Raw genomic sequence first — 55,477 nt, 5'->3', positions numbered from 1 at the left:
CTCCGATGTAGACGCCCAGGCAGTCACCGAAGAATCGGTGGGGCCGATCACCACCAAGTACGCACAGCCTGCAAACGGCGGCCAGAAGCGCTTCGGCGTGATTGATGCCTTGATGCGCGGCATGACGACTGGCGGTGTAGGCCAGGTGAAGCTTGTAAGGGCTTAGGTATGACCAAGTTCGACTACTCCCGCCCAGCAGCGACTGCCAAGCGGCTGTTGGATCGCTTCGGCCAGGCAGGGGCGATGTCTCGCTCTACACCTGGTGGCTATGACCCAGAAACGGGCCCGACCGATCCTGTGGAGCTGCAGTCACCATGCACTGTCGCGCTTCTGGAGTTCGACAACAGGCAAATCGACGGTGAGTTGGTCAAGATCGGGGACCGCCGTGCTTTGATCGCTCCAGATGCCACGTTTGAACCTGATGCGGGTGATGTGTTGGCTGTGGCCTCAGAAGTCTTGCAGGTGGTCCGAAATAGGCCGCTGAAGCCTGCTGGTGTCATCGTCCTGCATGACTGCATAGTGAGGGCCTCATGAGCTTTGCTGATGATCTTGCTAAGTACTGCCAGGCTGCCGGGGACAAGGTAGACCAACTGGTGCGTGATACTGCCATCGGACTGCAGGCCAGCATGATGACCAAGTCTCCAGTGGATACCGGACGCTTCAAATCGAATTGGCAATGCGGCCTTGGGGGCATGAATCCCGACACTACTGCACCTGCTGGAAGCGATGCACTGGGCCGCACTGAGGTCGTGCTGCAGGGCTACAAGCCTGGGCAGACCATTTGGCTGACGAACAATCTGCCTTATGCCAAGCGCCTTGAAAACGGCTGGTCTCAGCAAGCTCCGAGCGGGATGGTCCGCCTGACTGTTCAGGACTTCAAATATGCGGTCAAGCGCGCAGCGGATGCAATGAAATGACCCTCTCACAAATCAAAGCACTGCTGGAGTCCAAGTTGCTCGCCATGCCGGGTGTGCTACCTACGGCCTTCGAGAACGTTCCTTTCAAGCCGCCAGATGGCCCATACCAAGCCTGTTATCACCTGGTGAATAGCCCGGTGGACCTAGGAATAGAGGGCACGCTGACGGAGGAGCGAGGCATATTGCAGATCACGCTGCGCTACCCGGAAGGGAAGGGCCGGCAAGTGACTGATGCTATGGCCGACCAGCTTAAGCAGCACTTCAAGCCAGCCCAGATCATTCCTGGCCCGGGCTTTCGCATCGAACTGAACAAGACCCCATCGGTGTCATCTGGAATGCCAGATGAGGGCCGCTGGACTGTTCCTGTCTCCGTCTTCTGGGAGGCGTTCCCGTCATAGGGTGCGTCGCCAAAACCTAATGCCACCGAGAGGTGGTTTCTTTGTGCCCGATGAGGGCGAAACCTAGCCGCGAAGCATGTGCCGAGCGGCTTTTTTCATTTCTGAAAGGCCCATATGGCACGTACTCCAACCGGCACGATTACCTCCGTTGCCACCGCGCTCTCCACTTCGAAAACGATCAGCGGCATCTCCAATGCTGCAGAAGCTGTTGTCAGCTCTGTCGGCCATGGCTTTGCCAATGGCGACATCGTCCTGATCCTGTCGGCCTGGGGTCGCTTGAACTTTCGCGCTTTCCGCGTCAAGGGCGTGACCACCGACAGCTACACGCTGGAACGCGGTGATACCACGAACACCGAGTTCTTCACGCCTGGCCAAGGCGCAGGTTCGGCGCGCAAGGTCAGCACCTGGGTGGACCTGGACCGCACCATGAACCACTCCACCAGCGGTGGTGATGCCAAGACCGTGAACGTGAAGTTCATCGAGTCGGACAACGAAATCGTTCTGAACGACGGCTTCAACGCTGTGCAACGCACCTTCGACATGGACGCCGACATGATCGGCTCGCCAGCCTACGAAGCGCTGCGCACGCTGTCTGACACCAACGCTGACACCGTGGTCCGCCAGCGCGCCAAGACTGGCGCTCTGTCGCTGATCCCCGCGAAGGTGTCGTTCAACGAAGAAGAAACCCTGACCGAAGGCCAAGCCGTGGTGGTCAAGGGCACCTTCAACGCTCAGAACAAGTCCACGCGCTACCCAGCGTAACCCGGGCATTCCGCCCACAACCATTGCACCGACGTAGCCGCTTCGCTCCTTCAGCGGGGCGGGCGGTTGCGCACGGGCTTAATCTATCCCGCTGAAAGACAAGACTATGGCAAAGCAAAAAACTGTTCCCGTGACCAGCCTGAAGATGATGGCCGGCAAGTCGCCAACCTTTCCCCTGACCGTGACCGTCAAGAACCTCGATGGCGACGAGTTCGATGTGGTGTTCACCGCCAAGGCTCAGAAGAAGAGTGAGTGGGCCGCCATCCGCGATGCGCATCGCAAGACCGCAGACGGTGTAGAACAGCCCGCCGAGAAGGCAGAGTTCTCGTTTGAGGATCTGGTCAAGGACGGCATGCGTCAGGCGGCCGAGATCGTGGCCGGCGCCGTCACAGGCTGGAACCTGGAAGACGAGTTCAGCGTAGACAGCCTGATCGTGCTGGAAGACCAGTGCGGCGGTTCGCTGGCCAAGGTGCTGGGTAAGTACGACGCAGCTCTGTTCACCGGCCAACTGGGAAACTAAAGCAGATAGCTCGATCCCTGTTTGAGCCTCCTGTCACAGAGGCAGAGGCTCAAGCTGCAGGGTTCGAGCTAGAAGACTACCCAGAGCCTGAGATCATCGAAGTCTGGCCGGACAACGAAGCCGCGCTAGACATCGCAATGATGATCGGCACCCGGTGGGTCTACCCGGCAATGGGTGGTGTGCCTCTGGGAGTGCGATGGGAGGCGATTTACCCACTGATGGACCGCAGGGCCAGTGGTGAGGCTTGGGATGAGCTGCATGAATACATGATGGTCATCGAGGCTGAGGCGCTGGCGACGTTGCGCGAATTCGCACCTAAAGACAAGGCTAAATAATCCTGGCGCCGAGAAGGTGACGCAAGAGCGATCCCGCAAGAAATAATGCGGCATGATGGGTGGAGAGAATTGGCTTGCGTAATGAGGTGCGGCAGGGGTAGTTGTGACTTGTTGTAATATGCTTCAAACAACTTGGTTAAAGCATGACAGTAGAAGCATCAGCCGTCACTCTTCCTCCTTTGCCCGCCAACCCAGCTGGCACCGTTCCCCTTGCTGCAGTCAGTGCGCGGGATTCTGCGCTGCAGCTGCTGGCGTGGGCAAGAGACAATGGATTGTTAAGTGAAGACGCTTATTACCCCAAAAACCTTTTGCAACATCCTAACTTTGGCCAGTCTGTAGACTCGCTCGCTATAAGTGCGCTACGTAAGCGGCAGATTCGGTTTGTTGCTATTGATGAGGATGGTGGAAAAATATCCGTCTTTCTCAAAAGGGCTGCGCCGACGGAAAACGAGATGAAGTCGCTACCTCATCTTTGCAATGGCCATCAAGTCTCTTACCATCAGGGCAACTCTGAGAATGTTTCGCCAAGTGCCGTAGCAGCGACTACAAATACCTGTGCACTGCACGCGTCAACTTCAGGCATTTTCTATACTTGTGGAAGCTCAATTTCGATTGGGAATAATAGAGAGGCGGGAACTCTGGGATGTCTTGTCAAAGATGCCCAAGGAGCGATTTTTGGGCTGACAAATAATCATGTATCAGGAGCCTGTGGTTACGCGCAAATTGGGTTGCCAGTGCTTGCTCCTGGTGTTTTAGATGTGGCCCCTGGGAATCCTCACCCATTTACGATTGGGACTCACTTTATCCAACTCCCAATGATATTTGGTGATCCAAGTGGAGTGGACCATACGCTGAATAGCGATGCAGCATTAATAAAAATCACTAAGCCTGAAGCTGTTAGTTCAATGCAGCGAGGGGCATATGACACGCCACTCTCTGTGATAGACCTTGTCCCTGGAATGGCCGTAGAAAAAGTTGGCCGCACAACTGGGCATACCGCTGGAGCAGTATTGGCAGAAATTGTAGGGGCGACATCTGTAAGCTATGCAGCAGGGCAGTACAACTTTGCTGGGTCAGCGTATTTCGAGAAGATTTTTGTTGTCCACGGCTTCGGTGATCTTTTCTCAGATGGTGGCGATTCCGGAAGCCTGGTAACCCACCTTGACACAAACGGTGTTCGGCATGCTGTTGGAATTGTGTTCGCTGGGACCGTGGACGGGCGCGCTCCTGGTGGAAAGCGGTCCTTGATCATGCCTATAAAGCCGATATTGGAGAGGTTGCAAGTATCCATGGTATCTGGATACAACCTGTAATTTATGACACCAACCGAAGTGGCGAAACTACTGCTGGAGCAGATTAATGCCCCCACAGGGGTCTTGTCCATCTTTGCAGAGCCGGACCCAGATAAAGGTTTTATTTTGCGAGTATGGGTGGCTGAGAATGTGAGCGTTCCGCCTATCCCTAGAATATTTAAGGGGCATCGCGTCATTGTGGAGCGAATGCCGAAATTCACCGCAACGAATTTTAGTATGGCGTGAGTGCTTAGGCGGTACAGAAATCTCCCTTCATCCAAACCGCCTTCGGGCAGTTTTCTCATTTCTAAGGCTCGCTTCGGCGGGCCTTTTTCATGGGCTCACGCATTTGCGTGGGCCTTTTTTATTGGGCACGCCATATGACCGATGTAGCAGCCGTAGGCATTGCCGTTGAAACCGACGGCGTAGACAAGGGCATCAAGAAGCTGGCCGAGCTGGCTCAGCAAGGGCCCAAAGTCGAGCAATCGATGGCCGGCATCTCTGCGGAGAGCAAGAAGGTTGCGAAGTCTCTGGCGGACCTGGGTTCCGGCGCAGGTGATGGCCTGAAGAAGACTGGCGACGCCGCGCAGAAGGCTGCCACCGGCATCAAAGCCTCTGGCACAGCTGCGCGTGAAGCTGTGACGGATACGGCGAGCCTGGCGCGCGCAATGGCCTCGTTGACCGCCGAAGAAGAAAAGCACATCCGCAAGCTGGTCGAGGAGGCGAATGGCCTTCGCATGACTCGCGGTGAAATGGAGGCTTATCGCGCCGCGCAACGAGGGATGAGTACCGGCGCACAGGAGATCGCTCGTGCGATGGGAAGCCGCATCGACGCCTTGAAGGTAGAGCAGAAAGAACTGGCCCAAGCCTCCCGTGAGGCCGATAAATACGCCAAGGACATGCTGCGCGCCTCGGCGTCCAACAGCGCGGCTGAAAAGTCTTTCCGGGCGCTGAACACTGCCGCAAATGCTGTGAGCGCGGCCTTGTCCATCATCGGGGTTGGCTTCGGCGCCCGCGAGATCATCACGCAGATTGATGGATACACAAAATTCACCGCGCAGTTGAAGTTGGCGACAAAGGGTGCGTCAGACTACTCGGCCGCGATGGCATCTGTTCAGCGCATCTCTACCGATGCTCAGCAAGGTATCGGCGAGCTGGGAACGCTGTATGCGCGTATCGCGAACGGAACTGCGTCGCTCAACCTGAGCCAGCAGAAACTTTCGGACATCACTGAGACGGTCGCTTTGTCCCTCAAGGTGTCGGGTGCGACGGCCAGTGAGGCGTCCTCTGCGATGCTGCAGCTGTCGCAGGCATTCGCCTCCGGCGTGCTGCGCGGCGAAGAGTTCAACTCTGTGAACGAGGCTGCGCCACGACTGATGAAGGCCTTGGCTGATGGCCTGGGCGTACCGGTAGGCGCTCTGCGCAAGATGGCTGAAGCTGGGCAGCTCACCTCTGCAGTCCTGGCAGAGTCGCTCCCAAAGGCGCTGGGCAAACTCCGCGAAGAAGCCGAGTCAGTGCAGACCATCTCCGGCGCATTTACGGTTCTGAAGAACAACATCATGCTGATGGTTGGTGCTCAGGCTACAGCGAGCGGCGCAACCAAGGGCTTTGCCAGTGGCATCAACCTGCTGGCCAACAACCTGGATGTTCTGGCGACTGTGGGCGGTGCGGTGGCTTTAGTCTTGGGCGCTCGCTTCACTGCATCCATTGCTTCCACCGGGGTAGCTTTCGCTGCGTCCACGATTCAAGCTGCGCGTTACCAACTGACCTTGGCCAGTATGGCCGGATTTAGTACGACTGCGGCCACGGGCCTTCTAGCCTTGGGTGGTGCAGCACGCGGAGCCTCCGCAGCGATGGCTTTCCTGGGCGGCCCTTTGGGCACCATACTGACCGTTGCAGGCGCTGCCACAGCAGCTTTCTATACGTTCCGGGATAGCTCTGAGAGCTTGGTTAAGAGCATTGGCGGTCTGAATCAGCCTCTGGAGGAGCTGAAGAAGAAGCTGGATGCATTGCCTGCTGAGAAGCAGATCGTCATCAAGATGGCCATCCAAGATGAGCAGAAGACCGCCATCAAGCAGTCGCAGAAGGAGTTGGACGCACTGATCCAGTCTGTCGCTGGGTTGGCGAGCATACGCATGCCGTCAGACCAGTTTGAAGCCTTGATCAACGATCTGCGCGATGCCGGCAAAGAAGGCGGCAACCTCGCACCGGTCCTGCAAAGGGCTGCTGAGTCTGGAAACATCAGCCCTAGTATTCTGCAGAAGTGGCTGGAGATGGCTAGCCGTCTTCGTGATGCACAGGCAGCCGCAAAAGGCGCTGCCGCAGCGCTCCAAAGCGCGGCAAGCAACACCAGCGTTCCCCTGGTGGCTGCTGAGAACGCATTGTTCTTGCAACGTGCTAAGGCCGCGCTTGAGGCATCCAAGGGGTATAAGTCGCAGTCTGAGCGGATGGCGGAGGTTCGCGAGGTCGCAAAGAAGCTGGGCGGTGACTTGAAAGCGCTTCAGGACGCGCAACTCGGCAACTCCAAAGAAGCGAAAGACTTGGAGGAGCGAATCAAGGGCGTCAATGAGCAACTGGCTTCAATGGCCAAGAAAGGCAGAGATAGTTCTGGCGCTGCAGCGGTTAAAAAGGAGCAGTCCGAATATGAGAAGCTAATCAGCTCTATCAAGCTCAAGATTCTTGAAAATGAAGAAGAGCTGAAGTATGGCCGCAAGCTCTCGGAGGCAGACAAACTGCGATTTCTGATCTCAGAGCAGGGCACGAAAAAGCTGACGCAGGCCCACAAGCAACAGGCTCAAGCTTATCTGGACGAATTGGCTCGGGGTGATAAAACAATCGAAGCCCTAAAGGAGGAAACGGCTGCGCGCGCTGCTTGGCGGGAAGAGCGGCAGCGAGGGGTGAATGCTGTGTTCTCCTCGGCCCAGTCCCTAGAGAGTGAGAACCAGCAACTACGAGACGAGATTGCTTTGATCGGCAAGACCCGACAAGAGCAAGCCTCAATCTTGCAGATGCGTCGTCAACAAGTGATAGCCACCAAGGAAGCAGCACTCGCGGCCTTGCAAGCGAAGCAATCGTTCGATGTCTTTGACACCCAGATGATTGAGGCTCTGCAGGCGCAGATTAAGGAGCTCAAGGAGCGCAATGATCTGCTTGGCTTGAAGGATGTCGCTGTCAAGTCAGACGAGGCTAACAAGGAGCTTAAACAGAAGTACGAACAGACCATCCAACAGGTAGAGGACATCTTCGTCCAAGGCTTTGCCGACATGATGAACAACGGCAAGTCCGGGTGGGAATCGTTCTGCAAGTCTCTGCGAACGTCTTTCTTCACCCTGGTGGCGAAGCAGATCTACAAGATGCTCGCTGAGCCGTTCGTGATCAACATCGTTGGCAACCTGCTTGGGTTCACTGGCAGCGCTGCTGCCGGTGCTGCCGGTGCAGCGGCTGCTGGCGGCGGCATGTTCAGCAACCTCAGCACTGGCCTGAGCGGCGCCAATGCCCTCGGTCTGCTGGGCACCTTCGGCGGCGGCATGTCTGCCGGCTTCGGTGGCCTGATGGGCTCCTTGGGCCTGAGCACTACGGGCGCAACCTTTGGCGGCGCGATGTCTGCTGGCTCCATCGCTATCGGGTCCGGAAACATCATGGGTGGCCTGGGCACGTTCCTGGGCGCTCTGGGGCCCATCATCGGCGGTCTGAGCTTGCTGTTCGGTGGCGACATCTTCGGCTCGCTCTTTGGCCGCAAGCTCAAAGAGTCAGGCGTAGAGGGAACTTTCGGCGGCGACAGTGGCTTCGAGGGCCGGTTGTTCAAGTACTACAAGGGTGGTCTGTTCCGGTCGAACAAAACGACATACGAAGAGCTGCCCGAGGAAATGCGCTCTGCGCTGGGCAACCAGTTCCTGGCAATGGATGAATCCATCCGTGCCATGGCTGGTGCCGTGGGTCTGGGTGGAGAGGCTTTGGACGGCTTCACAGCCAAGATCAAGGTCAACCTCAAGGGCCTGAGCGAAGAGGAAGCCACCAAGAAGCTGCAGGAGGAGTTTCAGAAGATCGCCGAACAGATGGGTGGACTGGTGCTGACCAGTGAGGAGTACACCCGGGCCGGGGAAACCCAGCTTGAGGCGCTCACCCGCCTGTCCACCTCGATCACGCTGGCAAACGAGTGGTTCAAGGCCATCGGGGACACCCTGTATTCGGTCAGCCTGGCTGGTGCAGATATGGCCTCGGAATTGATGGATGCCTTTGGCGGAGCGGACAAGTTCGCCGCAGCCACCAGCAACTACTACGACAAGTTCTACACGGATCAGGAGAAGGTCGCCAACCAAACGCGGCTTTTGAATGAGGCGCTGAAAAAGCTTGGCGTGGAATCGATGCCCACCAGCCGGGATGCCTTGCGGGAGTACATCAACGGGATTGACCTGTCCACCGAAGCGGGCCGCAAGCTGTACGCAGCGATGATCGGTCTGGCTGATTCGTTCGATGTGGTCTACACCTCTGCCGAGAACATCGCCGCCATGAAGGAAGACCTGAACGTGCAACTCTTGCGCGCCCAGGGCAAAGACGACGAGGCGACAAAGCTCGAACGTGCAAAGCAGTTAAAGGAACTTGAGAAATACAAGGACCCTGAGCTGGTGCGCATGCAGGTTGAAGTGTGGAACGCTGAGGACAAGGCCAAGAACGACGCCGCTGCCAAGCAAGCTGCGGAAGACATGGCCGCTGAGTTGGTGGCGGCCCAAAAGGCCGCCAAAGACCTGGCCATGAAGAACCTGGAAGCCGCTGTCTCCCGTGAGAAGGAGTACTGGAATCAGTTCTCCGCAGACGCCAAGGACTCACTGAGCAAGGCATCGAGCTACTTCGACCTGGTGACCAATGCGGCTAAATCGCTGCGGGATTCGGTCGAGGACAGCGCAAGCTGGTCGGCTGCGGCTGGCATGGTGTACATCGAGCAGGCCCTGGACCGCGCCCGCAAGGGTGGGGGACTGTCGGACCTCGATGCGACTAAGTCGGCCATTGAAGCGGCTACCGGTGGTCTGGTCGTGGACAACTACGCCACCCAGGCGGAGCTTGACTATGACAAGAAGGTGCTGGCGGGCCAGTTGGACGAGCTCGGTGGGTATGCAGAGTTGGCTAAATCCGATGCGCAAAAGCAAATCGACCTGGCCAATGCGCAGATCAAGCGCCTGGACGACACGCTCACGTTCTGGAAGGAGTACGGCGAGACGCAGGTAGATGCAACGCTCAGCGTTACCGACGCTGTCAACGCCCTGTACAAGCTGCTGGACCCCAAGGAACAGGAGCGCATTCGCAAGGAAGAAGCGGCCAAGGCTGGTGTTGGTGGTGGTTCTGCTCCCAGCTACACCCCCACGGGCGGTGGCAGTCTGGGCGGCACAGTCGCTGGATCGAACCGGGTCACCGTGGTTGGCTTGACTGCTGACGGGCGAGCCATCTTCAGCAATGGAGAAATTGGCAAGTACGCAGCAGGTGAGTACGCCTACAACAGCACCGGGTCGATGGTCAGCAATGGCTATTCACTGGCTGAGTTCGAGCGCTTCAAGACCAGCGGCGAGTTTGAGTGGGACCCCGAGAAGAACCAGTGGCGTAAGCGGGCATCGTTTGCCATCGGCACGAACTACGTGCCGCGTGACATGACCGCGAACATCCACCAGGGCGAACGGATTATCCCTGCGGCTGACAACCGGGCGCTGATGGCGGCATTGAACACTCAGGGGGGTGGCAATGCGGAGTTGGTGCAGGAGGTCAAGGCTTTGCGCGCCGAGCTTCAAGCCATCAACGCAAATACGGCGGCCGGCGCCGAATATGGCCGCCGCACCAGCAGCGACATCAGCCAGGTAACTGAGGGCGGTAACGCCATGCGAGTCGCCAACATGGCCTAAAAAGGGAAATCTATGTACGTGTTAGTCCCCAAGCAGATTGGGGACAGCTCGATGCTGGCCGGGTCCATCCCCGCTGTCGATACGGCAGCCGGGGAGGTGGCCTGGACGGCAGGCGCAGCTGTCGCCAAAGATGCAGAGCGGGTTTACGGACAGCGCGTATACAAATGCGCTGTTGTCCCGTCCAACCTCAACATTCCACCGGACCAAGACCCCGTTAGTTGGAACGACATGCGCCCGTCTAACCGGTGGGCGCCATTCGATCCATACGTGCAGACGACCCAGGTTAACCGCCTGGGCTCGCTCACCTATGTGTTGAAGGTGCCGTTCATCACCGGCATTGCGCTCCACGGCCTCACCGGAAAGCGCCTGCAGATCACGGTGACAGATGGGGTGGGCGGGGCAAACCTGATCACACCTGTCGATACAGGGCTGAACCTCCCGCGTGTGGGTTGGTGGAACTACTTCTTCGGAGAGCGGACAGCCATCAAGTCGTTCCGCATCGAGAACATCCCCAGCAAGTCGTCCACGGTCATCACGGTGACGGTGACAGCTGATCCGACGCAACCCGTGGGGATCGGCTGGATGTCTATTGGCACCTGGACAGCTTTCGGGATGACCAGTGTCGGGATGCCATCTGGCACCCAGTACGGGGCCAATGCTGAGATCCAGAACTACAGCTACCGCAAGGACTTCGAGGACGGCACGTTCCGTGTTGTGCCCCGGGGCTCGGCGGTGAATCTGTCCTTGCCCGTAATCATCGATGCAGAGGACGCCAACCGGCTGTTCTCCCTCATTGAGCGGCTCAAGGACACGCCTGTCTCGGTCTATGCCAGCTCCATTGGCAAGTACCGCTATCTCGCAACGGTGGGCTTTATCAGCATCGGATGGCAGCCGCACACCACGGTCAGCACATCAATAACAGTGAATGTAAAGGGGGTTGTCTAATGCCAATCGTCGCAGTACCACCGATTCGGGACCTTGGCACCGTCCCAAACAACAACATGGACGAGGCCACGTTCAACGTGACCGCAGAGAACTTCACGACGCAGATGGCGCCGTGGGGTGGGGATGTGAAAGCGGTGGCCGAATCGGCCAAGACCAACGCAGAGTATTCCAACCAGCGTGCAAACGACTCCAACACCTCCGCAGAGACGGCTGCCGCTCGCCTTGTCGATGTGCAAACGGCGGCGAATGGCGCCTTTGCAGCAGCGAACTACAAGGGGGAGTGGTCAACTCTAACCGGAGCGCTGAATGTGCCTGCCACCGTCACCCACCTGGGGCGCCTGTGGTATCTCAAACTTAACCTGGCCAACGTGACAACTCAGGCCCCGGCCTTGGGGTCTACCTACTGGGGTGAGGTGAGCCGAAACGACTTCACGGTTTACGCATGTCCTGCAGGTACGACCATCGCGGCGGATCGCGGCATGTACCGCATGAGTTCTGGCAGCTCTGTGCTGCAACTGCCTGCCAACCCGTTCCATGGGATGGTGGTCGCTGCAGTGAACGTGTCCGGCACCTTGACTCCATACATCCAGCGCAACGGAAAGACCATCTGCGGGGATGCCGAAGACTACGTGATGAACGTGCTGAACTGGCAGATCGCACTGCAGTTCGATTCTGCGTCGAATGACTGGGTGCGTATCAACGGGGTCACGGCATACACCGCCGCGCAGCCAGCGATCGCATCTGCCAATACTTGGACGGCGCTACAGAACTTCACTGGCGGGCTGAACATGAATGGCAACGCCGTGGTAGCGAGAGGCATCAATGCAAATGGAGAGTACGTAAGGTTCGGGGATGGCACGCAAATCTGCTGGCGTGCCTCCGGAACCAGCACCATCGCCAGTGCAGCTGGATCCCTGTTCGTAAATGGTTCCTCGCTGGGGCCGCTGGACTGGCCGGTCCCATTCTCTGCTCCACCGCAAGAGGTTTTCACAGGTCAAAAACTCGATGGAACCGCCGGACACTGCTGGGCGGCCGCGACCTCTCGCGGGACCGCGACACAAACCGGTTCTTTCCAGCTGTTCCGGGCCACATCTTCTACTGATGGTTTCTACGCCCAGATCATGGGCGTTGGAAGATGGTTCTAAAGAAGAGGAATTTTTATGGCATCAGCAGCACAACAAGCTCAGGCCCCGTTGGCAATTCCAGCGACCGGTGGGGTGTGCGACCTATCCAAGCGCTCTTACTTCCACGCGTCAGTTCTTGCCTCTTTGGCGTTCACCTTTATCAACCGGCCTGTCGACTGCATGCTGTTTGAGCTGGAGGTGAGTCTGACGGCTGGTACGCTCTCATGGCCGGCAAACGTCCGCTGGGTTGGCGGCCTAGCTCCGCAGAACCTGCAGACGGGCAAGATTCACATCTTTCAGTTCCGCCGGCCGCAGTCCACTGGAGCGGATCAGTGGCTGGGCTCCTACCTGCCAAACTACTGATATGGCGTACCGACCATTACTCATTAAAGGCCCGGTGTACATCACCATTGCGGCCAGCGTAAGGAGCCCGGATATTCGGGCTCTTGCTATTTCTGCGGGTTGGGTTGGCTATGAGCAGCTGTACTGCACCATCAATGCTGGTGTGGATGTGGCAACGCTCACCGTGTCAAACCTCCCCGACTGGCTGTTCACCTTGGTGGTGCGTGGCCGCGTGGGTGGCATCTACAACAGCGGCACAGGTCTCGTTGCAACGAGCAAGTTCAACCTGGACAACGCTGGCGGCGTCATTTTTGGCGGCGGTGGTCAGGGGGGCCAAGGCCAGAACGTGAATATTTTCCGGGGCACTGGCTATGTTGCCACTGGAACGGGTGGATCTGGAGGTGTCGGCGCAGGTTTCAACGGCGCAAATCCTCCGGTGATGCTTCCGGCCGGTAGCGGAAGCTCTGGCAGCTCTCAGACGGTCGGAGGGCCAAATATCGGTGGAACAACCCAAGGCACTGCGACAGGCGGCAGTGGCGGCACAGGTGGAGCTATTGGGATGACGGGCAATAGCGGCGGCTCAGCATCGACCAGCGGATCGTTTGAAAGCTCCAACTACTACGGGACAACTACCGGAGAGCTGGCGGGCTATGCCATCGATGGCATTGCGAACGTGAACATTCTGGCCGCTGGTTCGATCCTCGGCCGAACCCGATAAGGAGGTCGCATGTACTTCGACAAAGAAACCCGAGAGTTTGGCCTGAGCCCAGCGGACATCATCGGCCGGCACGCGCACAACATGTCGTTTCCCGTGCCATTTGAGGCGCCAGAGCGCTATGTGCTCATCACGCAGACTGACCCGCCAGGGTTTGATCCTGCCACCCATAAAGCGGTGCCAGTCGAGCCTCTGGAGACGGAGGACGGCTACCTGCAGCAATGGGAAGTCGTGCCGCTCAGCGACGAGGAGCTGGCCCAGCTGGAGGGCGAGCGCTTGGCAGCCGAGCAGGCCGCCCGGGATGCTGCGCGCGTCACGGTGACCAAGCGCCAGGCCCTGCTTGCGCTGTTCGACATGAAGGGCATCAAGAACGAGGACATTGAGGCGCAGATCAACCTGATCCCCGATGAGTTCGACCGCTACCGGGCCTTGGTGGACTGGCAGGGCTCGGCGGCCATCGAGTCGGACAGCCCCACGGTGCTCAAGCTGGCAGCAGGCCTCAACCTGACAGAGGCTGACCTGGCGCAGCTTTTTGACTACGCCCAGGCGCTGTAACCCTCGGCACAACACACAACACAACCCGCTTCGGCGGGTTTTCTTATTTCTGAGGGAGTCTCTCGATGCAGAGCACAGACATCAGCATGCCGATCGCAAAGGCAACTAGTGCGGTGACGTTGGCCACGGCCGCGCAAGCCGATGTGGCAGACAAGATCGCCCAGGCGGCCACAGTCAATTCCAGCTTTGAGACATGGTTCTGGGTGAACTCTATCCCGTGGGGGACCATCGCCTCTATCGTGGCCGCACTCTATACGGTGCTGCTCATCTGTGAGTGGTTCTGGAAAAAGCTGTGGCGGCCGGCGTTCGAGCGCTGGGGCTGGATCAAGCCCCGCAAGACGCGTGTAGTCCTGTTTGAGGACTACCAAAAAATGACCGAAACGCAGAGGGCTGAGCTATGAGCCGCGTCCCCAACGCATTGCGCGCCGGCTTGATGGCCCTGGCTGTGCTGACTGCAGGCGGAGGAGGCTACGTGGCGCTCGAGCGCGACAAGGTCGCTGCCCAGGCAATGGCCGAGCAAAACCAGTACATCCAGGCCGTGGCCGCCGATCCAGGAACCTCCCAGGCGGTCAAGATCGCCATGGTGATGGGCAGCTACTACGAGAGCAGCTACCGCCACATCGGCACGCCCTACGTGGACAAGCTGGGCAAGGGTCAGCCGCTGACTGTCTGCAACGGCATCACCGGCCGGGCCGTGGTGGCTGATCGGTACTACACGCCGGCCGACTGCTACGGGCTGGAGCGCAGCCGCTACCTGGCGGCCGAGCGCGCTGCCATGGGCATGTTCCGCCTCTGGACCACATACACACCGCTGCAGCAGGCCGTGTTCATCGACTTCATCCACAACAAGGGTGAGGGCGCGCTTTACACCTCGACCCTGCTGCGCAAGGCCAATGCCGGGGATGTGGTGGGCGCATGCCGAGAGAACCCGCGCTGGAACCGTGGTACGGTAAATGGGGTGTCAGTGGTGCTGCCTGGCCTTCAGGCCCGGGGCGAAGCCAACGGCGAAATTTGCGAGGCTGGCTTATGACCTGGCAAATCAAAGCCGCACTGGCGGCCATCATCGCGGCGCTGGCCTTCTGCGCTGGCTGGACGGTCAAAGGCTGGCAGGCCAGTAAGGCCATCGCCGAGCTGCGCGCCGAGCAGGCCAGGGACAAGGCCACCCGCGCCGAAGCTGCCAGAACTGACGAAACCCAAACCGCGCTCAGGGAGAGCAAGCATGCCCAAGACACGATCTACAACGCCGATCGACTGGCGAACCTCAAGACTGGCATTGATGTTGATGTGCGCGCTGTGCTTGCCCGTGCTGAGCGCCTGCACCGCGACACCGACAGCCGAGCCGCCACTTATCGCGCGCAAGCCCAAGCCGACGCAGCTGCCCGCAGCGATCTTGCAGATAAAGCCGCGGCCCTCGACCGCCAGCTTGCAGAAGGCCTTGGCGTGGTCGCAAGCCTCGGAGGCGACCTTAGGCGACGGGACGCCGAAGTAGCCGCACTGTGCGACCAAGTGAACATCGAGCGCCGACTGACCGGTGACGAAAGCGACCAAGCCTGCAGCCAAAAATAGAAAGAGCCTCCCCAGTGCCGTAGTGGCGGCGGGGAGGCTGATTTTTCGTTTCAGATAGGGTTTCGGATGACACCAGCCGGATGCGTGCCCCTGTACCTTGGCGCCAGGAGGCTTCAATGTGCAATCGCTACCACTCCCCAGACGAAGGCTACATCCAGCAGTACTGGCGGCTGAACCCCCGGCAATTGGGGCTGGGTGCCCGCGATGTATTCCCGCGCTCGCCTGGCGGGTTCATCCGGCGCGCCGTGGATGATCCTGGCTACAGCAAGGAGCTGGCCGTGGGGCGATGGGGCCTGATCCCCTGGTTCAGCAAGACGCCGGACATCAAGTTCAGCACCAACAATGCCCGGGCCGAGGAGATCGCGGACAAGGCCAGCTTCAAAGACCCGTGGAAGCACGGCCAGCGTTGCATCATTCCCGCAACGACCTTCGATGAGCCCAACTGGGAGAGCGGGAAGAACGTGTGGTGGAGGTTTGCCCGGGCCGACTGCGACCCGTGGGGCCTGGCGGGGCTGTGGAACACCTGGAAAGACCCAGCAACCGGCGAGCTGATCGAGAGCTACACCATGCTCACGCTCAACGCAGATGCGCACCCGCTGATGAACCGCATGCACAAGCCAGACCCGAAGCTCGCAGCTGACAAGCAGGACAAGCGAAGCGTGATCCCGATTGAGCTGGCCGACGTGGACCAATGGCTGGAAGGTTCGATCAAAGACGCGCAGGCGCTGCTGAGACTTGCGCCGGTCGAAGTGTTCGCGGCCGGGCCAGCCTAAAACGGAATATCGGGGGCGAGGCTGTCGTACAGATCCTTGTCCACCGCAACCGTAACGGTGTGCAGCACCATAGTGCCCAGGACCGGCATGGCCTCTGGCCGATCCAGCTTGATGCCATCCCAGCGTTCGTGCTCTTTGGTCTCGGACCAATCATCCCCATCCTTGATGTGCCACCGCCAGTATCTTGATTGAAACATAGACACCTCCAAAAGACTGTATATTTATACAGTAACTGGAGCGAGCAATGGAAGCAGTCAGGAAATTTGAGCCGGAGGACCTGCCGGGCTGGTACAGGAGCGCTGTCAGTCCTGGCAGCCCCTTCGATCTGGAGGCGCGTCAACGGGTTGGCGTGGACCTGTACGTGCTGCAACTGCAGTTTTGCGGCGCGTACCTTTGCTCTCCTTTTCTGATCGGCAGGGCGCCAATACTGGGCATGGTCATCTCATCGACTACGCCATTCAACGGCAACCAAGCCGGGATTTACCGGCGTGCCGAGCCCATGAAGCTCATGACCTACCCGCTGGAGCAAGTCGAGGTTTGGAAGAAGCGAGAAGACGGAACCATGCTGTTGCGTGGTGAGCAGTGGGATGAAGGGGAGTTCAGCCGGTGGCCGCAGACTTGGATATGCGGGCGCAACCCATCAGCGGTCACTGCGGCACTTCGCGGGATGTCGGCCTGGCTTGATAGGGAGTACGCGAAGGTGAAGCAGCCTCCATATGCGAATGACCGGCCGAGGTAGGGCTACCGCTTTGACTTGCGCCAGTCCCATGGCGGAACTGGGTTGGGCTCACTCCACACCCCAAGCTCAGAGACACGGGCGCTTTCCTCAATGGATTGCAGCCACTCATACCCCTTGCCGTACTTCACGTAGTACCAAGCCATGCCCGTTGCGACCTGGTGCTGGCCAGCATCGAGACCGCCGCAGCGCACATCAGCGATAGTACGGCCGTAGCGATCCTTGGACTTTGGGGTGATCTCAGCCTGCGCCTGGAAGCAAAGATCTGACAGGTTCTGCTTGGACTTCTGCCCAAACGGCTGGCGGCTCTCTGGCGCATCAATCCCGCCCAGGCGGATCTTGATCTGCTCATAAGCGCCCGGCGCGCCGCAGCGGGCAGTGAGGGTGTCGCCGTCGGAGATGCCGACGATCAGGCATATGGCTATAGCTGAGAGCATTAGGTATTGTGCTTTAGAGGTCGCGTGTCAATTCAATAGAGGTGGTTGCAAAATGACACATATAAGGGGTGTAATGTTGCCGGTTAGGCACGGAGCAGCCGACAGAGCATCACTCTTGCTGAGCCCGGTGCGGAGGCGCTTAAATCACACCGAAATCACACCGATCTCTCGCAGACCGCATGGATGCTGGTACGGACGCGGGTTCAATTCCCGCCAGCTCCACCATACAAGCCAAAAAGGCGCTCACTGGTTTTTCAGTGGGCGCTTTTTTTATGCAAAGCAGAGTCCGCTATTTTGGGGTGTCTGTTGTTCGCAGGGCACGGTGGGCTTGAGCGCATTCGTGACGAAAAAGCCTGTAAAGGCCGTGTAAACATGGCATAGTTGCGCTTTGTCGCCAGCGGCATCCCATGGTTGATGGATCGGTGGGCCCTCCTGTTTGCCATTGACGCGTGCATCCGCTTTGTCATTGGTGCCAGCGGCGCGTTCATTGCGCCTCACCTGCCATCGGCATGGTGGTCCCAGCCCGCTTTTTTTGATGATGCGTAGGGCGACGGATCCCGGAAAGCGTACAGCGTGTGCTGCAGTCGATCCACGCAATCGGGCTGAGCCAAGGTTCAGCAGGTCCGTGGTGTTGTAAAAACTACGCCAATCGAGGACGACCGCCATGGGGCGAACGATAAGCATTTATGAAATACACCATTGGACACTACCTGGAGGTGGCAGGCGGCGCAGAGGGGCGCAGGGATAATTTTCTGCTGATACGCCTGGTGGCAGCAACCCTCGTCATCTACGGGCATGGCTTTGCCCTTGCGGCATTGGGCAGCGCTCAGCGCGATTTTTTTACCCAGTACCTGAACTACCGCTATTCAGGCGATGTCGCGGTAGCGGTATTTTTTCTGATCAGCGGTTTTCTGGTCGCCGGCAGCTTGGACAGAAGCAAGTCCATCGTGCGGTTCGCCCTGGCGCGTGCTGTTCGCTTGTTTCCTGGCTTATGGGTCTGCGTACTTGTCTGTGCGCTCGTGCTGGGCCCCCTTGTCACCGTGCAATCGCAGGCCGATTATTGGTCATCTCCGCTGACGTGGACGTATGTGTGGTCCAACGCATCCCTGGCGGAAATACAGTGGCTGCTCCCCGGAGTTTTTGAGGGGAACCGTTACAGCCCCGCTGTCAATGGCTCGCTTTGGACTTTGCCCATTGAAGGGACTATGTACCTCTATATGGGGGTGCTGGGGGTCTTGGGTATTTTTTCCTGGCGCTGGCTGACGAGCGCGTTGATTGCGGGATTTGCTATCTGGACCTACCAGTCCGCACAGCTCCAATCTGTTCCCTTGCAGGAAGCCGCCCGGCTGGCCTTGTTTTTTGCTTGTGGCGCGCTGTTCTACATTCACAAAACTCGTATTCCACTGCACCTCTCCATCGTGGCGCTATTGGCACTGGTGGCCTGGGTATGCCGGCACACGGTTCACTATGAGTGGGTTTTTTCCGTCGCGCTTGTCTATTTCATATTCTGGCTGGCATATGTTCCACGCCTGCCTTCACCGCCCTGGATGTTGGATATCTCCTATGGCACCTACTTGTATGGCTGGCCGATACAGCAGTTGATCGCCAAGTTCTACCCTGCCGCTACGCCGCTGCAGATGACGGCGGTGGCCATCCCCCTGACCTGGATAGTGGCACTGGTGTCGTGGAAGCTTGTCGAGGAGCCCGCATTGGCGCTGTTCAAGACATGGAGCAAGAAGGAGTTCTCGCTGGGATTCAGGCGCAAATCGATCTCTAGTGTTTCTTGAAACGGACGCGGCAACGCGGATACTAAAAACCGCGGGAGGAACTGCACCTCTGAAGGTGGACACCAGTTCAAGCCATGGGGTTTTTTCCAAGGCGAAATAAGATGAGAGCGCCAAACTGGGAACACGCAAGCCGAGGTTCCTATGGTTTGGCAGGTTTGGGGGCATCGTTCAACTGTCTAAAGGGCTACAAGACAGCATTCACAACGACAACCTCATCCGTTTGAAGCTCAAACTAAAAGGCCTGGGTCCGATAGAGTACCGAACCCAGGCCTCGAGCCTTTAAGATTCAACTGTCCAACTTCTTGGAGGCAGTTGAAAAGTGGGGTCTGAGAGCGCTGTCGCTTATTCCACTTGTGCTGCCACGCTTTCGATGGCCAGGCGCAGTTGGTCTGGGCTTACCACAGCTGCTGCAGCTTCTTCACTCGACTCGGATTTCAGGAAAATCCCTGTGCCGGTGTCTGTGCGGTTTGCCAAACGGCGCATGGCGGCAATCGACGTAGCCTGGCCAAGGCTATTGAGCAAATTGCCTTCTCCGTCATTCACGCTATAGATGAATTGGTAGCCGCGCAGAACTTTACCTGCCGAGTTCACCTTGACACAGAGTACGGTTCCGGCGGCATTACCGGTGACTTGGTGTTCGCAGCCAAAGCTGCCATCTGAGCTGGCCATGAGGCCATTGCCATACTGCGTCGCTGGTTGCGCCTTTTCGAGCCTGAAAAAGTCTGCCGTTGGCGTCAGTGAATTGAGGGGACTGAACAGCCATATGCCTTTGAGGCCTTGGGGATCATTGCCGTAAGCAAAGTTAAAACGCGAAATCTCTTTCTCTGCCTCGCCAGGAAGCGTTATGTAGCCTTTGGTACCCGAGACAAAGCGCATCGACACAGTGCCTGCACTGCCATCTTCCTTGCCGGACAGCTCGCCGCTACCGAGATAACGACCGCCACGGTATTTGTTGAGGGGTGCTGCGTAATTGTCATTGGCCAAGGTGCCGCTGGTCATATAGAACGTAGCGTTACCACTGGCATCGTATGCATACATTTGCATGACCAAGGTATTGTCCTGCACATCAATCGCCAAGCCACGGCCTGGCTTGCCATTGACTTCGCTGGTCACAATCCAGGTGCCTGTCTGAGGCGCAAACGCCTGTGCCAAACCGGTGCCGAGCAAGGCGCCAACCAATGCAATTTTCTTGAAAATCATCATATCCCCGTTGTTAATCTTTACATTCTATCAACCTATCCTTACATATTGCTTGCCTGAATGTCAGGGACTGTCTTGAGGCACCCGTGGAGGCTTACTCGCAGGCTGGGCTGGGTAAAGGATCAGTGCAGAACGCTTGGTATCCGGGGAATAAGGGACGATCCTATATCAGGATGCGCAGCGGCGATACAGCAAGGCCCATGCAGCCAATAGCATGCTGAGTCCGGCCAGGCTCCATTGGTTCAGCGTCGGAACGCTGGTGGGTGCAGCAGGTGGAGCGATATAAGGTACCCCAACGAGCTGGCCACTGAAGAACGCGCGCAAGCCGGGGCCATTGGTGGAGCAGGCTGCATTGCCGCAGGTGGTGGACATGCCAAACGCCAGCTCGACGGTACCCGGTGTATTGGAGAGGGGTGCCGACGGTTCAATGTCGAGGTAGGTCACATTGGTCAAGTCGCTCTGGTTGCTGGAGGCGACAAAGATTAGCTCCGGCAGGGCGTTGATGCAGTGGGGCGTGACACATTTGCTGCGAAAGTCTGAGGCGCCTCCGACACTGCCTGCCGTGGTGCTCAGCTGCACGTTGCTGTAGGTGTCGCTGTCGGCGTCATAGACAAAAGAGCCGGTGGCCGCGCCGCCATCGTCAAAGGTCACGTCCTTCAAGGTCCACTGCAGCGGCGCGGCTTGGGCGGCGGCAGTGAACGCCAGAGAACTGAGCGCCAGCGCGGCGGATGCCAAAAGTTTGTTCATGGTGTCTCCCTCGGTGTAAAAGGAGACGAAATTAACAACATGTAACTTAAATAGCAATCCATATATTTGCTGGTTTTCAGAAAATTCTTTGTTTCGTTGTCTAAATCTCAGTTTATTGAGAAAAAGGCCATTCGCTAGCTGTCATCCCTCCCCAAGCACCTCTGTGCTTGTGCTTGTGGAGTAGCAGGTGCCCCCTCCGAAAATAAATGGATATGCAGCTAATTGTTGTCATGATTCATTTGATAAATAAATCAAGCCGCCTGAAGGCGGCCTTGGATCGGCTCAGCCTGTACGGCGGCGCAGGCGCTGCCTGCCCAGCAGTGCAAGCAGCGCTCCCAGGCCGATGGTGGCCCAGGGCACCAGCGCTGGCACAGCCTGTGGCGTGAGGGGCGGTGGTGGTGGAGGGGGCGGCACGACCACCGCTTGCACGGTAAAGCTGCCCACGCTCGATTGAACGCCTGGCTGGTCGCTGAGGTGGGCAATGACCTCGTAGTGGCCGGGCGCCAGGCCAGCCGGCCAAGTCAGTGAATATGCGCCACCACTGCCGATGACGGTGGTGGTCTGGCTGGTGCTAAATGGTGCTAAATCCATCAGGGCCGGAGAGTTGCAAGGTGATGGTGGTGCCCGGAGGCAAGGGCGTGGATGCGCTGCCGCCTGGTGCCGCCGACGTTGCGATGCCGCTCAGGTCCTGCGTCTGCGTGGTGGTGATGCGCGGTGCCTGCACGGCCAGCGTCACGGCCAGGGTTTGCAGAATGCAGGCAGGCTCGGTGGCGCCGCCCACGACCCATATTGGATCTCTTCAGCCAGGAGCTCCTTGCAAAACACCTTGGTTTTGTCTAAACATCGACTTCGGGAGTTCTCCGTGACTGCGCCCTGCTGCGGAAGAAATTCTGTAGCGCCGCTTGCCATGAGGCGCACAAAAAAGGGAGCTAGGCTCCCTTTTGGACGCGGTGGTCTGGATGGCCGGTGCCTAGCCCTGGTGCCGCTTGCGTGCAAAGAGCGCGCCTGCAGCTGCCAGCAGCATGCCCATCAAAGCCAGTGCCCATGCGCTCAAAGTAGGCACACGCTTGGCATCGCCGACATCGATAGGCAGGTCGTCGTCGTTGACTTGCACGCTGGCCTGGCTGTCGGGCCCGAGCGTATAACCGGGCCCGGCCAACAGCTGTAACAACGCGCTGACGCTGCCATCGCCTATGACGGTATTGGGCGTTGCGGTGATCGTGCAGTTGCTCTGCGTCGCCCCTGCTGCGACGAGCACGGGAGAGGTGCAACTGCTGGTGTAGCGGCTGCTGCCGGGTGGCGGGCTGAGGCTGATGCTGCTACCGCCGGCGGGTGCGGGCGCGCTCAGATTGATGATGCAGGTAGAGACCTGGCCTGCAGCGTCCACCAAGCTGCTGGGTGTGCAGCTGAGGTTGACCACGGGCGTAATGGGGATGTCAACGTCGTCGTTGCGGATGCGGACCTCGGCCCCTGACGGGGTGCCCAGCACATAGTCATCTGTTGCGGCAGGTGTGGCCAACGCCAGCGCTGCGGTCACATCGCCATCACCGGGCGTGGTGTTGGGCGTGGCGGTGATCGAGCAACTGGCCGTTGTCTGCCCGGCTGCTACCACGATGGAGCTGCCGCAGCTGCTGGTGTAGCGTGGGTTGGCTGCTGGTGGGGTCAGAGCAATGGCCATGCCGCCCGCCGGCGCAGCCTGGTCCAAGGTGACTGTGCAGTTGGAGATATTGCCCGCCGCATCGACCAGCGCATCGGGGGTGCAGACCAGGGTCGCGGTCAGCTTGGGCAGGCAGGCGGCGGCATCGCCACTGGTGGCGCCTGCGGTGCTCTGGCTGGGTCCTACGGTGCCTGCAGGGATGCTCATGATGCGTGTGCCCAGGCCATAAAAGGCCAGCTTGTCAGTTGCATTGGGCAGCCGTGCTGCTGCACCATACGGGCTGTTGAACGGGGCTGGTGATACAGCTGCCAACGTCTCAACGGCACCGGAAGACAGGTTGAATCGGTAACTCACCGATGTTCCCGTGATCACATTCCCCGTCGTTGCGATGCCATAGGCCCATTGCCCGCTGGCGTCAATCGCAAAGTCGCCCGATTGCGCGCCGGGAATATTGCTGGCCAGGTTCAAGGTGCCCACATAGAGCGGCGGGGTCTGCGTCACATCGATCTTGAAGACGCGGTTGAGTGCGCCGCCGGTCTGGAAGTTCGCCAGGTACATGATGCCGGTGACCGGGTCAATATCGGCGGCGTTGAAATTGGGCCCCAGGCGCAGGTCAATCGCACCGCTGACCAAGGTGCTGGGATCGGTGGGGTCGGTCTGGTAGGTTCCCAGTCCGCTCACGATGCCCAGGTTGTCCACGCCATTGCGGCCATAGCGCAGCATCTCGTAATAACGAGTATGGCTGCGCCATCCACCGCCCGCTGCACTGCCCCAACCCGCTGCCGGGCTGGTATCCCAGTTGTTGTCCCCGTCGACGGCGCGCATCGTATAGATATAGCCATCCTTGCCCATGCCGCCGGCGACGGAGGCGCCCGCCGGCAATGGCGGATTGGGCGGCGTCAGTCCAATTTCGCGCGCGGACACGGTGGGCGCTGCGGCACCACTCCAGATGGGAGCAATGGCAACCGCGCCGGTGGCGGGGGCGGTCGCCAGATCCAGGATCGCCGTGGGCGGTGTTCCGGTGGCGGCCGGGCCGGTGTAGCGGGTCAGATAGAACGATTGCCCGCTGGCATCGCAGCGCGGAAGCGGAGCGCCCGATGCTGCCATGGCCACCGGGGCCAGAGAGGCCGCAGCTATTGTGACTAATCCTGTTTTGAGTATTTTTATTTTGTTATTTAACAACATGGACAATCTCCTTTTTCAAGGATTACATCGTAAACAGCCTTTCTGTGAATGCCAGTGGCGTATTGTCAATGAATGTTTAAACACCCTTGCTGGTGATTTTTATTAATATTAAAGTAATCTATTCTGATAGTTGTCTGGTAAATCTCTGAATAGAGTTTGTAGTATACCTATTGATTTGCAAGCCTGCGATGCTATGTTTTTTATGGCTTTAAATGTCAAATGCAATCTATAAATAATAAACATTTGTTCAAAACTATTGAATTTATTTGCAATTGTTTAAATTAGGAGCATCGTGCCCCGGAAAAATGCTTACCCTTGCATGAAAATAAACACTGAAAATCACTAGATGCTTACATGGTCATAAACCCTGGGCAGAAATGAAACGACCCGATGGACCAGGTCGGGTCCATCGGGTTGGAGGGTCCAGATCGGCTGAGTGGCGGGCTCAGGACTTGACCAGGGGACACTTGCCCTCGGACAGCGGCCGGAAGGCCTGGTCGCCCGGGATGGTGGCGATGATCTTGTAGTAGTCCCAGGGTGCCTTGGATTCCTCGGGCTTCTTGACCTGCACCAGGTACATGTCATGCACCATGCGGCCGTCCTCGCGGATCTTGCCGTCGTCGCTGAAAAAGTCCTTGATTGGCATCTTCTTCATCGCGGTCATCACTGCGGCGGTCTCGTCGGTGCCGGCCGCTTCGACTGCCTTGAGGTAGTGCATCACTGCCGAGTAGGTGCCGGCCTGGGCCATGGTCGGCATCTTGTTCATGACCTTGAAGTACTTTTGCGACCAGGCGCGGCTCTCGGGCGTGCGGTCCCAGTAGAAGGCGGTCGTCGCATACATGCCTTGGGCGGTCTTCAGGCCCAGCGCATGCACGTCCGATATGAACATCAGCGCAGCGGCCACCTTTTGCTTGTCGGTGATGCCGAACTGGCGGGCGCTCTTGATGGAGTTGATGGTGTCGTTCACGCCATTGGCCAGCGCAATCACATCGGACTTGGAGGCCTGCGCCGTCAGCATGTAGGACGAGAAATCGGGCGCATTGAGCGGGTGCTTGACCGTGCCTATCACCTTGCCGCCGTTCTTGTCGACGGCGGCCGTGATGTCGTTCGACAGCGCCTGGCCAAAGGCATAGTCCACCGCCACGATGTACCAGCTCTTGGCGCCGCCTTCGGTTACCGCTTTGACGGTGCTGTTGGCCGTGGCATAGGTGTCGTAGGTGTAGTGCACGATGTTGGCCGCGCAGTTCTCGCCGGTGATCGAGCTCGAGCCCGCCTCGGTGTTGATCAGCACCTTGTTCTTTTCCTTGGCCACGGTGGCGACTGCGTTGTGCACGGCGGTGTTGCCCAGGCCGATGACCATGTCCACGTTCTCGCGGTCAAACCATTCGCGGGCGCGGGTGGCGCCAATGTCGGCCTTGTTCTGATGGTCCACCGACAGCAGCTCGATGGGCTTGCCCAGCACCGTGCCGCCAAAATCCTTGATCGCCATCGTGGCCGCCGCGACCGTGCCCTTGCCGCCAATATCGGCGTAGGCGCTGGAGGTATCGCTGATCACGCCAATGCGCACGGCGTTGTCGGATATGCCCTGCGCCCATGCGCCAGAGGCCAGGCCAACAGATGCAAGCAAGGTCGTCAAACAAGTAGTTCTGAACTTCATGGAAATGGTCTCCTGGTATTTTTATCGTTGGCCACGGCCAGGTGGGTTTGCCCCGCAGTCAAAGGGTTCAGGGCAAGGGGTTGGGCCTGGTGGGCACGGCGTAGCGGGTCGCACAAAGAGGGGGCAAAGGGGTTGGCGCAAAGCCAGGTGGGGCAGGGCGGAGGTGTCAGGTCATGCGGCGCTCCTTGGTGGGTGGTGTCTCGTTGGCATGCTGGCCCTGCAGCTCGGCCAGGATCATCGCCTTGAGCTTGAACTTCTCGATCTTTTGCGTCAGCGTGCGCGGGAACTGCTCGACCACGCGGATATGGCGCGGGCGCATGAACTTGGGCATCTTGCGCTCGCACCAGTCGTGCAGCGCCTGGCGGTCGATCAGCTGCTGCTCGCGCGCCACGACATAGACGACGACATCGTCCTCATCGCCCTCGTGCGCGGGGATCGCAAAGGCGGCCGTCATCTCGACGGCCGGGTACTGGTTGACCATGTCCTCGATATGGAAGGACGAGATGTTCTCGCCCCGCACCCGGATGCGGTCACCCATGCGGTCGACAAAGCTCAGGCTGCCATCGGCATGGCGCAGCGCCGAGTCGCCGGTGTGGAACCAGAGATTGCGAAAGGCCTTGGCGGTGGCCTGGGGCTTGCCCAGGTATTCGACCAGCAGGTAATAGGGAAGCTTGGACCGAAAAGCCAGCTGCCCGGCCACGCCCACGGCGCATTCACCATCGCGCTCGTCCAGCACCGCTGCCTCTACAAAGAGGCTCGGATGGCCCAGGTAGCCCTTGCCCACCTGGCCGGCCTGCGCCGGGCCCAGCAGCTCCAGGCCCAGGGCGGCCGCCTGCGCGCGGATGGCCTCGCGCGTCTGCCCGCGCCGGTAGGCGGGCGGGGATTCGCAGCTGGCGTCTGTCTCTTCGATGATGGTGAAGCAGGACATGCCCGACTCCGTCTGGCCAAAGCCGGCGGTCACAAAGTCAAAGCCAAAGCGGCGCGCAATCTCCGCATGGCGCTGGGGCAGTGGCTGCATGTAGACCTTGTTGAGGCTGTTGTGGTGGTCGGTGGCCGCTGGCGGCGCCTTGGCCAGCCAGGAGATCATCGTGTCCACCAGCACCGCGCTGGTGGCGCCACTGAGCGCAATGCGGCGCCAGAAGTCATTGGGGCTGAAGCGGTCCCAGCAGGCCAGGCCACTGCCGGCCCACACCGCCCGCACCACATTGAACACCGCGCCGCCCACGTGGTACATCGGCAGGTCGTTGTAGACCACGTCGTGGCCGTTGAGCATCTGGCGGAACAAATAGGTGTACTGGTTCATCCAGCGGTGGCTTTGCACCACGCCTTTCGATGGCCCGGTCGTGCCCGAGGTGTAGATGATGTTGCACAGGTCGTCATAGGCCAGGGCCACATCCGGTTTGGCAGCGGGCTGCAGCAGCGCGGCCCAGTCCGTCTCCAACTGCGGGCCGCGGTAGACCACGCCGACTGTCACCGCATCATGGCTGCCGGCGGGCGGCTCGTAGACCACCACATGGGCCAAGGGCGCGACCTGGCTGAGCTCTTCGCTAATGGCATTGAGGGCCGGCACCAGCGCGCGTTCGGCCAGCAGCATCACCGGCTGGGTGTCGCCAATCTGGTAGGCCAGCAGGCGCTCGGTCAGCCCAAAGTTGATCGGTGCAAAGATGGCGCCGGCCTTCCAGATGCCAAACATCGCCAAGGCACTGATGAGCTGGTTGCGCATGAACACCGACACCGGCATGCCCCGGCCGATGCCGGCAGCGGCCAGGTTGCCGGCGATGGCATCGGTGATGCGGTCAAACTCGGCATAGCTCAGGCGCACATCGTCTTCGCCATACAGGTAGAAGAGCTGCTCGCCCTTGGTACGCGCCCAGTGCGCCAGGCGCTCGGTGACCAGTTCGCCATCGCGCTGCAAGAGTTCCAAAAGCGCCTGGTTATCCAGCGCCGCAACGGGGTGGGCTTGCGCGTTCATGCGGCGCTCGCTTTCTGCGGGTCCTTCAACAGGCGCCGCAGCACCTTGCCGGTACCCGTCGTCGGCAGCGCCTCCCGAAACTCGATCTCGCGCGGTGCCTTGTAGACCGACATCTGCTCGCGGCACCAGTCGATCAGCTGCTGCGCGCTCACCGCCGGCGCGCCCTTGCGGGCAATCACCACCGCCTTGACAGCCTGGCCTTTGCTTGGGTCATCGATGCCGATCACTGCCACCTGCGCGACCGAGGGGTGCTTGATCATGATGGACTCGACCTCCTCGGGGAAGACGCTGTATCCCGAGACCTTGATCATTTCCTTGAAGCGGCCGGCAAAGGTCAGGTAGCCATCGCTGTCGATCTTGGCCATGTCGCCCGTGTGCACCCAACCGTCCTTCAAGGTGCTGGCCGTCGCCTCGGGCTTGTTCCAGTAGCCCTTGAAGTTGCCCGGGCTGCGCAACACCAGCTCACCGACCTGGCCGGCGGGCAGGTCCTGGCCGGTGCCTGCATCGATCACGCGGCATTCCACCCCTGCGATGGGAATGCCGTGCGCGCCCCATTTGATGGCATCGACGGGCATCGAGGTGTCCCAGGTGTGGGTTTCGGACATGCCATAGGTCACCTCGAACAGCTGGCAGTTGGGCGCAAAGCCTCGCCACTGTTCGGCCAGCGCCTGGTTGATGGTGATGCCAAAGCTGGTGCTGGGGTTGATGCGCAGCGCGCTGAGGTCGTAGCTATGCGCAGCCTCGACCTGCATCACCGCCGCGTTCATGCTCGCCACGCTGTACCACCAGGTCACCCGGTAGCGCGCCAGCGCCTGCAGCACCTGCACGGGGTCAAAGCGGTACAGCAGCACGCAGCTGATGCCGGTGTAGAGCGTGACATTGAGGCCGATCAGCATGCCCGCAATGTGGTTCAGCGGCGCGACGGCCAGCATGGTGTCGTCATCGCGGATCGGGTTGTTGTCGGCCGCGGCATGCGCCTTGAACAGGGCGTTGCGGTAGCTCAGCATCGCGCCCTTGGGCAGGCCGGTCGTTCCCGAGGTATAGGTCATCAGCGCCACATCGTCCATGTCCAGCGGGCCCACATCGGGCGCGGGCAGGGGCTCGCGCAGGCAGTCCAAAAAGTCGGTCGTGCCATCGACATGGCGCTTGGGCGTGTTGATCTCCGCGGGCACGTAGATCGTTGGCTGGGCCGGCAGCAGATCGGCGTAGTGGGTGAGGAACACATGTTCAATCGCCGTCTTGGGGCGCGCCGCCTGCACGATCTCGTAGAGCACATCGGCCGCGACGATCACCTTGGCGCCCAAGTCGGAGAGCTGGTACTCCAGCTCATGGCCCTTGAACAGCGGGCTGCAGGGGCCCACCACCGCCCCTAGCTTCTGGATGCCGACATGCGCAATCACATACTGCGGACAGTTCTGCATGAACAGGGCCACCCGGTCCCCCTTGACCACACCGCGCTGCTGCAGCTGGTGCGCAAAGGTGTCGCTCATCTGGTCCAGCTGCGCCCAGCTGATGGCGGCTCCGTACCAGATAAAGGCGGGCTTGTCGGGCTGGGTGCGCGCGTGCTGGCGCAGGTACTCATGCAAGGGCTTTTCTTGTTGCCGGTAAGCGATGGGGGCCATGGTGTCTCCTACGGTCCTGGTGTTTTTGGGGATCTCGGTCGCAGTGTTTGGGTGAGGCGGGGGCGGGTTGGCTACCAGGGCGATACACCCGATGCCGCCCGCCCCGGGCTGGCCGCTGGCAGGCTGGCGAGCATGCTGGCCAGCCAGTTGCGGGTCTGCGCCGGGTCGATCACATCGTCGATCTCGTTGTAGCTGGCGACATTCAGCGCCTTGCCCTGGGCATAGATCTCATCGGTCTTGGCCTGGAAATAGGCGGCCTTCTCGGCGGCGTCCTCCAGTGCTTCCAACTCGCGCCGGTAGGCCAGGCGTACCGAGCCTTCAATGCCCATGGGCCCCAGCTCGCCGGTGGGCCAGGCCACGGTGGCCACCGGCACAAACAGGTTGCCGCCCAGCATGGCCTGCGCGCCCAGCCCATAGGCCTTGCGCAGCACAATGGCCAGCACGGGTACCTTGATATGGCTGGCCGTCACAAAGATGCGGGCAAAGTGCCGCACGGCTGCAGCCTTCTCGCTCTCTGGCCCCACCATAAAGCCCGGCGTATCGCACAGCGACACGACCGGCAACCCGTAGTTGTCGCACAGCTCCAGAAAGCGCGATATTTTGTCTGCGCTGTTGGCATCGAGCGCGCCGCCCAGGTGGCTGCCATCGTTGGCCAGCACGCCCACGGCCTGGCCTTCCAGCCGGGCAAAGCCGGTGACTACGCTGCGGCCAAAGTGCTCGCGCAATTCCAGAAAACTGCCGCTGTCAAACAAGGTCTGCACCACCGTGCGGATGTCGTAGCCCTTGACCCGGTTCTCGGGCACCAGCGCGCGCAGCAGGCGCTGGTCGGCACATGCGCCTGGTGGCAGCTTGCCCTGCACAAAGCCCAGGTAGGTCTGGGCCAGCGTCACCGCCTCGGTCTCGTCGCGTGCCAGCAGGTCGATCACGCCGTTGCGGGTCTGCACGCTCACTGGCCCAACGTCATCGGCCGCCACCACGCCCAAGCCGCCGCCCTCGATCATCGCCGGCCCCGCCATGCCGATGCTGGCATCCTGCGTCGCGATGATCACATCGCAGCAGCCCAGCAGGGCGGCATTGCCGGCAAAGCAGCGGCCCGAGACCACGCCAATGGTGGGGACCTTGCCCGACAGCCGCGCCATGTGCGTGAAGGTCGTGAACTCCAGCCCCGACACGCCCACATAGTCGGTGTCGCCGGGCCTCCCGCCGCCGCCTTCGGCAAACAGCACAAAGGGCAGGCCCAGGCGTTCGCTGGTGTGCACGATGCGGTCCATCTTGCGGTGGGCCATAAAGCCCTGGGTGCCGGCAAACACCGTGTAGTCATAGGCCATCACCGCGCAGCGCGCCTGCTCGGGTCCAAACTGCTGGCCGTTGATACGGCCCAGGCCGGTGATGGTGCCGTCGGCGGGGCTGACGCGAATCAGCTCTTCCTCGCTGCGACGGCCGCGTTGCATGGCCAAGGTCAGGCCGCCGTATTCCACAAAGCTGCCGGCATCGAGCAATTGGTCGAGGTTCTCGCGTGCGGTGTTCTTGCCGTGGCGCCGGCGCTTGGCCACCGCTTCAGGGCGGGCCGCATCCATCAGGCCCTGCTGGCGCTGCAGCACCTTGGCCAGGTCGGGGCGTATCGCATCGAGGTCGGCCTGTTGCTGCTCTGCGGCCATCGCATTGGCCGATGCATCGGGCAGCACCCAGCCGAGCAGGGTGCCCGCCGCCACCACCTCGCCCAGCAGCGCCGCGCGCGCCACAAAGCGGCCGCCTTGGGCCAGGTCCACGCTGTGCTCGAGCTTCATCGCCTCCAGCACTGCCACCGAGGCACCCCTGGCCTGCACGGTATCGGCATCCCGCTCTAGCGCAATCAGCCGCCCGCGCATCGCAGCGCGCACCGCATGGGCGCCTTCTGGCAAAGCGGGCTCGTCGTTGGTGCCGGTCTGCGCGGCGTTCTCGCTGGTGCGCTGCGGATCAGGCTGGCGCTGTGCTGCCAGCACCGTGGCAGCCGCATGCAACGCCGGGCCTTGGCGTTCCACATAGGTGGTATCGATCTCGCCGCGTAGCACCTGCGCATCGCGCAGCAGCGCACGCAGGTAGTCCAGGTTGGTCTCCAGGCCCTGGATATGGAACTCGGCCAGCGCCCGGTCGGCCTTGGCGCAGAGCACCTCAAACTGGCTGGGACCGCTGACGATCACCTTGGCCAGCAAAGAGTCATAGTTGCCCGAGGTCTCGTAGCCGGTATAGCCAAAGCTGTCCACGCGCACGCCCGGGCCGGTGGGCGGTTCAAAGCGCGCCAGGGTGCCGCCCGTGGGCAGGGCCTGGGCATCGGGCTGCATGCTTTCCATGTTCACACGCGCCTGCAGCGCAAACTGGCAGGGCAGCGGCCGTGCCTGGTCCAGGCCCAGGTCTTGCAGGCTGGCGCCATCGGCCAGCGCAAACTGCAGCGCCACCAGGTCCAGGCCGGTGATGGCCTCGGTGATGGTGTGCTCCACCTGCAGGCGCGGATTGCATTCGATAAAGATGTACTGGCCGCTGCGGCTGTCGACCAGGAACTCCACCGTGCCCAGGCCCTGGTAGTGCAGCGCTGCGCCCAGGCGGCAGGCATGCTGCACGAGCTGCGCGCGCAGCGCGGGGCTGATAAAGGGGCTGGGTGCAATCTCCAGCAGCTTCTGGTGGCGGCGCTGTAAAGTGCAATCGCGCTCAAACAGGTGCTGCACCGCGCCGCTGCCGTCGCCCACGATCTGCACCTCGATATGGCGGGCGCCGCCGATGAGCTGCTCCACATACAGATCGCTGCGGCCAAAGGCGCTGAGCGCTTCGGAGCTGCAGCGGTCAAAGGCTGCGCCCAGGTCTTCCACGGCCATCACCGCGCGCATGCCCCGCCCGCCGCCGCCTGCCAGCGCCTTGAGCATCACCGGCCCGCCCAGCTGCTGCATGAAGGCCTGGGCCTGTGCCAGGCTGGTGGCGCTGTGCGTGCCTTGCGCCACCGGCACCTGCACGCGCTCAGCCAGTGCGCGCGCCTGGGCCTTGTCGCCAAAGGTCTCCAGCGCCTGGGCCGAGGGGCCGATAAAGCGCAGGCCCGCTGCCGTGCAGGCCTGCGCAAAGGCCGCGTTCTCGCTCAAAAAGCCGTAGCCGGGGTGGACGGCGTCGCAGCCCTCCTGGCGGGCAATCTCGATCAGATGCGCGCCGTTCAGATAGGCGGCTGCGCCCTGGGCGCCCAGCGCGCGGGCGTGGTCGGCCGCGCGCCGGTGCAGGCTGGCTGCATCGTCGCTGGCGTAGACTGCAACGCTTGCGATGCCCCGGTCTGCGGCCGTGCGCGCAATGCGCACCGCAATCTCCCCCCGGTTGGCGATCAATACCTTGTGCATGGAACTCCTTTGTCTCTTCAATCGCGGTGCGCCGCGCAAGGGGCCCGCAGGCTGCGGGCCCGCGCGCTCAGATGGTCTGGCTGACAAACTTGCTGCTGAGGTAGAAGGCCAGCGCATCGGCGCCGCCTTCGCTGGCGTAGCCCGAATCCTTGACGCCGCCAAACGGCTGCTCGGGGTAGCCCAGCGCGATCGAGTTGATGCCGACCAGGCCGCTTTCGATTGCGTTCTTGAACCACTCGCCGCGTGTAGCCGAGCCGGTGAACACATAGGCCGCCAGGCCCCAGGGCAGGCGGTTGGCCTCTTGCAGCGCCTGCGCATCGCTGTCAAAGCGGGCAAAGGCGGCAATCGGGCCAAAGGGCTCTTCGTTGAAGATGCGCGCGTCCTGCGGCACATCGGCCAGCACGGTGGGCGCAAAAAAGTAGCCTTGGCCATCCGGCGCCTTGCCGCCCGTCACCACACGGGCGCCCTTGGCCACCGCGTCATCCACCAGCGCCTGCATGGCGGCCACACGGCGCGGGTTGGCCAGCGGGCCCATGCGGGTGGCCTTGTCCAGGCCATTGCCCAGCACATAGCCCTCGGCAATGCGCTGAAAGCCGGCAATGGCATCGTCATACAGGGGTGCCTGCACCAGAAAGCGCGACGGCGAGATGCAGGCCTGGCCGGCGTTCCAGAACTTCTGCACGCCCAGGAGCTTGAGGCTGCGCGCCAGGTCGGCGTCGTCGCAAATGATGGCGGGCGCATGGCCGCCCAGCTCCATCGACACGCGCTTCATCGCCGCGCCCGCTTGCGCGCTCAAGAGTTTGCCCACCGAGGTGGAGCCGGTGAACGAGATCTTGCGCACCACGGGTGAGGCAATCAGGTGCTCGGAGATATCACCGGGCACGCCATAGACCAGGCCCAGCACGCCTGCGGGCAGGCCGGCCTGCTCCAGCACCTGGACAAAGCGGGCGAGGGCCACCGGCGTCTCTTCCGAGCCCTTGACGATGATCGAGCAGCCGGCAGCCAGCGCGGCGGCAATCTTGCGCACGGCCTGGTTGATCGGGAAGTTCCAGGGCGTGAACGCTGCCACCGGGCCCACCGGCTCATGCTGCACATACTGGCGCAGCTCGGGCGAGCGCGGCGGGATCATGCTGCCGTAGCAGCGGCGCGTCTCTTCGGCAAACCATTCCAGCACCTCGCTGGCGCCTGACAGCTCAATGCGCGCCTCGGTCAGGCGCTTGCCTTGCTCATGCACCAGCATCAGCGCCATCTCTTCGGCATGCTCGCGCACCAGCGCGGCGGCTTTGCGCAGATAGGTCGAGCGCTCCATCACCGAGGTTGTGCGCCAGGCGGCAAAGCCGGTCTGGGCGGCGGCCAGCGCGGCATCCAGGTCGGCGCGGCTGGCCTTGGCCACGCGGCCAATCGTGCTTTCATCGGCGGGGTTGGTGATGTCCAGCCATTCCTGGCTGCTGCTGTCGCGCCACTGGCCGTTGATCAGCAATTGGACTTGGTAGTTCATGCGGTGCTCCTTATTCTTTCTGGCTTCAGCTTTGCAAAATGGCGCGGCCGGTGACCTTGCCTGCACGCAGCTCGTCCAGCACGGTCTGCACATCGCCCAGCGGGCGGCTGGTGAGCGGCAGGGACGGCAGTACCCCTTGCTGGGCCAGCGCCACCAACTCGCGCAGCTCGGCCAGCGACCCCACATAGGAGCCGCCGATGGAGATGGCGCGCATGGGGATCAGCGGCAGCTGGATGCTGGCGCTGCCGCCAAACAGGCCCACGATCAGGATCTTGCCGCCCTTGCCGACGACGGCATTGGCAAACTCGAACGTGCGCGTGGAGCCGACAAAATCGAGCACAGCCGACACGCCTTCGGCGCTGGAGCGCGCGAGGGTCTTGGCGGCCTCGGCTTCTGCCGGGTCCACCACGCGGCTGGCGCCGGCACCCAGCGCGGCCTGGCGCTTGGCCGGGTCGATATCGACCACGATGGGTCCCAGGCCATGCAGGGCCTTGGCCAGCGCCACCGCAGCCAGCCCCACGCCGCCCGCGCCGATGATGACCAGTGGTGCCTGCTCGGTCGCTGGTGCCACTTTTTTCAGGGCCGAGTAGGCCGTCAGCCCCGAGCAGGCCAAGGTGGCGGCAAAGGCGGCATCAATGCCGGCATGGTCGATCAGGTAGCGCGGATGGGGCACGCGCACATGGGTGCTAAAGCCCCCATCCCGCGTGGTGCCCAGGCTCTCGGGGCGGGCACACATGTGTTCATCACCCCGGGCGCAAAGCGCGCACTGGCCGCAGCCAATCCAGGGGAAGACGATCACCGAGCGGCCCAGCGCGCCTTGGGCATCGGGCCCGTTGGCGGCCACGCTGCCGACGATTTCATGGCCCAGGGTGCGCGGCGGCTTGAGCACTTTTTCCAGGCCGAAGTGGCGGCCGTCGCCCAGGTCAAAAAAGCCCTCGGCCATGTGCAGATCGCTGTGGCAGACGCCGCAGGCGCTGATGCGCACCAGCACCTCGCTGCCTTGGGGCGAGGCAATGGCGCGGCGCGCCAGTTGCAGCGGTTGGCCAAAATCGACGACCTGGTAACTCAGCTGTTCGCCAGGGCTGGCGGTTGCGTTCGACATGCGCTTGTCTCCTGTAATCAAAGGGCTCGGTGGCTGCAGGCGCGGCGCGTCGGCAAGGGCCTGGCGCGAGCTCAGCGTTGGAAAAGTCCAAAGATACTGATCAGTATCGTTTGGTACTATTGGGGATTTCACGCATGGATGCTGCTTGGCATCTTGTGCAAAACCGCCCGCCTTTCCACTATGCTGGCGCCATGCGTACAGCGTGCCGGCGCGCGTCACCACCGCAGCCCCCACGCCCACCAGGAGATATTCAGCAGTGCAGCTTCAACCCACCGACACCAACGCAGGCGATGCCAAAAACCAGATCCAGGAATACAAGGACACCTTGATCATCAATGCCGCCGCCGAGCTGTTCTACAAACGCGGCTTCAAGAGCGCGACGCTCGACGAGATAGCGGCCTCGATCGGCGTGACCAAGCCCTTTATCTACAAGCGCTTCAAGTCCAAGCACGAGCTGCTCGAGCGCCTGTTTGACAAGGTGTTTGCTGGCCTTTACGAGGCGGTGAGCCAGTGCGAGCAATTGGAGGACAAGGACCCGGTGCGGCGCTTCGAGTTTTTTATCGACACCTACACGCGCCGCAAGATCGAACTGAGCACCTTCTCGGTCATCCTGCTCGAAGAGGAAAAAAGCCTGAGCCCGGAAAAAATCAGCGATATCCGCAGCAAGTACCACGGTTTTGATGCGCTGGTGACGCGGCTCATCGTCAACGGCGTGGAGGCTGGTGTTTTCCAGGTCGGCAACCCCAAGGTGACCGCCTTTGCGATCAGCGGCATGGTGCAGTGGACGCACCGCTGGTACCAGCCCAATGGCAAGCTGTCCATCGAGGCGCTGTGCCAGGAGATGACGCAGATGGCGCTGCGCCTGGTCGGCTGGACGGGGCAATATGTGCTGCCGGTGCCGCCTATTGCGCCGCGCTGATCTACCCGCGCCACTAGCGCGCCAGGCAGCCGCCAATATACTGCGTAAAGACGGTCTTTACATTTGAATATAATTGAGATTCATTCTCAACTATTCACTGTGGCACCAGGGCGCGGACATCGCATGGCATCTCCCGGATACTCGGCTTCGCCCATCGAAGCGCTCTACAAGAACCACCATGCCTGGCTGCAGTCCTGGCTGCGGCGCCGTCTGGGCAATGCAGGCGATGCGGCAGACCTGGCCCATGACACCTTTTTGCGGCTAATGCTCTCGCCCCGCCACCTGGGCGCTGCTGACGAGCCGCGCGCCTTCCTGACCCATGTGGCCAAGGGCCTGGTCGTCGATCTGTGGCGCCGGCGCGAGATCGAGCGCGCCTACCTCGAGACCTTGCAGGCCTTGCCCGAGCCGCATGCGCCATCGCCCGAGACCCAGCTGCAGGTCATCGAAGCCTTGGTGCAGATCGACCGGCTGCTGGCAGGCCTGGCGCCCAAGACGCGCCAGGTTTTTTTGCTGGCGCAGCTCGAAGGCCTGAGCCTGCAGCAGATCTCCGACCAGGTCGCGATGCCGGTGATCACCGTGCGCCGCCATATCCACAAGGCCTTGCTGCTGTGCCTGGAGGCCGCGTGATGGCCGGTGTTGCCGCACAAAATACCTTGCTGAGCGAAGCGGCCGACTGGCTCATCGTGCTGCGCTACGAAACGCCCACGGCCAAGGAGCAGGCGCGTTTTGAGCAATGGCGCCGCCAAAGCCCCGCGCATGAGGCCGCCTGGCACAAGGCCGAAGCCATGCTGGGCATGTTTGCCCAAGTGCCAGCCGAGGTCTGCCAGCAAACCTTGCACGCCGTGCAACGGCCCGACCGGCGCAAAAGCCTGGCCTGGCTGGGTGGCTTGCTGGTGGCGGCCCCGGCCGGCTGGCTGGCCTGGCGAGAGCTGTCCTGGCGCGATTGGATGGCCGACCAGGCCACCGCCGTGGGGCAGTCGCGCTCCATGCTGCTGCCCGATGGCTCCACCTTGACGCTCAACACCGCCAGCGCGGTGGCGATCCATTTCAACGCGAAGGAGCGCCTGGTGCGGCTGCTCGGAGGCGAGATTTTGGTGACCACGCAGGCCGACCCATCGCCCAGCTACCGCCCCTTTGTCGTGGAGACACGGCAAGGCACCGTGCGGGCGCTGGGCACACGCTTTAGCGTGCGCCGTGTGGATGCGGGCACCAGCCGCGTGGCGGTCTTTAGCCACGCCGTCGCCATCACCAACCAGCAGGGCGCCACCCAAGTGCTGCAAGAAGGGCACACCGCCGATTTCAGCAGCAGCGCCATCGGCCCGCAGACCGATGTGCAAGCCAGCGCCGCGCTGTGGGAGCAGGGCATGCTGCTGGCCAAGAACATGCTGTTGGCCGATGTCGTGGCCGAGATCGCCCGCTACCGTGCGGGCCCGCTGCACTGTGATCCTGCGGTTGCCCAGCTGCGGCTATCGGGCGCCTTGTCGCTCAAAGATACGGACGCCAGCCTGGCGCTGCTGGCGCAGTCGCTGCCGGTGCGGATCGAGCGGTTGGCGCATGGGGTGGTGAGGGTGGTGAGGCGTTAATCGGGGTGCTGGGTGCGCCATCCATCGCTTTGAATCGGCGCACCCACCAGGGCCGCCAAACGTCGGTATCGCTTATCTGCAACCGGCGATTTGTGCTGGTCTTTGTGTGCTTGCGAAGGCATCAGCGCTGTTTGATGGGGTCCTGAATCACGGGATTTTGCAGCGGCTCATAACCATTGCCCTTACCGCTGAGCCAGCTCAGCTCGGTTTTCCCCGCCTGCCTTAAATAGGCCTGTGCTTCCAGGAAAAGTGGTGCGCCTGAATCCTTGGTCGTCAATGGTCGTGATCGACCGGCTTTTTCTGCATTGAGAAAGTGCGCTCCATGGGGCTCATCGGTATAGCTGCGCGCAAAAAAACTCTCATCGCCTTCAGAGAATTGGTAGATGTAATACTCATAATGGTAGTCATGGAATCCAGCTTCGTCCGGTTCGCTGGCATCGAGGTGATAAGTACAAATGACGTGCATCTGAAAATGATTCAATCCAGGGAGAAAAAGTGGCACACCAAACGCGTATTCCAAAGCTGGCATCCATTCTCGCAGTATCTGCACTGGGTCTGTCCCTATCTCCCAGCTGGGCAGCACGCAGTTTTACGCCACAGGCCGGCACCTGGGTCATCAGCGATGAAGTAGATGGCAAACCAGGCCGAGGTTTTGCCATTGATGTGCAGGGCAATACTTTCTTTATGCAGGTATTTGGCTACGAGAAAAATGGCGATGCTACTTTCTACGCTGCCACGGGACAGATGGAGGGCGACACCGTCACAGCCCCGCTGCTGCGCTACCAAGGAGGCCGCAGTTTTGGCAGCGAGCCGCGCGATGCGCAAGAAGACAAAAGCATTGGCGATGTGAAGCTCAGCTTTCGCAATGGCTTGCAGGGAACCATGCAGCTGCCTGGCGAACCAGCAAAGGACATCGAGCGCTTTATTTTTACCGCGCCAGATGCCGCCTATTACCAGACTGAGCAGTGGAAGACTTCTTCAAGGATGGCGCGTTGGTTTGGATTGAATGCGCAGGGCCAGGTCGAGAAAAGCTGGTTTGCGATGCTCAAGACCAGTCCCACCGAACCCATGCGTCTGACGCTATCCGATGGCCAAACGAGCGAGACGCTGGAGTGCAGCCTCACTACGCCAAGCGACAGCATCCGCTGCGTTGCTGCAAATGCTGCAGATGCTGGGCAAGCACCCGTGGTGAAAGAGGCGCAGTTCCGCCTCTTGGGCGCTCAAGTTGCTGGCGCCGTCAGCCTGCAAGCCGAAGGTGCTGCGCCATTGCAGTTATTGGGCATCAATACGCGCGCGGATTATCCATACAGCGGGGGTGTCATCGTCGGCTGCTGCGCCAATGGGCTTGAATCGTTTATGCCAGGCACTTTTGGCTATGCGCAGCGGCCTGCCTACCAGCCCAGCAATGGCACCTGGGTGATGGACGATGAGCTGACGGGCAAGCCTGGGCGTGGCGTGAGCCTGGATGTGCAGGGCGGAAAAATGGTCATGCAGGTATTTGCTTACCGGGCCGATGGACAGCCGACTTTCGCTATGGGGGTGGGCGACTTCGCACCCGATCCAGAATTGAGAGATGTCAGCAGCGCCCGATTTAGCTTGCAACAGTACCGGGGTGGCCGCAGCGTAGGCGGTGCCGCGTCCAGTGGCGAGCTGGTACGGGACGAAGGCGAGGTCATGGTACAGGTTTCCGGCCGCACGGGTGGGTATGGCATGCCGGCTGGCAGCTTGGCAGAGGCGATGGTGCAATTCCCGGGAGAGTCCGCCAAACGGATGCGCCGCTTGCCTCTGCAGCCCTGGCAGACACTGGAAGACCAGTTGTTTGGTGAGTGGTATTTTCCGGGCTTGTCGTATGCCGGAAGGCCTTTGACCGTCACCCTCAATCGCAGAGAGGGTGAGTTTGTGACCAATGACGATGGCTCCGTGCGGTGCCAGTTCAACACGCAGATGCTGCGAGGCGAATGCCAGTGGCCCACTGCCACGGGTACATCGGGTTCCTCGGGTCCGATCGAGCTGCAAGATGCGTTTGCCCTTTCCAACTCTTACGTCCGTCTGCGTGACCGCTATGGCAATCTAGTGGGCCTGGGCCAGGTGCCGCTTAATTAGCGCCGTGCGGCTTCAAGAGACAAAAAGGCTGCGTCGTTGAAACCACCGAAACGCAAATTCCGCTGGTGGCGATAAACCATTCGTGAACATCTAAAAGGGCCGCGGCCGATGTCAGTAAACCTGGCATGGCCTGCTCCCGCGAGAGCAGGCCGCCCGCTGCAATTTCAAAGACGATGCCGCCTTTGAATTGCCCGCTGCACCAGTAGGCGCTGTGGTTGCCTTCATCGGTCTCCAGCAGCACTTCGTAATGTGGGATCGAAATGTGCAGAGCGACGGTGTTGTCCACCAGACTTTTCACGACGATTTCCAGCGATGCGGCGTGGCGACGGTTGTCAAAAACATCGGTCTCGCCAACTGGGAGTCGAATGTCCGGAAATACCTTTCGCGCTACCACCCTCATCGCAGATCCAAGCACTCGCTGAAATCGGCCATTCTACGGAGGCTCGGTATTGGCCTATGCGGCCGCCGCCCCAAACCGCACCACCGTGCGCCCACTCGTCGCCCCCTCCAGCTGCCGCGCCGCATGCCCCAGCAGGTCGTCCAGCCCGATAAAGTGCACATCGGATTGCAGCGCGGCAAAGTCCGGCTTCCAGTCGCCCGCCAGCTTGTCCCACAGCCTGCGCCGCTGCGGCCAAGGGGCGTTGGCGACGATGCCGAACATCTGGGCGCGGCGCATGATAAAGGGCAGTACGCTGCCGTCAAAGCTGTTGCCCGAGGCATTGCCCACACTGGCCAGCAGGCCGCCATCGGCCAGAGACCGCAGCATCCATGACAGCACCGCGCCGCCCACGTTGTCGATGCCGGCAGCGAACTGCGGCTTTTCGATGGGGCGCTTGGAATCCACCACCTGGCTGATGTCGATCACTTGGCTGGCGCCCAGCGCGCGCAGTGCCGTTTCGTTGGCAAGGTTGCGGGTCAGCGCGGCGGTGCGGTAACCGGCCCGGTGCAGCATATGGATGGCCAGCCGGCCCACGGCGCCGCCGGCGCCGGAGATGGCGACCAGGCCGCTGTCAGGCTGGAGGCCCAGCTCCTCAAAGCGCTCCAGCGCCATCGCCGCAGTAAAGCCGGGCACGCCGAGGATGGCGACCTGCTCAGCGCTCAGGCCTGCGGGCAGGGCTTGCAGGTGCTCGGCGGGGGCCTGCACCAGCTCCGCAAAACCACCATCGACATCCATGCCGCGCCCGAAACCATGGCTGAGCACCATGTCCCCGGGCCGGAACTGCTCGCTGCGCGATTCAAGCACTTCACCCACCACCTCGATCCCTGCCACCCGGGGAAACTGCGTGATGATCCTGGCGGCCCCATGCAGCGACAAACAGTCCTTGTAGTTGACGCCCGCATAGTGGGCCTGGACCAGCACTTCGCCGGGCGCAAGTTCGCCGCGCTGCAGGGTCTCTATCTGGGAGTGGATGGCTTGGTCCGCGCTGCGCGTGACCATGGCCTGGTAGCGGTTCATGCAGTTCTCCTGAAGAGTCGCTAACACAACCCTTGATACGTCGTTGCCGAACCTTGTCGTACTACTGTACTGCCTACGGCTCGACGCCTAGTCTCAATCGCAAACCTTCGGTTTGCGGGGTCGTGTTAGCGACTCTAATGAGGTATACGGTCAGACCACGCCTTGCGCGCGCAGCTGTGCCAGTTCATCGGCCGAGATGCCGAAGGCGGCATAGACCTCGGCGTTGTGCTCGCCCAGTGCCGGGCCGCTTCGGGGCACCGGCATGTCGCGGCCGATGATGCGCGGAACAATGCAGGGCGCAGGCAGGCTGCCATGGTCGGCATCGGCCAGGCGGATGATGGCCTCGCGCGCCTGAAAATGCGGGTCCGCCTCGATATCGGCGATGTCATAGACCTTGCTGAACGGAATCTCGCAGGCCTCCAGCTTCTGGCTGATCTGCACAAAGCCATGCTCGGCAAACCAGCCGCTGACGATGGCATCGAGCGCATGCACATGGGCCACGCGCTGGGGCAGGCTGCCAAAGCGCGGGTCGTCTGCCAGCTGGGGCTTGTCCATGGCCTTGCACAGCCGCAGCCAGACGGCCTGCGATGACGCCACCATCGAGAAGAACACGCCATCGGCACTGCGGTACATGTTGGACGGCGCCGTGTAGGTGGCCAGATTGCCTTCGCCGCGCCGGGCCAGGCCCAGCTGTTCATGCTCGACGGGCAGCGGGTCCAGAATGCGGAACAGCGCCTCGGTGGCTGACAGGTCCACCTCCACGCCCAGCGCCTCGGGGTCGGCACGCAGGCGGGCCATTTCTGCAGCGATCGAGAACGCGCAAAAGATGCCGGCGACCGAATCGCCGATCGGGTAGTTGCTGTGCATCGGCGCGCCGCCTGCAGGGGCGGTCAGGTTGGTGAAGCCGCTCATCGCCTCAAACACCCGCGCAAAGCCGGCGCGGGCGCTGTAGGGCCCCGTCTGGCCAAAGCCGGTCAGGCGCACCACGATAAGGCGCGGATTGGCGCGGTGCAGGGTGGCAATATCCAGGCCCCAGCGGTCCAGGCTGCCGGTGCGAAAGTTCTCCACCAGCACATCGAACTGCGCCAGCATGGCCAGCAGCAGCTCGCGCCCCTGCGGCTTGCGCACATCCAGCGTGATGCCGCGCTTGCCCCGGTTCGCCACCTTCCACCACAGCGGCGATCCATCCTTGATGGGCTGCATGTGGCGCAGCGCATCGTTGCCATCGGGCAGCTCCAGCTTGACGACATCGGCGCCATGGTCGGCGCACATGGTCGCGCCACTGGGCGCAGCCAGCACCGTGGCCATGTCCAGAATGCGTACGCCGGCCAGCGAGCCCGGGTTGGTCTTGGTCTTGTGGTGGGTCATGAAAACTCTTCGTGCAGTAAGCGCAATAGCCGCTTTGTCCCACAGCGGATGGGCAGCTGCAATAGCATGTTTCGCTTAGCGAAACACTCGGCTCAAACGATTGACCTGGAAAGGCCGCCGCCCAATCATGACCACACGAACCACCGCCAAACCTGCCGTGCACACCATCCCTCTGCCCGGGCTTGTCAGCCCCCATGACCTCACGCAAGACCGCCAGTTCTCGATGAACCTGGCGCGCGGTCTGGAGGTGCTGCGCGCGTTCACGCCGGCCAGCCCGGTGCTGGGCAACCGGGAGATTGCCGACCGCACCGGCCTGCCCAAGCCCACCGTCTCACGGCTGACCTATACGCTCACCTTGCTGGGCTATCTGAGCCGAGATGGCCAGCTGCAAAAGTACCGGCTGGGCCCGGGCGTGCTGTCGCTGGGCCACCCGCTGCTGGCCAGCATGGCCGTGCGCCAGGCGGCCAAGCCGCTGATGGAGTCGCTGGCGCGCAGCACTGGCTGCACCGTCAACATGGGGGTGCGCGACCGCGACCAGGTGGTCTATATCGACTCGGTGCGGGCCGATTCCACCAACCAGCACCTGCCCGATATCGGCTCCACCCGCCCGCTGCTGTCCAGCGCCATCGGCCGGGCGCTGATCCTGGCCTGCCCGGCGGCCGAGCAGCGCGCCATCCTCAATTACCTCCGGGTCAAGGACCGTACCGAGTACGAGGCCCAACTGCCCCACTGGCAGGCCGATGTAGTGCGCTTCCAAGAAGAGGGCTACTGCCACTCCAAGGGCGACTGGCGCAAGGAGATCCATGCGATTGCCGTGCCGGTGCGCACCCACCTGGGCGGCTTGCCCGTCGCGCTGAACTGCACCTTGTCCACCCACCGGGCATCCAGGAACCAGCTCAGCCGCGAGGTGGCACCGTTGCTGAAAGATGCCGTTTTTCAACTGGAGCTGGCGCTGGGCATGCGCTAGCCAAGCCCTGCCGCCGGCGCCAGGCCACCACCCCCAAGAAAGAAGCGTGATGATCCGAGACCCCCAGACGTTTGAAGCCATGCTGGCCGAGCTGCGTGTTTTTTTGCGCAACGAATGCCAGCCGATCGAGGTGCAGGTCGATGCGCAGGACCTGATCCCCGAGCCGGTGGTGCAGCGCATGCGCGAGCTGGGCCTGTTTGGCCACAGCATCCCCGAGGCCTATGGCGGCGCGGGCCTGACGACCGAGGAGCTGGCGCTGGTCAATATCGAGGTCTCGCAGGTAGCGACCGCTTTCCGGGCGCGCTTTGGCGGCAACACCGGCATTGCGTCGGAGTCGCTGGTGGTCGATGGCACCGAAGCGCAGAAACGCCAATACCTGCCGCTGCTGGCCAGCGGCGAAGTGACCGGCTGCTTTGCGCTGACCGAGCCCGAAGCTGGCTCGGACGCCACCGCGCTGCGGACCACCGCTGTGCGCGATGGTGCGCATTTTGTGATCAGCGGGCGCAAGTGCTTTATCACCAATGCGCCGATTGCCAACCTGTTCACCGTGTTTGCCCGGTCCGAGCCCGGCAGCAAGGGCGCCAACGGCATCAGCGCCTTTCTGATCGAACGCGGCACGCCCGGGCTGTCCACACCACCTGCGATGCGCAAGATGGGCCAGCATGGCTCGCCCGTCGGTGAGGTGGTGCTGGACCAGGTGCGCGTGCATGAAAGCGCCATCGTTGGTGGTCTGGAGGGCAAGGGCTTTCGCACAGCGATGCGCGCCCTCAACAAGCAGCGCATCAACCTGGCCGGTCTCTGCGTGGGCCCCGCCATCCGCCTGGTGCAGGAGATGGCCCTGCAAGCGCAGCGCCGCCATCAGTTTGGCCAGCCGATCAGCGAGTTCCAGTTGGTGCAGCAGCTGATTGCCGAAAGCAATACCGAGGTACATGCCGCCCGCGCACTGGTGCTGGAGACCGCCCGCAAGCGCGACGATGGCCAGGACGTGACCATGGAAGCCTCCATGTGCAAGCTCTTTGCCTCCGAGACCTGCGGCCGTGTGGCCGACCGGGCCGTGCAGATCTTTGGCGGCAGCGGCTATGTGGCCGGCAATGTGGCCGAGCGCTTCTACCGCGATGTGCGCCTGTTCCGGCTCTATGAAGGCACGAGCCAGGTCCACATCACCAACATCGCCAAACGCACGATGGCAGCGCTGACCCCATAGCAAACCGCCACCAACGCGCGCCGAGACAAGAACAAGCGCAGACAGACCACAGCGGAATCCACCCTTCTCAGGAGACACAGCCATGCAGACCATCCCATCCCTCGCCCCTGCGGCGCGCGCCTTGCTGGCGTGCAGTCTGGCCGTCACTGCGGTTGCGCAGGCGCAGCCCCAGGCGGAAGGCTATCCAACGAAACCGGTCAAGGTCATCGTGCCGTTCTCGGCGGGTGGGGTGGTCGATTCGGTCGCGCGCATCATCAGCGACAAGCTCTCCAGCCAGTATGGCAAGCCCTTTATCGTCGAGAACAAGACGGGCGCGGGGGGCTCCATCGGCACCGACTATGTCGCCAAATCGGCGCCTGATGGCTACACCCTGCTGGCGGTCAGCCCCAGCCATGCGGTGGCGCCCGCGCTGCAAAAGAGCATCAGCTGGAGCCCCGTGCGCGACTTCAAGGCGATTGCCGGCTTTGGCTATGTGCCCAATATCATCGTCGTGCACCCCAGCCTGCCGGCCAAGACCATGGCCGAGTTCGTCACGCTGGCCAAAAAGAGCGAGCCTCCACTGACCTATGCCACTGCCGGCCTGGGCACCTCCAACCATCTGTCGGGCGAGCTGCTGGCGCAAGAGGCCCATATCTCGCTCGCGCATGTGCCCTACAAAGGCCAGTCCGAGGCCTTGAACGACCTGCTCTCCGGCCGCGTCAACATGATGCCGCTGACCTCGGCGCTCGCAATCCCCCATGTCAAAAGCGGCAAGCTGCGCGCGCTGGCTGTTACCACCGCCAAGCGCTCCAGCGCATCGCCCGATCTGCCGACCGTGGCCGAGGCGGCGCAGCTGCCCCACTACAACGTGGGCACCTGGTTTGGCTTGGTGGCGCCAGCCAAGACGCCGGCTCCTGTGCTGCACAAGCTGTCGGCCGATATTGCGCAGATCCTCGCGCAGCCCGATGTCAAGACCAAGCTCGAATCGCTGGGCATGGAGCTGGCGCTGCAGAACGCTGAGCAGTTCGATAGCTTTATCGCGCAGGAGAGCGAGAAATGGGGCCAGGTCATCAAGCAGGCCGGCATTGAGCCCAACTGAACATGCCGCAGTTTCAAACACCTCTTTGCCAGCGCCTGGGCATCCAGCATCCCATCTTTGGCTTCTCGCATGAGCCCGATGTCGTGGTCGCCATTGCCCAGGCCGGCGGCTTTCCCGTGCTGGGGCTGGCACGCGATGCGCCGCAGGATATTCCGGCGATCGTGCGTGATGTGGAGCAGCGCCTGGCAGGTCTGCCCTATGGCATTGACCTGATGCTTCCCGCGCATGTGCCAGAGCAGGCTGATCCGCAAAGCCTGCAGGCGGCGCTGCCACCCGCGCATGTGGCGTTTGTCGCCGGGCTGCGCGAGCGCTTTGCGATCCAGCCGCCCAGCCAGCCGAACTTTTTTACCGCCCATGCGCGCTCCGAAGCCCTGTTTCAGGCGCAGATCGATGCGGTGCTGAACTCCCAGGCATGCGCGGTGGCAACGGCCATCGGCCTGCGCGCCGAGCTGATTGCCGAGGCCAAGCGCAGAGGCAAGCTCACGTTCTCGCTGATCGGCTCGCTGCGCCACGCGCGCAAGGCGCTGGACATGGGGGTGGATGTGCTCGTCGCCCAGGGCTACGACGCGGGCGGCCACACCGGCACCGTGGGCACGATGTCGCTGCTGCCGCAGGTAGTGGAGCTGGCACAGAACACGCCGGTGCTGGCCGCTGGCGGCATCGCCACCGGCGCGCAGGTGCTGGGCAGCATCTGCAGCGGCGCGCAGGGCGCCTGGCTGGGCACCTTGTGGATGGCCGCGCAAGAGAACCACACGCCCGCTGCGTTGCTGGACCGGCTGATCGCCAGCAGCAGCGAAGACACCGTCATCTCGCGCGCCCACAGCGGCAAGCCTTGCCGCGTGGTGCGCAGTGCCTGGATCGATGCCTGGGATGAGGCCGATGCCCCCGCGCCGCTGGGCATGCCCCAGCAGCAGGCGCTGACCGGTGATGTGTTCGCCTCCATCCACGAGCACAACAATGCCCAGCTGATCTACGAAGCAGCCGGGCAGAGTGTGTTTGGCATCAAGGCGCGCACGACGGTTGCCGCGCAGATGACCCTGCTGGTGGCCGAGATGAACCAGGCCTGGGGGCGGGTGAGTGGGTTTGTGAAGTAGCTAAGCAAAAATGCATAAAGCTTCTCAGTGCGTTTGCGTATGAGTAGCTGGACAATTGAGCTGCTGGGCTAGGCATAGGCCTCACCCTTGGCTTGTCGATATATCTTAGATTTATCACTGCATCGCGTTGATCGCTTCTGAAAGGTCGGCATTCGCTTGGGTGAGTAACTTTGCCGCAGTCTCCACACGAGGAAGAAGCATGCTGTGTTGACGCTGTGCATCAGATATTAGCCCTCGAAGCACATCAGGGCCTTTTCGCAGAAGCATCTCGGCGGGCGCGCGCTCCGCATTTTGTTTCTGTTGTACCTTGGCGATCTCACTTGCTGGTGGCCGCATATGTGCCAGGAATACGAAAGAGCGCTCGTGCGAGGCTCGCCAGTCCAACAGTGCCTGCGTGAGCGCGCCTCCAAAGCCTTTTACTTGTCGCACATCGGCTTCCACAACCTCTGCCGCAGTTTCGATACCAAAGGATTGGAGTGCTGCCTTTCGAGCGGGTCCGAGTCCACGGATCTGCACATCATCAATGTAGAACTGCTCTAAATGCTTTCTGAGATGGTACTCGCGCGCCATGCCATCGAGCTTACGCATTTCATCCGCTGCACGAGCTGGCATTTGGCGCAAAAACTTTACGGCCTGGTTGAGGTGGTCTTTTCGCTTTTGGAATTCTGCGGCCACTGCGCCCACTCCAGAGTGCAAGGCAGCAACCGCTGCTTTGTACTCTGCCTCTGCAATTCGAACTGCTTCGCGTCTCTTGACGACCTCTGGACGCCCGTCATACCCTCGGGCAACTGAGCGAAGCAGTATTCCTGCCACCAGCGCTGCAAATATCAACCACGGCTTTCCGGCTACAAAAGATGCGAGAAATAGCGCTGCCACGCCTAAGCCTAAGGGCAACATATGATTCCCCTCCCCATGCTTTCGCGCTGGGGCAGCCGAGGCGGTATACGTCGTGTGGTTGGGAAGTGTGCCGAAGTTGCCGGTCAGCTTCAAAGTGTCAATGAGTGACCAGACTTTTTCGAAATCAAAGAGCGGTAGATTTGCTGTTCCTACATGGATGTCTGGGTCTGGAAATGGATCGTTAGCCATCACACACCATGGACATGTTGTCAGGTGGTCCGGATAGGCATGGGTCTTGGTTTTGCTACATCTAAGAAGCGATTTGCGGATCTCATCGAGTGCATTCACCCACTGACGCGCTGTGGGGCGTTGGCCGCTGGCTCCTTGCTCAGTGAATGCGGCATGCATCAAGGCTTCTGCTGATGGAGGCAATAGGTCTATAGGGTAGCTGCGCGGAGGAACACCGATGCCTCGTCGTTGGGCATCGCGTGCATATGCGTAGCGCATAGCCTGGATGTCACTCTCCAATGCATCTCCAGCACCTTTGGCGAGAGGAACGCCAGCATAAGGATGTCTGCCCCCGAAGAGGAGATGAAAGATCAGTAGCGCCAGTCCAAAATTGTCATGATTTTGTGTGCGTGGAACTGTCTTGAAGCTTGTCGTGCCTTGAAGTTCAGGAGGTGTGAAATAGGCCACCCCGACTTCGCACATGTGCATGGTGCCGTTGGCGCTCACCTGAAAGGAATCTGTATCGATCAGGACGACCGTACTGTCCTTTGCAGCCATGAAGCTGCTTTGGTTCACATCCCCTAGTACATGTCCCTGACGGTGTACAACATCCACACAGCTCGCGACGTTTCGAGCTACGAAGAGCAAGAAATCCCACCCGTATCGAGGATAGTCTTTCTTTCTATGGGCAGGACCGTACACCATGTGCAGTTCAGCTCTACTAGACATTTTCGGCATCACGAAGCCGACTACAGGACCTCCCGCAGTTTCGTGTAACGTCGTCTGTGGCCAGGCCGTAAACTGCTCCAGCTCTTGGTTACTGCTGCGGGCCATAAAAGACAGCTTGGCCTGCTTTTTCAGATCTAGTGGCTTGTGATAGAGCTTTGCAGCCTGTTTAGGCAAGTCCGGCAGTTCAAAGACTGAGCCTTCTCCGCCTTTGCCCAGTTCGCGCCCGAGTCGAAGTTGCCGACCGGTGCTGTCGACCAGCGTACGGTTCATGCTGCGTGATTGCCTTCAGCTGGCGAGTCAGACGATGAATTCGACTGCGCTGAGCAAGGAAGCTCCTTGTCTAGGCCGTCATCAACATGGCCTTTTGAACCCGAGGCCCCTTGGCCAGTTTCTATCTCGGAAGGTTCTGGCGGCGTGTCCAATGACGTCACTAGCTTGGTCTCGGGCCATTGCCCTTTCCAGTATGCGAGGGCCAAGGTTTTGTCATCATCAGTGCGCGCATTTACGTGATCGCTTGCGAGGAACTGCTGAAGTAGTGCTGCTAATTGATCCTCATGAGCGAAGCTGGCCTTGGACATGCCCGCGAAAAAGGGTGTGAAGAAGCTTTCTTGCGGCTTGTTAGTCGCCATATTGAGCGCCAAACGCTGGATCCCATCGGTGAAAGCAGCCACTCTTAGCGCACGGTCTGGATAGGCCTTGCTTTGAAGCCGGTTGATGGCATCTTCGTCGGTAACAAAATACGTTTGGTTTGCGTACTCTCCTTGTGCGGGAATCAAAGCGAGTTCCAAGCCTGCGCCGGTGTCCAGCACTATTCCTCCATCGCCAACTTGGAAAGCGATAGTGCCCGTTTTGGTTGACACGATTCCTAGGAAGGTACAAGCGTAGTCACGCACAGGCCTATCTTGCTTTTCAGCTTCGATATGCAATTTGCGACGAACTTCGCGAACGAGGTCGCAGGCGAAGGTATCACCTAGACCGAACTCCTTGCGAGCAAGTTTCTCCGTTACAAACCGAATACCTTCTCCGATAGCGAGATCTGCTCCTTCGCCGCCCATAGATGCGCTACCCGCACCATCTGCCACAAAAAGCCATAACAACGGCTCCGGCTCACGGCTGTGGAGTGTCTCGACTCCACCTCCACATGAATCTTGGCATGGAGCTGCAGTCGCCGTGTGGGATGTTCCAACCTCAGATGCTGAGATAACTAGCCAGCTCACACAGCGCCCCAGCCTGTGGGCGCAATGAGTGCAACTTCTGTTCCTGGCGTCGAGCGCGAAACCGAGCTCATGGAGGCAGAAAGCCAGCTAAATAGCTCGCGGAACTTCAATCCCTGCAATCGCAGTGGCTGGCGTGATGAAATCTGCTCCAGCGTTTGCATATTTGCTCCCTCAACACCGACTGAGAAAAATGCAAATTTTTTGGAAGCCTCTCCTTCTCGAACCGCAGCAGCTGCCGATTGCCACTCATCGGTTGGCCCGCCATCAGTGATAAGGAAGACCCAAGGCCTGTAGTAAGCGATGCCATTGGCACGGTATTCCCGCTTTCGATCTTCCAACAGGTTCAGCGCTGTATTGATTGCTCCGCCCATTGGCGTGTCTCCCTGCGAACGCAGAGCAGGCGGGAAGAAGGATGACGCGTTGGTAAAGGGGACCTCGGTTCTCACTGGGCCAAAGGTCACAATAGCGACATCTACCCGCTTCATGGCAAGTGAGTCAGAGTGCAACTCTTCTCGGAATACTTGAAGTCCAGCGTTCAGCTCGTCAAGTGGGCGACCATTCATGGATCCAGATACATCAAGCAGCAGTACGCACGGGCATCGGGGTTCTGGGTTGTCCGCGAAGTCGTCGCCTTTCGGGGTGAAGTCGTTAAAGGTGATTTGGTCGATCATTGCTATACCGTGAAATTTAAGTTGATTGGGTCTTGAGTTGGCTGCGTAACTGGGAGAAGCTGGCCCAGTAATAAATGGTGAACCAGATCCAGGCGACCGCAAATACGCCGAGACTGACTGCTGAAGATGCGAAGTACGCACTCATCCATCCGAAGTCCTTGTTCAGAAGATGTATTGCGGCATAGATGAACCAAGCGATGAAACCAAGAATCGCGAAGCGAGCTGAGTCACGCAGCTTCACAAAACCAATAGCGGACGACAGACGATTAAGCGGAAGCTCCTGCAAATCTTGACATTCGTCAATCGCGTCACTGAGCTGAGCATTTACGTCATACGCGATTTTGCCCGCTCTTGAGCGGCGGTCGAACTCGCCGGATTTGGTCATCGTCAGCCCTTGGGAAAGATATCCTTGGTGTGTTGCATGCAATGAAGTTGCGCGGGCGCTGATGTGCTGCAATCTCTGCGCCTCATCAGAGGTGAGGGCGTAGTCGTCAATGTGAGTGGTCAGTCTGGGTCCTGTACGGCACCCGAGATACAACAATGCGAATGGAGCCATTGAGAGTACGGCTCCTACAAGCAACCCGACGCCCACCAAAAAACCGTCATCCGTCTTTTTCCGAGCCACCACGTCCCCCAATCTGAGCAAAAAGCCCTATCGAAATACCTTCGATTATGTAGCAAAATGTGCAATGTGTGATGGTTGGTAATTGAGCGGGGGGAGGCGCGGTTGAACTAATTCCCGACCGGCCATTGATTAGTCCGCCTGTGAAAGGGATAGCAATGCGTTGGAGATTTCAAAGGCGGATCAAGCTCTTACCCGGCGTCTGGCTCAATGTGAGCAAGTCGGGAATTAGTACATCGGTAGGGCGAAAAGGCACCACCATCAACTTTCGAGGTGGCAAAGTACGGCTCAATGCTGGTCTTCGGGGAACGGGCTTGTCATGCTCAGGACAGATATTGGATTTGAATGGATCAGTGTCACATCGCCGCACCCGAAAGCTGATTCGGTTGCTGGCCTGGATCTTGTTATCGGGTTTGGGCATCGCGGCTGCACTAGCCGCATTTTTTGTTGTTGCCAATTTGAGATGAGATAAGGGAGGCCAGCAGTGTCAGCCCGAAAGGTCCCATGGGTATCCATCAGCGTAGGCTCTAGGGCGAAGTTCTAATGGGTACTCCTTTAGCAATATGTCGGCAGGCGTCAGCCGTCATTGGGGGCCGGACGCTACCGTATTAACTATTTACTGCTGGATGACGCAACTCACTTATCAAGCAGCAGCCAGCCGCTCCTTTGCCAGCTGGGAGCCCGCCGCCAGTGCCTTGAGCTTGCCCCAGGCCACGTCGCGCGACATGGGTGCCAGGCCGCAGTTGGTGCAGGGGAAGAGGCGGTCCGCGGGCACAAATTCCAGCGCGCGGGCAATGGTGTCGGCTACTTCCTCGGGCGTCTCGATGGTGTCGCTCGCCACATCGATCACCCCCACCATGACATCCTTGCCGGCCAGCAGCTTCATCAGGTCAGGCGGCACATGGGAGTGGATGCACTCCAGGCTCACCTGGTCGATGCTGCTGCGCGCGAGCGCCGGGAACACCGTCTCGTACTGGCGCCATTCGTCGCCCAGCGTGCTCTTCCAGTCGGTATTGGCCTTGATGCCGTAGCCGTAGCAGATGTGCACGGCGGTGGTGCAGCTGAGGCCCTGCGCTGCGCGCTCGAGCGCCTGCACGCCCCAGTCCGCTGCGTCCTTCATGTAGACGTTAAAGGCCGGTTCATCGAACTGGATGATGTCCACGCCATCGGCCTGCAGGGCCAGCGCTTCCTGGTTCAGCAGCTCGGCAAAGGCCATGGCCATCTTTACCTTGTCGCCATAGAAGCGGTCCGCCACGGTGTCCACAATCGTCATCGGGCCGGGCAGGGTGAACTTGAGCTTTTTCTTCGTGTGGGCGCGCGTCAGCTGCGCTTCAAACGCATGCACACGGCCCTTGAGGCGCAGGGCGGCTACCACCTGCGGCACCATCGCGTCGTAGCGGTTGTCGCGGATGCCCATCTTCACCTTGTTGTCGAAGTCGATGCCTTCGACCTGCTCCAGAAAGCCATGCACAAAGTGCTGGCGCGCCTGCTCGCCGTCGCCCACGATGTCCAGACCGGCGTCCTCCTGGGCCTTGATCCACAGCAAGGTCGCATCGGCCTTGGCTTGGCGCAGTGCATCGCCTTCTGCCATCCACTGGGGCCAGAGCTTGTTGGTTTCGGCCAGCCAGGCGGGTTTGGGCAGACTGCCGGCAATGGAGGTTTCAAACATCAGAGATTTCCTTTTTCAAATATGGGGGGGCAGGTTGGCGTGCAAGGCATTGTGCGCACGCCGCTGCACAAGGGGGTTGCGTAGGTGACATGCGCGCAAGCAGCAATGCCAGTCTGGAAGTGGTCAAACGCTGGCCTGGGCCGCCCAGGCTTGCAGAACACCCTGGTAGGGCTTGATGAAATGCTCCTCGGCAAACCGGCCTTGTTGGATGGCCAGCTGGCTGCGCTCTTCGCGGTCGTAGACGATCTGCGTCAGCGAGTAATCCTCGTGCTTCAGGCTCGGCTGGTAACGCGCGCCGGCGGCGGCATTGGCGTTGTAGATCTCCGGGCGGTAGATCTTCTGGAAGGTCTCCATCGTGCTGATGGTGGCAATCAGCTCCAGGCTGCTGTAGTCGCCCAGCAGGTCGCCATCAAAGTAAAAGGCCAGCGGCGCAACGCTGTTGGCGGGCATGAAAAAGCGCACCTGCATCCCCATCTTGGCAAAGTACTGGTCGGTCGACGACAGCTCGTTTTGCTGGTACTCGATGCCCAGCACCGGGTGCTGGTTGCCGCTGCGCTGGTAGACCTTGCTGGTCGATGCGCTGATGCAGATCACCGGCGGCTTGCTGAAGTTGTCGCGGTAGGTGCTGGAGCCCGCAAAAGCCTTGAACAGCTTGCCATGCAGCTCACCAAAATGCGCCGGGGTGCTGAAGCCGGCCCGGTCCAGGTTGTGCGCCGGCAGCAGCACGCTGAAGTCGTAGTCGCGCACATAGGACGAGAAGTTGTTGCCCACAATGCCGGCCGTGCGCTGGCCCGTCTGCTTGTCCAGGATATGGGTCTGCAGCATCTCGATCAGCGGAAAGGTTTCCTGGCTGCGCTGCGCGCCCAGCTGCATTTCCACCGTGACGATGTCCAGCTCCACCGCATAGCGGTCAGCGCTGGGGTTGTCCCAATGGGCCAGCTCGTTGAAGCGGTTGTCGATCATCCGCAAGGTGTTGCGCAGGTTCTGCTGCCGGCTCTGGCCCCGGGCCAGATTGGCAAAGTTGGTGGTGATACGCGTGCTGTCGGAGGGCTGGTAGTGTTCGTCAAAGCGCAGGCGCTGGATGGTGAAGCTGATGTCGCTGCTCATGGGGGTCCGATCATTGAATGCAGGGGACCTGAGCTGCCTTGGGCATAGCACGCTGCTCAGGTCGATGGGCCGGATGTTAGAGCGGGTTATTCATGAAGTAAAATGGTTTTATCTCATAAATCCATGAATGTGGTTCATTTGAATGTTGGAACGTATCCACCTCAGCATCGTCCAGCAGGTCGAAAAGCAAGGCTCGCTCACCGCCGCTGCCAGCGTGCTCCATCTCAGCCAATCGGCGCTGAGCCACAGCATGAAAAAGCTGGAGCACCAGCTGGGCACGGAGGTATGGCTGCGCGAAGGCCGCAGCCTGAGGCTGACGCAGGCCGGCCAGTACCTGCTGGCGGTGGCCAACCGCGTGCTGCCGCAGCTGGACCTGGCCGAAGAGCGCCTGGGCCAGTTTGCCCAGGGCGAGCGCGGCGCGCTGCGCATTGGCATGGAATGCCACCCCTGCTACCAGTGGCTGCTCAAGGTCGTCTCGCCCTACCTGGCTGCCTGGCCCGATGTCGAGGTGGATGTGAAGCAAAAATTCCAGTTCGGCGGCATTGGCGCGTTGTTTGGCTATGAGATCGACCTGCTGGTCACGCCCGATCCGCTGTTCAAACCCGGGCTGCAGTTTGAGCCGGTGTTTGACTACGAGCAGGTGCTGGTCGTGCCCCGGGGCCATGCGCTGGCATCTGCCGCCTATGTGAAGCCCCAGCAGCTCGCGCAAGAGGTGCTGATCAGCTACCCGGTCGATATCGAGCGGCTCGACATCTACAACCAGTTCCTGCTGCCCGCCGGCATCACGCCCCGGCGCCACAAGGCCATCGAGACCACCGACATCATGGTGCAGATGGTCGCCAGCGGCCGGGGCGTGGCGGCGCTGCCGCGCTGGCTGGTGGAGGAGTACGCTGCCAAGATGGACGTGGTGCCCGTGCGGCTGGGCCCGCGCGGCATTGCCAAGCAGATCTTTCTGGGGGCGCGCGAATCGGATACGGCCATCGACTATGTGCGCGCCTTTATCGCGCTGGCGAGCCAGCCTGGTGCTGCCACACCGGCCGCCACACTCGCCACGACACCTCTCCTGGCTTAGTCCTGGCCTGCCGTTCGCGCAAAACGCACGCTGATGCGCAGGCCCGGGCCAAAGGGTGGCGTATAGCGCTGCTGGGCATCGGCCAGTTGCAGGTGGGCGCCCGTTGCGCGTGTCACCTCCTGCACAATCGCCAGCCCCAGGCCGGTGCCAGGCGTGTCGTTGGTCAGGCGGTAAAAACGCTCCAGCACCCGATCGCGGCTTTGCGCGGGTATGCCCGGGCCATTGTCTTGCACCCACAGCAGCAGGCTGTCGGCGCTGGCCTCCAGGCCCAAGGTCACCTGGCCTTGCGGCGGCGTGTAGCGGATCGCGTTGTCCACCAGGTTGGCAATCAGCTCGGGCAGCAGACGGCTGCTGGTGTACAGCGAAAACGCATGTGCATCGGCTGAGGGCTTGGCAGCATCTGCTGCTGCAGCAGCAGGCGCTTCGCTTTCGTCCCAGCCCAGGTCGATCTGCTTGAGGTCGGCCGCT

The 55,477-nt window shown here is 60.9% G+C and carries 57 protein-coding genes (2 of these 57 running past the window's edge); 32 read left to right on the top strand and 25 right to left on the bottom strand.

The features are described 5' to 3' along the window. The 19 genes from N4T19_RS07870 to N4T19_RS07780 all read left to right on the top strand — a co-directional run. Positions 1-166 carry the end of a DnaT-like ssDNA-binding protein gene (locus tag N4T19_RS07870; protein WP_260719830.1) on the top strand. It extends 248 nt beyond the left edge of the window, so only the last 166 of its 414 coding nucleotides appear in the window; its start codon lies beyond the left edge, outside the window; its stop codon occupies positions 164-166. 2 nt (positions 167-168) lie between these two features. After that, complete coding sequence (locus N4T19_RS07865; protein WP_260719829.1) at positions 169-534, top strand: hypothetical protein; 366 nt, start codon at positions 169-171, stop codon at positions 532-534. After that, positions 531-917 (top strand): HK97 gp10 family phage protein, encoded by a 387-nt coding sequence (locus N4T19_RS07860; RefSeq protein WP_182342583.1) that lies wholly within the window; start codon positions 531-533, stop codon positions 915-917. Before N4T19_RS07865 ends, N4T19_RS07860 begins: the two co-directional genes overlap by 4 nt. Continuing rightward, positions 914-1,315 carry a DUF4128 domain-containing protein gene (locus tag N4T19_RS07855; RefSeq protein ID WP_260719828.1) on the top strand — a complete coding sequence of 134 codons (402 nt, stop codon included), beginning with the start codon at positions 914-916 and terminating at the stop codon, positions 1,313-1,315. Before N4T19_RS07860 ends, N4T19_RS07855 begins: the two co-directional genes overlap by 4 nt. Positions 1,316-1,429: 114 nt before the next feature. Further along, a complete protein-coding gene (locus N4T19_RS07850) occupies positions 1,430-2,077 on the top strand; it encodes a phage tail protein (protein WP_260719827.1) in 648 nt (215 codons plus the stop codon). 106 nt (positions 2,078-2,183) lie between these two features. After that, positions 2,184-2,597: a phage tail assembly chaperone gene (locus N4T19_RS07845; protein ID WP_133858381.1), complete on the top strand. Its 414-nt coding sequence runs from the start codon at positions 2,184-2,186 to the stop codon at positions 2,595-2,597. A 5-nt stretch (positions 2,598-2,602) separates the two neighbouring features. Beyond that, entirely contained in the window at positions 2,603-2,932 is a 330-nt protein-coding gene (locus tag N4T19_RS07840; RefSeq protein WP_313900090.1) for a DUF1799 domain-containing protein, read from the top strand. Between the two features lie 143 nt (positions 2,933-3,075). After that, positions 3,076-4,245 (top strand): S1 family peptidase, encoded by a 1,170-nt coding sequence (locus N4T19_RS07835; protein ID WP_260719826.1) that lies wholly within the window; start codon positions 3,076-3,078, stop codon positions 4,243-4,245. 3 nt (positions 4,246-4,248) lie between these two features. Continuing rightward, positions 4,249-4,470, top strand: a complete 222-nt coding sequence (locus N4T19_RS07830) for a hypothetical protein (protein WP_260719825.1) — start codon at positions 4,249-4,251, stop codon at positions 4,468-4,470. Positions 4,471-4,604: 134 nt separating this feature from the next. After that, positions 4,605-10,112 (top strand): tape measure protein, encoded by a 5,508-nt coding sequence (locus N4T19_RS07825; protein WP_260719824.1) that lies wholly within the window; start codon positions 4,605-4,607, stop codon positions 10,110-10,112. A 12-nt stretch (positions 10,113-10,124) separates the two neighbouring features. Continuing rightward, on the top strand, positions 10,125-11,057 hold the full coding sequence (locus N4T19_RS07820; protein WP_260719823.1) for a hypothetical protein: 933 nt from the start codon (positions 10,125-10,127) through the stop codon (positions 11,055-11,057). Positions 11,058-11,113: 56 nt separating this feature from the next. Next, entirely contained in the window at positions 11,114-12,202 is a 1,089-nt protein-coding gene (locus N4T19_RS07815; protein WP_260719822.1) for a hypothetical protein, read from the top strand. A gap of 15 nt (positions 12,203-12,217) precedes the next feature. Beyond that, positions 12,218-12,544: a hypothetical protein gene (locus N4T19_RS07810; RefSeq protein ID WP_260719821.1), complete on the top strand. Its 327-nt coding sequence runs from the start codon at positions 12,218-12,220 to the stop codon at positions 12,542-12,544. A gap of 1 nt (position 12,545) precedes the next feature. Next, on the top strand, positions 12,546-13,241 hold the full coding sequence (locus N4T19_RS07805) for a hypothetical protein (protein ID WP_260719820.1): 696 nt from the start codon (positions 12,546-12,548) through the stop codon (positions 13,239-13,241). Positions 13,242-13,250: 9 nt separating this feature from the next. Next, on the top strand, positions 13,251-13,793 hold the full coding sequence (locus N4T19_RS07800) for a hypothetical protein (protein ID WP_260719819.1): 543 nt from the start codon (positions 13,251-13,253) through the stop codon (positions 13,791-13,793). 65 nt (positions 13,794-13,858) lie between these two features. Beyond that, on the top strand, positions 13,859-14,194 hold the full coding sequence (locus N4T19_RS07795) for a hypothetical protein (RefSeq protein WP_260719818.1): 336 nt from the start codon (positions 13,859-13,861) through the stop codon (positions 14,192-14,194). Then, positions 14,191-14,823: a lysozyme gene (locus N4T19_RS07790; protein ID WP_260719817.1), complete on the top strand. Its 633-nt coding sequence runs from the start codon at positions 14,191-14,193 to the stop codon at positions 14,821-14,823. Before N4T19_RS07795 ends, N4T19_RS07790 begins: the two co-directional genes overlap by 4 nt. Next, positions 14,820-15,359 (top strand): hypothetical protein, encoded by a 540-nt coding sequence (locus N4T19_RS07785; protein ID WP_260719816.1) that lies wholly within the window; start codon positions 14,820-14,822, stop codon positions 15,357-15,359. The genes N4T19_RS07790 and N4T19_RS07785 overlap by 4 nt, the downstream gene beginning before the upstream one ends. 116 nt (positions 15,360-15,475) lie before the next feature. After that, a complete protein-coding gene (locus N4T19_RS07780) occupies positions 15,476-16,132 on the top strand; it encodes an SOS response-associated peptidase (RefSeq protein ID WP_260719815.1) in 657 nt (218 codons plus the stop codon). Here N4T19_RS07780 and N4T19_RS07775 read toward each other — a convergent pair. Continuing rightward, entirely contained in the window at positions 16,129-16,329 is a 201-nt protein-coding gene (locus N4T19_RS07775) for a hypothetical protein (protein ID WP_165841105.1), read from the bottom strand. The two genes, N4T19_RS07780 and N4T19_RS07775, sit on opposite strands and share 4 nt — an antisense overlap. 47 nt (positions 16,330-16,376) lie before the next feature. On the opposite strand from N4T19_RS07775, the gene N4T19_RS07770 reads away from it, so the two are divergent. After that, on the top strand, positions 16,377-16,871 hold the full coding sequence (locus tag N4T19_RS07770) for a hypothetical protein (protein ID WP_260719814.1): 495 nt from the start codon (positions 16,377-16,379) through the stop codon (positions 16,869-16,871). A 2-nt stretch (positions 16,872-16,873) separates the two neighbouring features. On the opposite strand, the gene N4T19_RS07765 is transcribed toward N4T19_RS07770, so the two are convergent. After that, a complete protein-coding gene (locus N4T19_RS07765) occupies positions 16,874-17,305 on the bottom strand; it encodes a thermonuclease family protein (protein WP_182342535.1) in 432 nt (143 codons plus the stop codon). 270 nt (positions 17,306-17,575) lie between these two features. Beyond that, the gene (locus N4T19_RS07760; protein WP_260719813.1) at positions 17,576-17,971 is read right to left on the bottom strand and encodes a hypothetical protein; all 396 of its coding nucleotides are present in this window, start codon (positions 17,969-17,971) and stop codon (positions 17,576-17,578) included. 20 nt (positions 17,972-17,991) lie between these two features. Between N4T19_RS07760 and N4T19_RS07755 the strand changes: the two genes are divergently transcribed. Beyond that, positions 17,992-19,092, top strand: a complete 1,101-nt coding sequence (locus N4T19_RS07755; protein ID WP_182342437.1) for an acyltransferase family protein — start codon at positions 17,992-17,994, stop codon at positions 19,090-19,092. Between the two features lie 115 nt (positions 19,093-19,207). Further along, entirely contained in the window at positions 19,208-19,375 is a 168-nt protein-coding gene (locus N4T19_RS23340; RefSeq protein ID WP_332839227.1) for an IS3 family transposase, read from the top strand. Positions 19,376-19,434: 59 nt separating this feature from the next. On the opposite strand, the gene N4T19_RS07750 is transcribed toward N4T19_RS23340, so the two are convergent. From N4T19_RS07750 to N4T19_RS07700, 11 genes are all read right to left on the bottom strand, one after another. After that, complete coding sequence (locus tag N4T19_RS07750) at positions 19,435-20,295, bottom strand: hypothetical protein (RefSeq protein WP_232539385.1); 861 nt, start codon at positions 20,293-20,295, stop codon at positions 19,435-19,437. A 165-nt stretch (positions 20,296-20,460) separates the two neighbouring features. Further along, on the bottom strand, positions 20,461-21,039 hold the full coding sequence (locus N4T19_RS07745; RefSeq protein WP_182342435.1) for an IPTL-CTERM sorting domain-containing protein: 579 nt from the start codon (positions 21,037-21,039) through the stop codon (positions 20,461-20,463). A 282-nt stretch (positions 21,040-21,321) separates the two neighbouring features. Further along, the gene (locus tag N4T19_RS07740) at positions 21,322-21,630 is read right to left on the bottom strand and encodes a hypothetical protein (protein ID WP_116924332.1); all 309 of its coding nucleotides are present in this window, start codon (positions 21,628-21,630) and stop codon (positions 21,322-21,324) included. Further along, on the bottom strand, positions 21,611-21,820 hold the full coding sequence (locus tag N4T19_RS07735; protein ID WP_260719812.1) for a hypothetical protein: 210 nt from the start codon (positions 21,818-21,820) through the stop codon (positions 21,611-21,613). The genes N4T19_RS07740 and N4T19_RS07735 overlap by 20 nt, the downstream gene beginning before the upstream one ends. A gap of 189 nt (positions 21,821-22,009) precedes the next feature. Next, on the bottom strand, positions 22,010-23,803 hold the full coding sequence (locus N4T19_RS07730; protein WP_182342433.1) for an IPTL-CTERM sorting domain-containing protein: 1,794 nt from the start codon (positions 23,801-23,803) through the stop codon (positions 22,010-22,012). A gap of 523 nt (positions 23,804-24,326) precedes the next feature. Then, positions 24,327-25,508 carry an ABC transporter substrate-binding protein gene (locus N4T19_RS07725; protein ID WP_260719811.1) on the bottom strand — a complete coding sequence of 394 codons (1,182 nt, stop codon included), beginning with the start codon at positions 25,506-25,508 and terminating at the stop codon, positions 24,327-24,329. Positions 25,509-25,704: 196 nt separating this feature from the next. Then, positions 25,705-27,510, bottom strand: coding sequence for a class I adenylate-forming enzyme family protein (locus N4T19_RS07720; RefSeq protein ID WP_260719810.1), 1,806 nt, complete (start codon positions 27,508-27,510; stop codon positions 25,705-25,707). Further along, positions 27,507-29,132 (bottom strand): AMP-binding protein, encoded by a 1,626-nt coding sequence (locus N4T19_RS07715; RefSeq protein WP_260719809.1) that lies wholly within the window; start codon positions 29,130-29,132, stop codon positions 27,507-27,509. The genes N4T19_RS07720 and N4T19_RS07715 overlap by 4 nt, the downstream gene beginning before the upstream one ends. A 71-nt stretch (positions 29,133-29,203) precedes the next feature. Further along, positions 29,204-32,485, bottom strand: coding sequence for a carboxyl transferase domain-containing protein (locus N4T19_RS07710; protein WP_260719808.1), 3,282 nt, complete (start codon positions 32,483-32,485; stop codon positions 29,204-29,206). 67 nt (positions 32,486-32,552) lie between these two features. Next, complete coding sequence (locus tag N4T19_RS07705) at positions 32,553-33,983, bottom strand: NAD-dependent succinate-semialdehyde dehydrogenase (RefSeq protein WP_260719807.1); 1,431 nt, start codon at positions 33,981-33,983, stop codon at positions 32,553-32,555. Between the two features lie 25 nt (positions 33,984-34,008). Further along, positions 34,009-35,085, bottom strand: a complete 1,077-nt coding sequence (locus N4T19_RS07700; protein WP_260719806.1) for an alcohol dehydrogenase — start codon at positions 35,083-35,085, stop codon at positions 34,009-34,011. Between the two features lie 256 nt (positions 35,086-35,341). Here N4T19_RS07700 and N4T19_RS07695 point away from each other — a divergent pair, with 256 nt between their 5' ends. The 3 genes from N4T19_RS07695 (at position 35,342) to N4T19_RS07685 (ending at position 37,587) form a co-directional block, all read left to right on the top strand. After that, positions 35,342-36,004: a TetR/AcrR family transcriptional regulator gene (locus tag N4T19_RS07695; RefSeq protein ID WP_260719805.1), complete on the top strand. Its 663-nt coding sequence runs from the start codon at positions 35,342-35,344 to the stop codon at positions 36,002-36,004. Between the two features lie 123 nt (positions 36,005-36,127). Continuing rightward, entirely contained in the window at positions 36,128-36,631 is a 504-nt protein-coding gene (locus N4T19_RS07690; RefSeq protein WP_116924322.1) for a sigma-70 family RNA polymerase sigma factor, read from the top strand. Then, positions 36,631-37,587 (top strand): FecR domain-containing protein, encoded by a 957-nt coding sequence (locus N4T19_RS07685; RefSeq protein WP_260719804.1) that lies wholly within the window; start codon positions 36,631-36,633, stop codon positions 37,585-37,587. The genes N4T19_RS07690 and N4T19_RS07685 overlap by 1 nt, the downstream gene beginning before the upstream one ends. A gap of 121 nt (positions 37,588-37,708) precedes the next feature. On the opposite strand, the gene N4T19_RS07680 is transcribed toward N4T19_RS07685, so the two are convergent. Next, positions 37,709-38,107: a hypothetical protein gene (locus tag N4T19_RS07680; RefSeq protein ID WP_260719803.1), complete on the bottom strand. Its 399-nt coding sequence runs from the start codon at positions 38,105-38,107 to the stop codon at positions 37,709-37,711. Between N4T19_RS07680 and N4T19_RS07675 the strand changes: the two genes are divergently transcribed. Further along, positions 38,083-39,690: a hypothetical protein gene (locus N4T19_RS07675; protein ID WP_260719802.1), complete on the top strand. Its 1,608-nt coding sequence runs from the start codon at positions 38,083-38,085 to the stop codon at positions 39,688-39,690. The two genes, N4T19_RS07680 and N4T19_RS07675, sit on opposite strands and share 25 nt — an antisense overlap. Here the strand turns inward: N4T19_RS07675 and N4T19_RS07670 are convergent. The 3 genes from N4T19_RS07670 to N4T19_RS07660 all read right to left on the bottom strand — a co-directional run bounded on the left by N4T19_RS07670 (position 39,683) and on the right by N4T19_RS07660 (position 42,514). Beyond that, positions 39,683-40,090, bottom strand: coding sequence for a hypothetical protein (locus N4T19_RS07670; RefSeq protein ID WP_116924318.1), 408 nt, complete (start codon positions 40,088-40,090; stop codon positions 39,683-39,685). The two genes, N4T19_RS07675 and N4T19_RS07670, sit on opposite strands and share 8 nt — an antisense overlap. A gap of 54 nt (positions 40,091-40,144) precedes the next feature. Then, entirely contained in the window at positions 40,145-41,146 is a 1,002-nt protein-coding gene (locus tag N4T19_RS07665) for a YhdH/YhfP family quinone oxidoreductase (RefSeq protein ID WP_182342412.1), read from the bottom strand. Positions 41,147-41,296: 150 nt separating this feature from the next. After that, a complete protein-coding gene (locus N4T19_RS07660; protein ID WP_182342409.1) occupies positions 41,297-42,514 on the bottom strand; it encodes a CaiB/BaiF CoA transferase family protein in 1,218 nt (405 codons plus the stop codon). A 127-nt stretch (positions 42,515-42,641) separates the two neighbouring features. On the opposite strand from N4T19_RS07660, the gene N4T19_RS07655 reads away from it, so the two are divergent. From N4T19_RS07655 to N4T19_RS07640, 4 genes are all read left to right on the top strand, one after another. Further along, the gene (locus tag N4T19_RS07655) at positions 42,642-43,481 is read left to right on the top strand and encodes an IclR family transcriptional regulator (RefSeq protein ID WP_232539384.1); all 840 of its coding nucleotides are present in this window, start codon (positions 42,642-42,644) and stop codon (positions 43,479-43,481) included. Positions 43,482-43,530: 49 nt separating this feature from the next. Beyond that, on the top strand, positions 43,531-44,685 hold the full coding sequence (locus N4T19_RS07650) for an acyl-CoA dehydrogenase family protein (protein WP_260719801.1): 1,155 nt from the start codon (positions 43,531-43,533) through the stop codon (positions 44,683-44,685). Positions 44,686-44,767: 82 nt separating this feature from the next. Then, complete coding sequence (locus N4T19_RS07645) at positions 44,768-45,763, top strand: tripartite tricarboxylate transporter substrate binding protein (protein WP_260719800.1); 996 nt, start codon at positions 44,768-44,770, stop codon at positions 45,761-45,763. A 2-nt stretch (positions 45,764-45,765) separates the two neighbouring features. Next, complete coding sequence (locus N4T19_RS07640; protein ID WP_260719799.1) at positions 45,766-46,857, top strand: NAD(P)H-dependent flavin oxidoreductase; 1,092 nt, start codon at positions 45,766-45,768, stop codon at positions 46,855-46,857. 114 nt (positions 46,858-46,971) lie between these two features. On the opposite strand, the gene N4T19_RS07635 is transcribed toward N4T19_RS07640, so the two are convergent. The 4 genes from N4T19_RS07635 to N4T19_RS07620 are packed head-to-tail and all read right to left on the bottom strand — an operon-like array spanning position 46,972 to position 50,924. Next, a complete protein-coding gene (locus tag N4T19_RS07635) occupies positions 46,972-48,921 on the bottom strand; it encodes a helix-hairpin-helix domain-containing protein (protein ID WP_260719798.1) in 1,950 nt (649 codons plus the stop codon). Then, entirely contained in the window at positions 48,918-49,868 is a 951-nt protein-coding gene (locus N4T19_RS07630; RefSeq protein WP_260719797.1) for a PP2C family serine/threonine-protein phosphatase, read from the bottom strand. The genes N4T19_RS07635 and N4T19_RS07630 overlap by 4 nt, the downstream gene beginning before the upstream one ends. Continuing rightward, positions 49,865-50,539: a vWA domain-containing protein gene (locus tag N4T19_RS07625; RefSeq protein ID WP_260719796.1), complete on the bottom strand. Its 675-nt coding sequence runs from the start codon at positions 50,537-50,539 to the stop codon at positions 49,865-49,867. The genes N4T19_RS07630 and N4T19_RS07625 overlap by 4 nt, the downstream gene beginning before the upstream one ends. Positions 50,540-50,555: 16 nt before the next feature. Next, positions 50,556-50,924 (bottom strand): hypothetical protein, encoded by a 369-nt coding sequence (locus N4T19_RS07620; protein WP_133858345.1) that lies wholly within the window; start codon positions 50,922-50,924, stop codon positions 50,556-50,558. Positions 50,925-51,319: 395 nt separating this feature from the next. Between N4T19_RS07620 and N4T19_RS07615 the strand changes: the two genes are divergently transcribed. After that, positions 51,320-51,628 carry a DUF4236 domain-containing protein gene (locus N4T19_RS07615; protein ID WP_260719795.1) on the top strand — a complete coding sequence of 103 codons (309 nt, stop codon included), beginning with the start codon at positions 51,320-51,322 and terminating at the stop codon, positions 51,626-51,628. A gap of 176 nt (positions 51,629-51,804) precedes the next feature. On the opposite strand, the gene N4T19_RS07610 is transcribed toward N4T19_RS07615, so the two are convergent. Both N4T19_RS07610 and N4T19_RS07605 read right to left on the bottom strand, forming a co-directional pair. Next, on the bottom strand, positions 51,805-52,830 hold the full coding sequence (locus tag N4T19_RS07610) for a methionine synthase (protein ID WP_260719794.1): 1,026 nt from the start codon (positions 52,828-52,830) through the stop codon (positions 51,805-51,807). Positions 52,831-52,953: 123 nt separating this feature from the next. Beyond that, complete coding sequence (locus tag N4T19_RS07605; protein ID WP_116924311.1) at positions 52,954-53,937, bottom strand: DUF1852 domain-containing protein; 984 nt, start codon at positions 53,935-53,937, stop codon at positions 52,954-52,956. A gap of 142 nt (positions 53,938-54,079) precedes the next feature. Here N4T19_RS07605 and N4T19_RS07600 point away from each other — a divergent pair, with 142 nt between their 5' ends. Then, entirely contained in the window at positions 54,080-55,009 is a 930-nt protein-coding gene (locus N4T19_RS07600; RefSeq protein WP_260719793.1) for a LysR family transcriptional regulator, read from the top strand. Here N4T19_RS07600 and N4T19_RS07595 read toward each other — a convergent pair. Next, a protein-coding gene (locus N4T19_RS07595; RefSeq protein WP_260719792.1) for a sensor histidine kinase crosses the window boundary here: on the bottom strand, positions 55,006-55,477 show its 3' portion. Its footprint extends 1,016 nt past the window's final position; only the last 472 of its 1,488 coding nucleotides appear in the window; its start codon lies beyond the right edge, outside the window; the stop codon is at positions 55,006-55,008. The genes N4T19_RS07600 and N4T19_RS07595 overlap by 4 nt on opposite strands.

Origin of the sequence: Comamonas squillarum (genome assembly GCF_025309455.1) — a bacterium.
GTDB classification, from domain to species: Bacteria; Pseudomonadota; Gammaproteobacteria; order Burkholderiales; family Burkholderiaceae_C; genus Comamonas; species Comamonas squillarum.
The sequence above is the reverse complement of the archived record's forward strand: the minus strand, read 5'-3'. Positions and strand labels throughout refer to the sequence as shown.

Bases quoted from the DNA above. Each gene is read 5' to 3' on its own strand.
- N4T19_RS07690 (WP_116924322.1), top strand. From the start codon at position 36,128: ATGGCATCTCCCGGATACTCGGCTTCGCCCATCGAAGCGCTCTACAAG.
- N4T19_RS07700 (WP_260719806.1), bottom strand. From the start codon at position 35,085: ATGTCGAACGCAACCGCCAGCCCTGGCGAACAGCTGAGTTACCAGGTC.
- N4T19_RS07645 (WP_260719800.1), top strand. From the start codon at position 44,768: ATGCAGACCATCCCATCCCTCGCCCCTGCGGCGCGCGCCTTGCTGGCG.
- N4T19_RS07610 (WP_260719794.1), bottom strand. From the start codon at position 52,830: ATGTTTGAAACCTCCATTGCCGGCAGTCTGCCCAAACCCGCCTGGCTG.
- N4T19_RS07720 (WP_260719810.1), bottom strand. From the start codon at position 27,510: ATGAACGCGCAAGCCCACCCCGTTGCGGCGCTGGATAACCAGGCGCTT.
- N4T19_RS07665 (WP_182342412.1), bottom strand. From the start codon at position 41,146: ATGAACCGCTACCAGGCCATGGTCACGCGCAGCGCGGACCAAGCCATC.
- N4T19_RS07845 (WP_133858381.1), top strand. From the start codon at position 2,184: ATGGCAAAGCAAAAAACTGTTCCCGTGACCAGCCTGAAGATGATGGCC.
- N4T19_RS07715 (WP_260719809.1), bottom strand. From the start codon at position 29,132: ATGGCCCCCATCGCTTACCGGCAACAAGAAAAGCCCTTGCATGAGTAC.
- N4T19_RS07685 (WP_260719804.1), top strand. From the start codon at position 36,631: ATGGCCGGTGTTGCCGCACAAAATACCTTGCTGAGCGAAGCGGCCGAC.
- N4T19_RS07805 (WP_260719820.1), top strand. From the start codon at position 12,546: ATGGCGTACCGACCATTACTCATTAAAGGCCCGGTGTACATCACCATT.
- N4T19_RS07785 (WP_260719816.1), top strand. From the start codon at position 14,820: ATGACCTGGCAAATCAAAGCCGCACTGGCGGCCATCATCGCGGCGCTG.
- N4T19_RS07710 (WP_260719808.1), bottom strand. From the start codon at position 32,485: ATGCACAAGGTATTGATCGCCAACCGGGGGGAGATTGCGGTGCGCATT.
- N4T19_RS07635 (WP_260719798.1), bottom strand. From the start codon at position 48,921: ATGAACCGTACGCTGGTCGACAGCACCGGTCGGCAACTTCGACTCGGG.
- N4T19_RS07820 (WP_260719823.1), top strand. From the start codon at position 10,125: ATGTACGTGTTAGTCCCCAAGCAGATTGGGGACAGCTCGATGCTGGCC.
- N4T19_RS07600 (WP_260719793.1), top strand. From the start codon at position 54,080: ATGTTGGAACGTATCCACCTCAGCATCGTCCAGCAGGTCGAAAAGCAA.
- N4T19_RS07740 (WP_116924332.1), bottom strand. From the start codon at position 21,630: ATGGATTTAGCACCATTTAGCACCAGCCAGACCACCACCGTCATCGGC.
- N4T19_RS07825 (WP_260719824.1), top strand. From the start codon at position 4,605: ATGACCGATGTAGCAGCCGTAGGCATTGCCGTTGAAACCGACGGCGTA.
- N4T19_RS07660 (WP_182342409.1), bottom strand. From the start codon at position 42,514: ATGACCCACCACAAGACCAAGACCAACCCGGGCTCGCTGGCCGGCGTA.
- N4T19_RS07755 (WP_182342437.1), top strand. From the start codon at position 17,992: ATGAAATACACCATTGGACACTACCTGGAGGTGGCAGGCGGCGCAGAG.
- N4T19_RS07730 (WP_182342433.1), bottom strand. From the start codon at position 23,803: ATGGCAGCATCGGGCGCTCCGCTTCCGCGCTGCGATGCCAGCGGGCAA.
- N4T19_RS07670 (WP_116924318.1), bottom strand. From the start codon at position 40,090: ATGAGGGTGGTAGCGCGAAAGGTATTTCCGGACATTCGACTCCCAGTT.
- N4T19_RS07650 (WP_260719801.1), top strand. From the start codon at position 43,531: ATGATCCGAGACCCCCAGACGTTTGAAGCCATGCTGGCCGAGCTGCGT.
- N4T19_RS07605 (WP_116924311.1), bottom strand. From the start codon at position 53,937: ATGAGCAGCGACATCAGCTTCACCATCCAGCGCCTGCGCTTTGACGAA.
- N4T19_RS07860 (WP_182342583.1), top strand. From the start codon at position 531: ATGAGCTTTGCTGATGATCTTGCTAAGTACTGCCAGGCTGCCGGGGAC.
- N4T19_RS07625 (WP_260719796.1), bottom strand. From the start codon at position 50,539: ATGATCGACCAAATCACCTTTAACGACTTCACCCCGAAAGGCGACGAC.
- N4T19_RS07800 (WP_260719819.1), top strand. From the start codon at position 13,251: ATGTACTTCGACAAAGAAACCCGAGAGTTTGGCCTGAGCCCAGCGGAC.
- N4T19_RS07780 (WP_260719815.1), top strand. From the start codon at position 15,476: ATGTGCAATCGCTACCACTCCCCAGACGAAGGCTACATCCAGCAGTAC.
- N4T19_RS07810 (WP_260719821.1), top strand. From the start codon at position 12,218: ATGGCATCAGCAGCACAACAAGCTCAGGCCCCGTTGGCAATTCCAGCG.
- N4T19_RS07775 (WP_165841105.1), bottom strand. From the start codon at position 16,329: ATGTTTCAATCAAGATACTGGCGGTGGCACATCAAGGATGGGGATGAT.
- N4T19_RS07795 (WP_260719818.1), top strand. From the start codon at position 13,859: ATGCAGAGCACAGACATCAGCATGCCGATCGCAAAGGCAACTAGTGCG.
- N4T19_RS07760 (WP_260719813.1), bottom strand. From the start codon at position 17,971: ATGGCGGTCGTCCTCGATTGGCGTAGTTTTTACAACACCACGGACCTG.
- N4T19_RS07745 (WP_182342435.1), bottom strand. From the start codon at position 21,039: ATGAACAAACTTTTGGCATCCGCCGCGCTGGCGCTCAGTTCTCTGGCG.
- N4T19_RS07770 (WP_260719814.1), top strand. From the start codon at position 16,377: ATGGAAGCAGTCAGGAAATTTGAGCCGGAGGACCTGCCGGGCTGGTAC.
- N4T19_RS07765 (WP_182342535.1), bottom strand. From the start codon at position 17,305: ATGCTCTCAGCTATAGCCATATGCCTGATCGTCGGCATCTCCGACGGC.
- N4T19_RS07615 (WP_260719795.1), top strand. From the start codon at position 51,320: ATGCGTTGGAGATTTCAAAGGCGGATCAAGCTCTTACCCGGCGTCTGG.
- N4T19_RS07850 (WP_260719827.1), top strand. From the start codon at position 1,430: ATGGCACGTACTCCAACCGGCACGATTACCTCCGTTGCCACCGCGCTC.
- N4T19_RS07830 (WP_260719825.1), top strand. From the start codon at position 4,249: ATGACACCAACCGAAGTGGCGAAACTACTGCTGGAGCAGATTAATGCC.
- N4T19_RS07835 (WP_260719826.1), top strand. From the start codon at position 3,076: ATGACAGTAGAAGCATCAGCCGTCACTCTTCCTCCTTTGCCCGCCAAC.
- N4T19_RS07620 (WP_133858345.1), bottom strand. From the start codon at position 50,924: ATGACCAAATCCGGCGAGTTCGACCGCCGCTCAAGAGCGGGCAAAATC.
- N4T19_RS07640 (WP_260719799.1), top strand. From the start codon at position 45,766: ATGCCGCAGTTTCAAACACCTCTTTGCCAGCGCCTGGGCATCCAGCAT.
- N4T19_RS07705 (WP_260719807.1), bottom strand. From the start codon at position 33,983: ATGAACTACCAAGTCCAATTGCTGATCAACGGCCAGTGGCGCGACAGC.
- N4T19_RS07815 (WP_260719822.1), top strand. From the start codon at position 11,114: ATGGACGAGGCCACGTTCAACGTGACCGCAGAGAACTTCACGACGCAG.
- N4T19_RS07865 (WP_260719829.1), top strand. From the start codon at position 169: ATGACCAAGTTCGACTACTCCCGCCCAGCAGCGACTGCCAAGCGGCTG.
- N4T19_RS07750 (WP_232539385.1), bottom strand. From the start codon at position 20,295: ATGATGATTTTCAAGAAAATTGCATTGGTTGGCGCCTTGCTCGGCACC.
- N4T19_RS07655 (WP_232539384.1), top strand. From the start codon at position 42,642: ATGACCACACGAACCACCGCCAAACCTGCCGTGCACACCATCCCTCTG.
- N4T19_RS07790 (WP_260719817.1), top strand. From the start codon at position 14,191: ATGAGCCGCGTCCCCAACGCATTGCGCGCCGGCTTGATGGCCCTGGCT.
- N4T19_RS07855 (WP_260719828.1), top strand. From the start codon at position 914: ATGACCCTCTCACAAATCAAAGCACTGCTGGAGTCCAAGTTGCTCGCC.